50 protein-coding genes and 1 tRNA gene (2 of these 51 cut by a window edge) are annotated in these 57671 nt (G+C 64.4%); 33 read left to right on the forward strand and 18 right to left on the reverse strand.

Annotated features, from left to right (window positions below; all coding sequences use genetic code 11):
• Positions 1–593: the final stretch of a bifunctional glycosyltransferase family 2/GtrA family protein gene (locus J2S96_RS04265; protein ID WP_306860240.1), read on the forward strand. 676 nt of this gene lie to the left of the window's left edge; only the last 593 of its 1269 coding nucleotides appear in the window; the start codon falls outside the window, past its left edge; its stop codon occupies positions 591–593.
• 46 nt (positions 594–639) lie between these two features.
• Positions 640–2799, forward strand: coding sequence for a glycosyltransferase family 39 protein (locus tag J2S96_RS04270; protein WP_306860242.1), 2160 nt, complete (start codon positions 640–642; stop codon positions 2797–2799).
• 20 nt (positions 2800–2819) lie between these two features.
• Here J2S96_RS04270 and J2S96_RS04275 read toward each other — a convergent pair whose 3' ends face one another.
• The 5 genes from J2S96_RS04275 to J2S96_RS04295 all read right to left on the reverse strand — a co-directional run bounded on the left by J2S96_RS04275 (position 2820) and on the right by J2S96_RS04295 (position 6823).
• Positions 2820–3647 carry an amino acid ABC transporter ATP-binding protein gene (locus J2S96_RS04275; RefSeq protein ID WP_306860245.1) on the reverse strand — a complete coding sequence of 276 codons (828 nt, stop codon included), beginning with the start codon at positions 3645–3647 and terminating at the stop codon, positions 2820–2822.
• Entirely contained in the window at positions 3634–4299 is a 666-nt protein-coding gene (locus J2S96_RS04280; protein WP_306860246.1) for an amino acid ABC transporter permease, read from the reverse strand. Before J2S96_RS04280 ends, J2S96_RS04275 begins: the two co-directional genes overlap by 14 nt.
• 15 nt (positions 4300–4314) lie before the next feature.
• Positions 4315–5133: an amino acid ABC transporter substrate-binding protein gene (locus tag J2S96_RS04285; protein WP_306860250.1), complete on the reverse strand. Its 819-nt coding sequence runs from the start codon at positions 5131–5133 to the stop codon at positions 4315–4317.
• Positions 5134–5378: 245 nt separating this feature from the next.
• Entirely contained in the window at positions 5379–6101 is a 723-nt protein-coding gene (locus J2S96_RS04290) for a hypothetical protein (RefSeq protein WP_306860252.1), read from the reverse strand.
• A complete protein-coding gene (locus tag J2S96_RS04295) occupies positions 6098–6823 on the reverse strand; it encodes a hypothetical protein (RefSeq protein WP_306860254.1) in 726 nt (241 codons plus the stop codon). The genes J2S96_RS04290 and J2S96_RS04295 overlap by 4 nt, the downstream gene beginning before the upstream one ends.
• Before the next feature lie 257 nt (positions 6824–7080).
• Between J2S96_RS04295 and J2S96_RS04300 the strand changes: the two genes are divergently transcribed.
• Both J2S96_RS04300 and J2S96_RS04305 read left to right on the forward strand, forming a co-directional pair.
• Positions 7081–8751, forward strand: coding sequence for an ABC-F family ATP-binding cassette domain-containing protein (locus tag J2S96_RS04300; RefSeq protein ID WP_306860256.1), 1671 nt, complete (start codon positions 7081–7083; stop codon positions 8749–8751).
• On the forward strand, positions 8748–10661 hold the full coding sequence (locus tag J2S96_RS04305) for an ABC transporter ATP-binding protein (protein ID WP_306860258.1): 1914 nt from the start codon (positions 8748–8750) through the stop codon (positions 10659–10661). The genes J2S96_RS04300 and J2S96_RS04305 overlap by 4 nt, the downstream gene beginning before the upstream one ends.
• A 31-nt stretch (positions 10662–10692) precedes the next feature.
• Here the strand turns inward: J2S96_RS04305 and J2S96_RS04310 are convergent, their stop codons facing one another.
• The 6 genes from J2S96_RS04310 to J2S96_RS04335 form a co-directional block, all read right to left on the reverse strand.
• Entirely contained in the window at positions 10693–11625 is a 933-nt protein-coding gene (locus tag J2S96_RS04310; RefSeq protein ID WP_306860259.1) for a GGDEF domain-containing response regulator, read from the reverse strand.
• The gene (locus tag J2S96_RS04315; protein WP_306860261.1) at positions 11622–14936 is read right to left on the reverse strand and encodes a response regulator; all 3315 of its coding nucleotides are present in this window, start codon (positions 14934–14936) and stop codon (positions 11622–11624) included. The genes J2S96_RS04310 and J2S96_RS04315 overlap by 4 nt, the downstream gene beginning before the upstream one ends.
• Entirely contained in the window at positions 14933–16954 is a 2022-nt protein-coding gene (locus tag J2S96_RS04320; protein ID WP_306860263.1) for a glycosyltransferase family 2 protein, read from the reverse strand. The genes J2S96_RS04315 and J2S96_RS04320 overlap by 4 nt, the downstream gene beginning before the upstream one ends.
• Before the next feature lie 148 nt (positions 16955–17102).
• Positions 17103–17519, reverse strand: a complete 417-nt coding sequence (locus J2S96_RS04325) for an NUDIX hydrolase (RefSeq protein WP_306860265.1) — start codon at positions 17517–17519, stop codon at positions 17103–17105.
• Positions 17516–17971, reverse strand: coding sequence for a DUF6314 family protein (locus tag J2S96_RS04330; protein WP_370872991.1), 456 nt, complete (start codon positions 17969–17971; stop codon positions 17516–17518). The genes J2S96_RS04325 and J2S96_RS04330 overlap by 4 nt, the downstream gene beginning before the upstream one ends.
• 1 nt (position 17972) lies before the next feature.
• Positions 17973–18045: transfer RNA gene (locus J2S96_RS04335), tRNA-Arg, on the reverse strand.
• A gap of 144 nt (positions 18046–18189) precedes the next feature.
• Between J2S96_RS04335 and J2S96_RS04340 the strand changes: the two genes are divergently transcribed.
• The 3 genes from J2S96_RS04340 to J2S96_RS04350 all read left to right on the forward strand — a co-directional run bounded on the left by J2S96_RS04340 (position 18190) and on the right by J2S96_RS04350 (position 21094).
• Complete coding sequence (locus J2S96_RS04340; protein ID WP_306860267.1) at positions 18190–18954, forward strand: DUF998 domain-containing protein; 765 nt, start codon at positions 18190–18192, stop codon at positions 18952–18954.
• A 141-nt stretch (positions 18955–19095) separates the two neighbouring features.
• Positions 19096–19581, forward strand: coding sequence for a DUF7793 family protein (locus J2S96_RS04345; RefSeq protein WP_306860269.1), 486 nt, complete (start codon positions 19096–19098; stop codon positions 19579–19581).
• On the forward strand, positions 19574–21094 hold the full coding sequence (locus J2S96_RS04350; RefSeq protein WP_306860271.1) for a putative bifunctional diguanylate cyclase/phosphodiesterase: 1521 nt from the start codon (positions 19574–19576) through the stop codon (positions 21092–21094). The genes J2S96_RS04345 and J2S96_RS04350 overlap by 8 nt, the downstream gene beginning before the upstream one ends.
• Positions 21095–21167: 73 nt before the next feature.
• Here the strand turns inward: J2S96_RS04350 and J2S96_RS04355 are convergent, their stop codons facing one another.
• A complete protein-coding gene (locus J2S96_RS04355; protein WP_306860273.1) occupies positions 21168–21533 on the reverse strand; it encodes a hypothetical protein in 366 nt (121 codons plus the stop codon).
• A gap of 170 nt (positions 21534–21703) precedes the next feature.
• Here J2S96_RS04355 and J2S96_RS04360 point away from each other — a divergent pair, with 170 nt between their 5' ends.
• Positions 21704–22744, forward strand: coding sequence for a hypothetical protein (locus J2S96_RS04360; RefSeq protein WP_306860275.1), 1041 nt, complete (start codon positions 21704–21706; stop codon positions 22742–22744).
• 15 nt (positions 22745–22759) lie between these two features.
• On the opposite strand, the gene J2S96_RS04365 is transcribed toward J2S96_RS04360, so the two are convergent.
• A complete protein-coding gene (locus J2S96_RS04365; protein ID WP_306860277.1) occupies positions 22760–23386 on the reverse strand; it encodes a hypothetical protein in 627 nt (208 codons plus the stop codon).
• Between the two features lie 33 nt (positions 23387–23419).
• Here J2S96_RS04365 and J2S96_RS04370 point away from each other — a divergent pair, with 33 nt between their 5' ends.
• From J2S96_RS04370 to wsfD, 8 genes are all read left to right on the forward strand, one after another.
• The gene (locus tag J2S96_RS04370; RefSeq protein ID WP_306860279.1) at positions 23420–24265 is read left to right on the forward strand and encodes an inositol monophosphatase family protein; all 846 of its coding nucleotides are present in this window, start codon (positions 23420–23422) and stop codon (positions 24263–24265) included.
• A 473-nt stretch (positions 24266–24738) separates the two neighbouring features.
• The gene (wecB, locus tag J2S96_RS04375) at positions 24739–25887 is read left to right on the forward strand and encodes a non-hydrolyzing UDP-N-acetylglucosamine 2-epimerase (RefSeq protein WP_306860281.1); all 1149 of its coding nucleotides are present in this window, start codon (positions 24739–24741) and stop codon (positions 25885–25887) included.
• A 131-nt stretch (positions 25888–26018) separates the two neighbouring features.
• On the forward strand, positions 26019–27305 hold the full coding sequence (locus tag J2S96_RS04380; RefSeq protein WP_306860284.1) for a PVV-CTERM domain-containing choice-of-anchor G protein: 1287 nt from the start codon (positions 26019–26021) through the stop codon (positions 27303–27305).
• A gap of 45 nt (positions 27306–27350) precedes the next feature.
• The gene (locus tag J2S96_RS04385; RefSeq protein WP_306860286.1) at positions 27351–27536 is read left to right on the forward strand and encodes a hypothetical protein; all 186 of its coding nucleotides are present in this window, start codon (positions 27351–27353) and stop codon (positions 27534–27536) included.
• Between the two features lie 95 nt (positions 27537–27631).
• Positions 27632–28993, forward strand: coding sequence for a glycosyltransferase family 2 protein (locus tag J2S96_RS04390; RefSeq protein WP_306860288.1), 1362 nt, complete (start codon positions 27632–27634; stop codon positions 28991–28993).
• Entirely contained in the window at positions 28994–29605 is a 612-nt protein-coding gene (gene xrtS / locus J2S96_RS04395; protein ID WP_306860290.1) for an exosortase S, read from the forward strand.
• Positions 29595–30443 (forward strand): septum formation family protein, encoded by an 849-nt coding sequence (locus tag J2S96_RS04400; RefSeq protein ID WP_306860292.1) that lies wholly within the window; start codon positions 29595–29597, stop codon positions 30441–30443. The genes xrtS and J2S96_RS04400 overlap by 11 nt, the downstream gene beginning before the upstream one ends.
• Positions 30436–32052 (forward strand): glycan biosynthesis hexose transferase WsfD, encoded by a 1617-nt coding sequence (gene wsfD / locus J2S96_RS04405; RefSeq protein ID WP_306860294.1) that lies wholly within the window; start codon positions 30436–30438, stop codon positions 32050–32052. The genes J2S96_RS04400 and wsfD overlap by 8 nt, the downstream gene beginning before the upstream one ends.
• A 3-nt stretch (positions 32053–32055) precedes the next feature.
• Here wsfD and J2S96_RS04410 read toward each other — a convergent pair whose 3' ends face one another.
• From J2S96_RS04410 to J2S96_RS04420, 3 genes are read right to left on the reverse strand one after another with little or no spacing between them, the layout of a single operon-like run.
• A complete protein-coding gene (locus tag J2S96_RS04410) occupies positions 32056–32700 on the reverse strand; it encodes a sigma factor-like helix-turn-helix DNA-binding protein (protein ID WP_306860297.1) in 645 nt (214 codons plus the stop codon).
• Positions 32697–33842 carry a hypothetical protein gene (locus J2S96_RS04415; protein WP_306860299.1) on the reverse strand — a complete coding sequence of 382 codons (1146 nt, stop codon included), beginning with the start codon at positions 33840–33842 and terminating at the stop codon, positions 32697–32699. The genes J2S96_RS04410 and J2S96_RS04415 overlap by 4 nt, the downstream gene beginning before the upstream one ends.
• 11 nt (positions 33843–33853) lie before the next feature.
• On the reverse strand, positions 33854–35038 hold the full coding sequence (locus tag J2S96_RS04420; protein WP_306860301.1) for a sensor histidine kinase: 1185 nt from the start codon (positions 35036–35038) through the stop codon (positions 33854–33856).
• 201 nt (positions 35039–35239) lie between these two features.
• On the opposite strand from J2S96_RS04420, the gene pcrA reads away from it, so the two are divergent.
• From pcrA to J2S96_RS04475, 11 genes are all read left to right on the forward strand, one after another.
• The gene (gene pcrA, locus J2S96_RS04425; protein WP_306860303.1) at positions 35240–37801 is read left to right on the forward strand and encodes a DNA helicase PcrA; all 2562 of its coding nucleotides are present in this window, start codon (positions 35240–35242) and stop codon (positions 37799–37801) included.
• Between the two features lie 249 nt (positions 37802–38050).
• Positions 38051–39220, forward strand: a complete 1170-nt coding sequence (gene sucC, locus J2S96_RS04430) for an ADP-forming succinate--CoA ligase subunit beta (protein WP_306860305.1) — start codon at positions 38051–38053, stop codon at positions 39218–39220.
• A gap of 13 nt (positions 39221–39233) precedes the next feature.
• Positions 39234–40136 carry a succinate--CoA ligase subunit alpha gene (gene sucD / locus J2S96_RS04435; protein WP_306860307.1) on the forward strand — a complete coding sequence of 301 codons (903 nt, stop codon included), beginning with the start codon at positions 39234–39236 and terminating at the stop codon, positions 40134–40136.
• A 395-nt stretch (positions 40137–40531) separates the two neighbouring features.
• Positions 40532–40936: a tautomerase family protein gene (locus J2S96_RS04440; protein ID WP_306860309.1), complete on the forward strand. Its 405-nt coding sequence runs from the start codon at positions 40532–40534 to the stop codon at positions 40934–40936.
• A 206-nt stretch (positions 40937–41142) separates the two neighbouring features.
• Entirely contained in the window at positions 41143–42165 is a 1023-nt protein-coding gene (gene iolC / locus J2S96_RS04445) for a 5-dehydro-2-deoxygluconokinase (protein ID WP_306860311.1), read from the forward strand.
• On the forward strand, positions 42162–43127 hold the full coding sequence (locus J2S96_RS04450; RefSeq protein WP_306860313.1) for a Cgl0159 family (beta/alpha)8-fold protein: 966 nt from the start codon (positions 42162–42164) through the stop codon (positions 43125–43127). Before iolC ends, J2S96_RS04450 begins: the two co-directional genes overlap by 4 nt.
• Positions 43128–43147: 20 nt before the next feature.
• On the forward strand, positions 43148–45076 hold the full coding sequence (iolD, locus tag J2S96_RS04455) for a 3D-(3,5/4)-trihydroxycyclohexane-1,2-dione acylhydrolase (decyclizing) (protein ID WP_306860632.1): 1929 nt from the start codon (positions 43148–43150) through the stop codon (positions 45074–45076).
• A 31-nt stretch (positions 45077–45107) separates the two neighbouring features.
• A complete protein-coding gene (locus J2S96_RS04460) occupies positions 45108–46619 on the forward strand; it encodes a CoA-acylating methylmalonate-semialdehyde dehydrogenase (RefSeq protein ID WP_306860315.1) in 1512 nt (503 codons plus the stop codon).
• A gap of 10 nt (positions 46620–46629) precedes the next feature.
• Entirely contained in the window at positions 46630–47541 is a 912-nt protein-coding gene (locus J2S96_RS04465) for a sugar phosphate isomerase/epimerase family protein (RefSeq protein WP_306860317.1), read from the forward strand.
• 14 nt (positions 47542–47555) lie between these two features.
• Positions 47556–48578, forward strand: a complete 1023-nt coding sequence (locus J2S96_RS04470; protein WP_306860320.1) for a Gfo/Idh/MocA family protein — start codon at positions 47556–47558, stop codon at positions 48576–48578.
• A gap of 14 nt (positions 48579–48592) precedes the next feature.
• Entirely contained in the window at positions 48593–49468 is an 876-nt protein-coding gene (locus J2S96_RS04475; RefSeq protein ID WP_306860322.1) for a sugar phosphate isomerase/epimerase family protein, read from the forward strand.
• An 80-nt stretch (positions 49469–49548) separates the two neighbouring features.
• On the opposite strand, the gene J2S96_RS04480 is transcribed toward J2S96_RS04475, so the two are convergent.
• Both J2S96_RS04480 and J2S96_RS04485 read right to left on the reverse strand, forming a co-directional pair.
• Positions 49549–50580, reverse strand: coding sequence for a sugar phosphate isomerase/epimerase family protein (locus J2S96_RS04480; protein ID WP_306860324.1), 1032 nt, complete (start codon positions 50578–50580; stop codon positions 49549–49551).
• Positions 50577–51755, reverse strand: a complete 1179-nt coding sequence (locus tag J2S96_RS04485) for a Gfo/Idh/MocA family protein (protein ID WP_306860326.1) — start codon at positions 51753–51755, stop codon at positions 50577–50579. The genes J2S96_RS04480 and J2S96_RS04485 overlap by 4 nt, the downstream gene beginning before the upstream one ends.
• 157 nt (positions 51756–51912) lie before the next feature.
• Between J2S96_RS04485 and J2S96_RS04490 the strand changes: the two genes are divergently transcribed.
• The 6 genes from J2S96_RS04490 to J2S96_RS04515 all read left to right on the forward strand — a co-directional run.
• Positions 51913–52923 (forward strand): LacI family DNA-binding transcriptional regulator, encoded by a 1011-nt coding sequence (locus J2S96_RS04490; protein ID WP_306860328.1) that lies wholly within the window; start codon positions 51913–51915, stop codon positions 52921–52923.
• A gap of 150 nt (positions 52924–53073) precedes the next feature.
• Positions 53074–54069 (forward strand): substrate-binding domain-containing protein, encoded by a 996-nt coding sequence (locus J2S96_RS04495; RefSeq protein ID WP_306860330.1) that lies wholly within the window; start codon positions 53074–53076, stop codon positions 54067–54069.
• A gap of 62 nt (positions 54070–54131) precedes the next feature.
• Complete coding sequence (locus J2S96_RS04500) at positions 54132–55199, forward strand: ABC transporter permease (RefSeq protein WP_306860332.1); 1068 nt, start codon at positions 54132–54134, stop codon at positions 55197–55199.
• A gap of 17 nt (positions 55200–55216) precedes the next feature.
• Complete coding sequence (locus J2S96_RS04505; RefSeq protein WP_306860334.1) at positions 55217–56143, forward strand: ATP-binding cassette domain-containing protein; 927 nt, start codon at positions 55217–55219, stop codon at positions 56141–56143.
• Positions 56144–56189: 46 nt separating this feature from the next.
• On the forward strand, positions 56190–57293 hold the full coding sequence (locus J2S96_RS04510) for a Gfo/Idh/MocA family oxidoreductase (protein WP_306860336.1): 1104 nt from the start codon (positions 56190–56192) through the stop codon (positions 57291–57293).
• Positions 57293–57671: the start of a TIM barrel protein gene (locus J2S96_RS04515; protein ID WP_306860338.1), read on the forward strand. Its footprint extends 452 nt past the window's final position; the window shows 379 of its 831 coding nt (coding positions 1–379); the start codon lies at positions 57293–57295; the stop codon falls past the right edge of the window. Before J2S96_RS04510 ends, J2S96_RS04515 begins: the two co-directional genes overlap by 1 nt.

Consider the following 57671-nt stretch of genomic DNA (forward strand, 5'->3'; position numbering starts at 1 on the left):
ACCGCGCCGGCCTCAGGGTGGCTGAGGTGCCGGTCGACTGGATTGATGACCCGGACTCGTCGGTTGACATAGTGCGGACCTCCATCGCCGACTTGAAAGGGATCGCGCGGATCGGGCGGGACCTGATGACGGGCCGGATACCGGTTGCAGAACTGCGCGACGCCCTTGGCCGCAAAGCCCCCGACAAAGGCAACGGCGCACTCCTGGGGCAAATGCTCCGCTTCGGCGTCGTCGGAGTCTTCTCGACATTGGCCTACCTCGCCCTCTTCGTGTTCATGCGCACGATCGCCGATGCGCAGACCGCGAATTTCGTGGCCATGCTCATCACCGCGGTCGCCAATACCGCTGCAAACAGGCGGCTGACCTTCGGGGTGTCCGGAGCTGCAGGCGCCGTCAGGCATCAGTTCCAGGGCCTTGTGGTCTTTGTCCTTGGCCTGCTGTTGACGTCCGGGGTGCTGTTCTGGCTAGCTTCCGCGGGCGAACCCTCCAGAGGGGTCGAAGTAGCCGGCGTCGTCGGCGCCAACCTCCTGGCCACTTTGCTGAAATTCATCCTGTTCAGGGTCTGGGTCTTCAGGCAACCGCGCCTGCCCTAGCCGTGCCGCAGTCCCACCACCGCTCCATGACCAAGTGAAAGACACCATGAGCTCCGAATCCATCACTGTAAGCCATCCCGCCCGGGACCAGAACGCCGCTGCTCCAGCCGCTCCAGGGGAGGCCGCTCTTGCCAAACGGTGGGAGCGCCTGGCCTACGGCGAAAATCAGCCGCGATGGGTCCGCCCCTCGGCGGCGGCGCTGCTCCTGGTTGCGGCGCTGGTCTACTTATGGAACCTGACGAATTCCGGGTACGCCAATTCTTTCTACGCCGCGGCCATCCAGTCCGGGACAAAGGATTGGACTGCCTTGCTCTTCGCGTCCCTAGACCCATCGAATGCCATCACGGTCGATAAACCGCCGGCAGCTTTCTGGATACCCGCACTGCTGGGCCGCGTCTTCGGATTCAGTTCCTTCACCATGCTTCTGCCCCAAGCCGTCATGGGAATCGCGTCCGTCGGGCTGCTCTACTTGGCCGTCAAGCGGGCGGCAGGACCAGCAGCAGGCCTTGTTGCGGGAGCCGCACTTGCCGCTACGCCGGTGGCCGCACTCATGTTCCGTTTCAACAATCCCGACGCCATGATGGTCTTCTGCCTTATGGTGGCCGCTTGGCTGACAGTGGCCGCGACACAGAAAGCCAGCCCTGCCTTGCTTTTCTGGGCAGGCACGTTTGCCGGCATGGCCTTCCTGAGCAAGATGCTCGAAGGGTTGATGACCGTCCCGGCGCTTGGACTTGCCTACCTGTTGGCGGCCCCCGTCCCGCTCAAGAAGAGGCTTCTGCACCTGCTCGGTGCCGCGGGAGGCATCACCCTGGTCAGCGGCGCGTACGCCCTCGTTTTCCAGCTCACCCCGGTTTCCGCGCGGCCATACATGGCGGGCTCGCAAGGAAACTCGCTGTGGGAGCTCGTTTTCGGCTATAACGGGCTCAGCCGGATACTGGGACGCGGCAGCGAATTTCCAGGGGGAGGTGCGGCACCTGACTTCGCACGCTATCCCAGTGGAGCGGGCGCTGCGCCCGGAGGCGGCGGGGCTGGATTCTCGTTCGGCGGCCCTCCCGGAGTCCTCCGCTTGTTCGGCGGCGAGTTCAGCGCGGAGGTGGCTTGGTTGCTGCCCACCGCGTTCCTCCTCCTGGCGGCTGGACTCTGGTTTACGCGCCGGGCGGCGAGAACCGATGCGATCCGTGCTTCCTTGGTCTTGTGGGGCACCTGGCTGGTCATCACAGCCGCGGTCTTTTCCTTCATGAGCGGCACTATCCATGCCTACTACACGGTCGAACTTGCTCCTGCCGTGGCCGCGTTGACCGGCATCGTCGGGGTCCAACTGTGGAGACACCGGTCCCAAGCTGCGTCCCGGGCAGTGCTTGTATCGGCGGTCCTGCTTACGTCGGTCTGGTCGTTTGCGCTGCTGTCCAGCGACACCGCTTGGCTTCCGTGGCTCCGTTGGACGGTGCTCGTTACGGGCGTCGTGGGCGCGGCCTTGATCGCGGCCGGTCCGATCCGGCTCGGGAGGGCCGGCGCAGCGGCGGCGATCCTGGCGCTCTTGTCAGCAGGACTTGGCACAGGTGCGTGGACCGTAGCCACCGCGGCTACGGGACATACGGGAGGCTCGCCAGCCGCCGGACCGGATTCGGGGAGGAACAACCAGTCGATGGGGCTGGCCGCCATCACGAGCCCGGCCAGTACAGGCTCACGTAACGGGGCATCCGGCCGCTTCCGTGATTCCGGTCCTGGCACCGCCCAAGCCATGGCAGGGGGATTCACGGAACCCCTCGGAAATGCCGCAATGGACAAGCTTCTTCAGGGGTCGACGACGAAATGGTCTGCCGCAACAGTCGGGGCGAACAGCGCCGCCGCCCTCGAGCTGGGTTCAAATACCTCTGTGATGGCCATTGGCGGTTTCAGCGGTTCTGATCCGTTCCCGACCCTGGACCAGTTCAAGCAAATGGTTGCCTCTGGGCAGATTTCCTATTTCGTCCCGGGCAGTCCGTTTGGCGGCCCGGGTGGCCAAGGCCCACAAGGCAGGGCCGGTGCCCCGGAATCCGAAAATCCCGGTCAGGGTCCCGCGGCCCGCGGTGGCAATGGGGACGATTCGCGTGGCCTGGGACGGGCAGGCGGGAACGGCACCTCCTCGGCCATCACGCAATGGGTCGAAGCAACGTTCCCGGCTACCACGGTAGGAGGGAGCACCGTCTACAAGCTGCACCAATGAGTGGGCAGCCCCGCCCGGCGTCAGACCTCGTGCTGGAGACGCTTGACGAACTGCTTGGTACGTTCTTCCCGCGGCCCGCGCAAGACCTCAGCGGCTGGTCCGCGCTCCACCACCACGCCGCCGTCCATGAAGATCACTTCATCGGCGACCTGGCGGGCAAAGGCGAGTTCGTGCGTCACGATCACCATGGTCCACCCCTCGTCGGCGAGTTCCTTGATGACTCCTAGTACTTCACCCACGAGTTCCGGATCCAGGGCCGAGGTGGGCTCGTCGAAGAGCAACAGTTGGGGTTTGAGGGCCAACGCGCGCACGATTCCCACCCGTTGTTGCTGCCCGCCCGACAGCTCGAAGGGGTAGGCGTCGCGTTTGTCCGCCAGGCCAACCCGGGCAAGGAGCCGCTCGGCCTCTGCCACGACTTCCGCCCGGGGACGCTTCTGGACCTGGAGCGGTCCCTCGATGATGTTCTTGAGCACCGTCATGTGCGGGAACAGGTTGTAGTGCTGGAACACCATGGCGCTCCGGTCCCGGAGGGCGGCGATCTCGCGCTTGCCCACCGTGCCGGCGAAATCCAGGGTCAGCCCCGCGCCGGATCCCCTGACCGTCCCGGCGTCCGCGTCCCCGAAGGTGACCGTGCCGGCGTCGGGCACTTCAAGGCCGTTAAGTGAGCGCAGGACGGTTGTCTTCCCGGAACCGGAAGGCCCGATCAAGGCGACCACCTGTCCGCGGCGGACATCGATATCGATGCCGCGCAGCACCTCGTTGCTGCCGAAGGCTTTGGCGAGGTTCCGTGCGGACAAGACCAGCTTGGAGTTCCCCTCGGGGGTGTTGCTGGGCTCAGTGGGCGACATAACGGTCCAATCTGCGCTCCAGGGCGGACTGGCCCGTGGAGAGAACGAGGCAAATGACCCAGTAGACCAAGGCGGATTCGAGGTACAGGATCATGAATTCCTGGCTGAAAGCGGCGATCTGCTGGGCGTTGCGGAAGAGTTCGGTGACCAGGATCAGTGAAGCCAGCGAGGTGTCCTTGACGAGGGAAATGAAGGTGTTGGACAGTGGCGGCACCGATACCCTGGCCGCTTGCGGGAGGATGATCCGCACGAGCGTTTGCGGTCGGGACATGCCAATGGTGTGCCCGGCCTCCCATTGGCCTTTGGGCACGGAAAGGATCGCGGCGCGGATGACCTCGGCCGCGTAACCGCCCACATTGAGGGAAAACGCGATGATGGCGCTCGGCCAAGGCTCCAGCTTCACGCCGATGCTCGGGAGGCCGTAGAAGATCACGAACAACTGCACCAGCAGGGGAGTGCCCCGGATCACCGAGATGTAGAAGCGCGCGACGGCGGAGAGCAGCCTGTTGGGGCTCAGGCGCAAGAGGGCAACGAGCAGTGCCAAGGCCAAGCCCAAGGCGAACGAGGCCAGGGTCAGGGGGATTGTGCCCGTGACCGCGCCACCGATGATTGGCCCGAAGGAACTCCAGACGAGGTCCCAGTTGAAGGTCATCTGTTCGGCCGCCGGCTACTTGGTAACGTCTGCGCCGAAGTACTTCTCGGAGATCTTGGCCAGGGTGCCGTCGGCCCGCAGGTCCGTCAGGGCTTTGTCTACTGCGTTCTTGAGTTCGGTGGATCCCTTGCGCAAGACCAAAGCGCTTTGTGTCTTGTCAGTGGTCTCGGCGGCGACCTTCAAGCCGGAGTCCGGGGTGCTCTTGGCGTAGTCGAGATAGGTCAGCTTGTCGTTGACGGTCGCGTCGACGCGGCCTTGGCGCACCAGGGCGACGGCTTGCGCCCAGCCTTCGACGGATTGGACGTTGGCGCCTGCATCAACCGCCATCTTGTAGAAGTTGCTGGTCAATGACTGGGCGGTGGTCTTGCCCTTGAGATCCGCGAAGCTGTGGATGGAATTGTTGTCGGACTTGGTCACGACAACCCCATTGGAGACCGTGTATGGCGCCGAGAAGTCGTACTTGGCCGTGCGCTCAGGGTTGATGGAGATCTGGTTGGCGATCATATCGAAGCGCTTGGCGTCAAGGCCCGCGAAGATGCCATCGAACTGGGTCTCCTGGAACGTTGCCTTTACTCCGAGCTTGCCGGCGACGGCCTGGGCGATTTCGACATCGAAGCCCGTGAGGGGACCGGCCCCGTTGTCATGGAAGCTGAACGGCCGGTACGTGCCTTCGGTGGCGATGACGATCTCGCCTTTGGACTTGACGTCGGAGAGCGAAGTGTCTCCACCCGAGGTAGTCGACGGAGATGAACCGCCGCTGCAAGCGGACAGTGCCAGCGCGACGGCGGCAAGGGTTGCGGACAGGGCGGTTCGGCGGGAAGGCAGGATCTTCATGGAAGCCATCTTAGTCACGCGCCCGGACACGATTGGCGCGGGTGTACACAGGAGGACGCTTAATAAGGCTGAGTGGGGGCGGTCCCCAACAGCCCGCCACCACTCATCCCCCCAAAAGTGCTTCCGCACGCGCCACGAACCTTGGAAACCCGTTCAAGATTCAAAGGTCAGGCTGCGTCGCCTTCACACATTCATAATTATGCCACGATATAATGGATTTATGAAAGAGGTTACGCGGTATTTTTTTACGCGGAATTTTTTTGCCTGATCCTGCGGCTGGTCCGGCGTGCAACGGTCTTGGACAGCCAGATGCCTCCCAGGCCAAGCGCAGCCGCCAAGGCGGCAGAATAGTTGATGAGCGGCCTAAGCCACGTATTCGATAGCGGGATGAGCGGAAAGACCTGGGAAACGATCAACAACACGAGGCCCAGGAGCAGCGTTGCCGATGCCGTCCGGAGCAGGACGGGACCCGGGTTTCTAATGGATCGCCACATGCCCGGGATAAGGCACGCGGCCACGTAGCCCGGGTAAAACCGTCCCAATGCCGCGTAGGCCTCCAGTGACGGTCCCCAATTCAGGCCGGTCAGGCCAACAGTGGAGCCCGAGGTGTCCACCGAGAAGAAGAAGACGGCCGTCAGGACTGCCGTGCCTCCCAGGACCGCCAAGCCAATCGGCCCCCGGATGGCACGGTCCCCACCGCGCGAGCCAAAGGCCATGGCCACCTTGATGCCCAAGAGCAGGAACGTTGCGTAGAGCATGAACCGGAGCAGCAGGTTGCAGAGGTTGAAGCCGCCCAGCCATGCGTCGATCAGCAAGTACGGGCCCTCGATGCTGAGCAGGATGTCGAGGGTAAACAGCGCGAACAGGACGAACATCATCCGGTTCTCGCCCCGTATGGCGCTGGGAATACGAATGGCCGTCAATATGAGGCAAATGAGCAGCGTGACCCAGGCCAACACGGTGATCATCCCAGGTTCTCCCAAATTCTGTTGTTGTGGTCGAGCTCGTGCTCATGGCGGCGTAGGGACCTGCCCAGTGCCTGCAGCCGCTCTCCGGCCAACAGGGCTAATTCGCCGTCGCTCATCCTGTCCAAGGCGTCCCGCCGGGCCCCCGGCGGCCATCCGGCTTCGGTCTCCGTGACGAGGCCGCTGGCCACGAGGCCTCCGGCCGGTCCGACGCCGGCGGCGCGGGATGTTGCCAAGGCCAGTTCCGGCGGCAGCCGGTTGGCTGTCAGATGGGCGGAGAAGTTCTGCGGTGCGATCCCGGTGGCCTCACTGACCCGGTGGCGCAGCTCGCCGTCGTCGATCGCGTCCACCCAGTTCCTGACCGAACTCGCGTGTGGAGTATCCGCCAAGTCCAAGGGCGGGACGCCGTCCCGGGGGTCCGAGCGCTCCACGATGGCACGCAGCAGATCCATGGTGGAGACCTGGCTGACGAGTTCCGCATCGGTGGGGGGAACCTGGGTCCCACGAAGCGCCGCGTAGGCCTCGAATTGTGCCAATGCGTCGAAGGGATTCATGTCGAAGGCGCGGCTGATGCTCACGAGCGAACTCTCGGCCACCTTGCCGCGGACCAACTGCTGGGCCAGGGTGGAGCGTTTCACCCCCGAAAAGCGGCAGACATCGGCGGTGCTTGTGTCCGGAGCGATCCCGTGCAGCCAGCGTTGGAACGCCTTGGAAGGGAGGGGCATGAACCACTTTCTGATAGTCGGGACCGGCGGCCGGTTCCTGGCGGGAGGTTCCCGCCTGCTCGCATGAGGTCGATTTTACGATGCAGGCACATTGAATTATGCTTGATTCTCGAACCCGCTGGTCCGCACACCCCCCAAGTACGGACCGGCGGGTTCTTCTATGCCCGACTCTTTTCGCACGGCAGGGCTTTCGCACGGACACCCCTTCGCATGGCCGGCCTTTCCGCTCGCGGGCGGAGCAGTGAGAGGATAGACCAATGACTGCAACGCTTGTCGCCAAGGAACTCTCCGGCGGCCACGGTCACCGCACCTTGTTCTCGAAGCTTTCCCTCACTGTCGCGCCGGGAGATGTCGTCGGTGTTGTCGGCGCCAACGGCGCCGGGAAATCCACCCTGCTGCGCATCCTTGCGGGAGCTGACCGTCCCCAAGAGGGCACCGTCAACCTCGCTCCCAGTGACGCCTTTGTGGGCTGGCTGCCCCAGGAACACGAACGCACGCCCGGTGAAACCGTCGCCGCCTACATCGCCCGCCGCACCGGTTGCGCCCAGGCGACGGAGGATATGGAGGCCGGCGCCGAAGGGCTCTCAGCCGGGACCCAGGACGCCGACGACGCGTACTCCCTCGCTTTTGACCGCTGGATGGCATCGGGAGCGGCGGACCTGGAGGACCGCATCCCCGCGGTGTTGGCGGAGCTCGGCCTGGAAGCCGGTCCGGAGGCTCTCATGACCGGCTTGTCCGGCGGGCAGGCCGCCCGCGTTGCCCTGGCGGCGCTCCTGTTGAGCCGCTTCGACATCGTCCTCCTCGATGAGCCCACCAATGATTTGGACCTCGACGGACTTGCCCGCCTTGAATCATTCGTCCAGGGCCTCCGCGGCGGCGCGGTGCTGGTCTCGCATGACCGTGAGTTCCTGGCACGCTGCGTCACCAAGGTGCTGGAACTGGACCTTGCCCAGAACAGCGTGGCGGTCTACGACGGCGGATACGACTCCTTCCTCGAAGAGCGGGCGGTGGCCAAGCGGCACGCCCGGGAACGTTACGAGGAGTTCGCCAACACCAAGGCAGATCTCGTGTCCCGGGCCAGGACGCAGCGCGAATGGAGCTCGCAGGGCGTCCGCAACGCCATGAAAAAAAGTCCGGACAACGACAAAATCCGCAGGGCGGCGAGCGTTGAGTCCTCGGAAAAGCAGGCCCAGAAAGTCCGGCAGATGGAATCGCGTATCGCCCGGCTCGACGAGGTGGAAGAGCCGCGGAAGGAATGGCAGTTGCAGTTCAGCATCGGCCAGGCGCCGCGGTCCAGTGCCGTCGTCGCCACCTTGCGGGACGTCGTCGCGCACCAAGGCGATTTCACGCTGGGACCCGTGAACCTCCAACTCAACGGCGGCGAACGGATTGGGATCACGGGGCCGAACGGCGCGGGAAAGTCCACCCTGCTGCGGCTGCTGCTGGGGCTTCAACAGCCCGACGCCGGAGACGCCTCCATGGGTGCGTCCGTGGCGGTCGGCGAGATCGACCAAGCACGGGGACTGCTGGCGGGGCACCTCACCCTGGCGGACGCGGTCGAAGCCGTCCTGAACGACTGGAACTCCGCCGATGTCCGCACGCTCCTGGCCAAGTTCGGCCTGAAGGCGGACCACACCGCGCGGACCGTGGACTCCCTGTCCCCGGGCGAGCGGACCCGCGCTGCGCTCGCGTTGCTTCAGGCACGCGGGATCAACCTCCTGGTCCTCGACGAACCCACCAACCACCTCGACCTGCCGGCCATCGAGCAGCTTGAGGAAGCCCTCGAAAGCTACGACGGCGCGCTGCTGCTCGTCACGCACGATCGCCGCTTGCTTGAAAACGTCCGGCTCGATGCCCGTTGGCACCTCGACAACGGCGCCGTGACCGAACTGCACCACACCACCGGATTAGGAAACAAAAAGCCATGAGCATGGATGGCGTCGCCTGGCGTTCGCTCTACAACATCACCCGGGCAAAGAGCGGCTCGCAGCCGTTCTCCAAGGAAACCATCAAACGCGTGCTGGCGTTCGCCAGGCCCCATCGCAACAAGCTGATCGCCTTCGTGCTGGCCTCGATCGGGGGAGCCTTCCTTGCGGTCGCCACCCCGGTGCTGGCAGGCCGGGTGGTCGACGCGATCATCGCCCGCACAAGCGCGGACGTCGTGATCGGCCTCGCGGGGCTCATTGCCGCGGTGGCAGTCGCCGATGCCGGGCTCGGCCTGCTCACGCGCTGGTTGTCCTCGGTGATCGGCGAAGGCGTGATCGTGGACCTGCGGACGCGGGTTTTCGACCATGTGCAACGCATGCCCATCGCCTTCTTCACGCGGACCCGCACAGGAGCCCTCGTCAGCCGGCTCAACAATGACGTCATCGGCGCCCAGTCGGCGTTCGCCGGCACGCTCTCCGGAGTTGTCAGCAACGTGGTCTCCTTGGCCTTGACCCTCATCGTCATGCTCCACACCTCCTGGCTGGTCACCGTGCTCGCCATGGTCTTGTTGCCGATCTTCCTCATTCCCGCCCGGCGGATGGGCTCAAAACTCGCGGACCTGCGCCGGGAAGCCGCCGAGCACAACGCCGCGATGGGAACGCAAATGACCGAGCGCTTCTCCGCGCCCGGCGCGACGCTCGTGAAACTGTTCGGCCGCCCGAACGAGGAATCCGCCGAGTTCGCCCTGCGGGCGGGCCGGGTGCGCGACATCGGCGTCCGCACGGCGATGCTGCAATTCACCTTCATCACTGCGCTGACCCTGGTTTCGGCCCTCGCCCTCGCGCTGGTCTACGGCCTGGGCGGTTGGCTCGCGCTTGGCGGCCAGCTCGCAGCGGGCGACGTCGTGGTGCTGGCCTTGCTCCTCACCCGCCTTTATGCTCCGCTCACGGCGCTTTCCAGCGCGCGGGTGGAAGTGATGAGTGCCCTGGTCAGCTTCGAGAGGGTCTTCGAGATCCTGGACCTTGAGCCGCTCATCCAGGAAAAGCCGGGCGCTGCCGCCGTGCCTCCGGGACCCGTCGCGGTCGAGTTCGACAACGTCCGCTTCGCCTACCCTTCCGCCGACAAGGTGTCCCTCGCGTCGCTGGAGGACGTGGCCACGCTCGATACCCGCGGGGGCGAGGAAGTCCTGCATGGAATCAGTTTCCGGGTAGAGCCCGGGCAGACCGTGGCGTTGGTTGGTTCCTCAGGTGCCGGCAAGTCCACGGTGGCACAACTGTTGTCCCGCTTGTACGACGTCGATTCCGGCGCCGTCCGCTTGGGCGGCTTTGGGCCGGGGACCGGGATGGACGTTCGCGACGTCACGTTCGATTCCCTCCGGGACACCCTGGGAATGGTCACGCAGGACGGCCACCTGTTCCACGAAAGCATTGCTTCCAACCTCCGGCTTGCCCGACCGGGTGCGAGCGACGAGGAAATGTGGGACGTACTGCGGCGGGCCAGGCTCGAAGACATGGTGCGTTCCCTGCCCGACGGCCTGGAGACCGTGGTTGGGGAGCGCGGCTACCGGCTCTCGGGCGGTGAGCGTCAACGGCTCACCATAGCCCGGCTCCTCATCAAGCAGCCGAAAGTTGTCATCCTCGACGAAGCCACCGCGGCACTGGACTCCACGAATGAAGCCGCCGTGCAGGCAGCCTTGGGCGAAGCGCTCGAGGGGCGCACCGCCGTCGTGATCGCCCACCGCCTGTCCACTATCCGCGCCGCTGACGCGATCCTGGTGGTCGAGGACGGTTACATCGTCGAGCGCGGAACCCATGCCGAACTGCTCGCAGCGGGCGGCCGCTACGCCGAGCTGTACAACACCCAATTCGCGGAGGCCACGGCTGTGGCCCAGCAAGCTGTTCCGGAGCTGTAAGGCGCAGCCACTCCGCCAAGCGGCCGGGGCCTCAGCTCCGGATGATGTGACGGACTTCCGGCGCAACTTCCACGCGGTTCCGCCCGGCGGACTTGGCGGCGTATAAGGCCATGTCCGCTTCTTTGAGGAGCCGTTCGCTGCTGACGCGGTGGTCGGCTATGAAGGCTGAGAGGCCAGCGCTCAAGGTCAGGGTGCCGGATGGGTTACCTGAATGCGCAATTCCCAGGTCCCGTACGGTCTCAAGTGCGCGTTCGAGCCTTGTTTCGGCGCCCGACACCGTCTGGTCCGGAAGCAGGATGAGGAATTCCTCCCCGCCGAACCGGTAGATTCCGTCGCTTTCGCGGCCTTGGCCGGCAAGGGTAGCCGCAACCGACTGCAGGGCGAGATCACCGGCCTGATGGCCATAGAGATCGTTATAACTCTTGAAATTGTCCACGTCGCAGATGGCCAGGCTGTAGTCGGTTCCGTAGCGGGCGCTGCTGCGGTGCAGCTGTTCCAGGTCCTCCGAGAGCTTCAGCCGGTTGTGGAGCTTCGTCAGGGGATCGGTGCGCGCTTGCTCCGCGAGCGCGGCACGGTAGCGTGCCAGATCCGCGTGCAGCGATGTCACCCTTTGTGCCACCAGGAGCCGGGTATGCAGGGCGAACGGGTCAAGCGGCTTGGCCACATAGTCATCAGCACCGGCGTGCATGCCCGCGACGACGTCTTCATGCGAGTCCTGTGAAGTGACAAGGACAAGGTAGGTGTAGGAATCCTCTTCCGCGTTGCGGATGGCGCGGCAGAGCTCCAGGCCATTGAGCCCGGGCATCATCAGGTCCGTCACGACGACTTGTGGCCGGTGCTCGTTGTACAGCTCCCAGGCGGAGCTGCCGTCCGCGGCCACGACGCATTCGTGGCCGGATTGCTCCACTGCCGCCTTAGCCACCAGACGCGAACCGAAGTCGTCGTCGGCCACCAAGACCTTCACGAGGGCACCGACAGGGCGTGGTCCAATGCCGTGTCAACGAGCGCCAATTCAGTTTCAAGACCGGCAAGGAGAGCGGGATCCACGGGCCCGCCGTTTGCCGGGCCACGTTCCAGTTCCTCGCAGATCCGGGCCGCGCGCGCGGCCCCGATATTGGCTGCGGCGCCCTTCAATTTGTGAACCACTTGCCTGAATGCCTCTCCGTTTCCGTCGTCCAAAGCCTGGCGGAGTGCTTTCAGGCTCGGTTGGATGTCCTGCCTGAAGGCTTGCGCCGCGACGGGCAGCAGCCCCCGCCCATCTGCCGGGCCGAGGTCACGCAACATTTCCAGCCTCGCGGGGTCGAGGGCGGCTCCGGCGCTTTCCTTCGAAGTTTCCGGTATCCACCGCGAGAGAACCTGCTCCAATTTGTCCACGTCCACTGGCTTCGTCAGGTAGTCGTCCATGCCCGCAGCAAAGCAGCGCTCACGGTCCTCATCCAAGGCGCCGGCGGTCATGGCGATAACGGGGAGCCTCCTGCGGCCCTCATGCATTGCCCGGATGGCTTTTGTGGCCTCGAATCCATCCATGACGGGCATATGGCAGTCCATCAGGACGGCGGCATAGTCGGTGGCCGCGGTGGCGGCAACTGCTTCGCTGCCGTCAGCTGCGACGTCGGCCTCATACCCGAGCTTCGCAGCCATGCTCCGGGCCACGAGCTGGTTGACCTCGTTGTCCTCGACGACCAGAATCAGGCCGCGCGAAGGCTGGGTGACCGTCACGGGGGCTGCGGGCGAAACCACGGGCGCTGCGGGCGGACGCGCCGCCACAAGATGCATGAGGCGGTCGTAGAACTCGGAGCTGCGCACGGGCTTCGTCAACCACTGCTGGACCCCGGCCGCTACAAGCTCGGCCTTGTCCACATTCATGGTGGACGTCAGCATGATGATCCGCGTGGATGTCAGCGCGACGTCGGTGCTCAGCTCGCGTGCAAGCTCCAAGCCGTTCATGTGCGGCATGCACATATCCAGCACGGCAATGTCGAAGGGACGTCCGGCTGCAGCCTCCTCGCGGCAACGGTCCAACGCCCGTTGGGCTTCACCCACAGTCTCTGGAATCATCCGCCAACCCGCCAACTGCGTCTCGAGCACCAGCCGGTTGGTCGCATTGTCGTCGACAACCAGGACTCGGAGACCATCCAGTTGATCAGGAGAGATCGAGGGCGGAACTGCGGCAGTACTCGACACTTCCAAGGGCAGGGTGGCCCAGAAGGTGCTCCCGTTTCCCAAGGAGCTGTCCACCCCGATCTCGCCGCCCATCACCTCGGTAAGCCGCCGCGAGATCGCCAGGCCCAGGCCGGTTCCGCCGTATCGCCGGGTGGTGGAAGCGTCAGCTTGGGAAAACGATTCGAAGAGCCTGAGATGATCTGCGGGCTCGATCCCGATCCCGGTGTCCCGAACTTCGAAGCGCACCCGAACATTTTTGGCATTGTCTTCCACGACGCGCACGCTGATGACCACTTCGCCCGCGGGAGTGAACTTCACAGCATTCGACGCGAGGTTGAGCAGAATCTGCCTGATGCGGCCGGAGTCGCCCACGAGCATCGCCGGAACTTCCGGCCGGCAGTACGCGATAAGTTCCAGGCCCGTTTCCTGGGCGGCTTCAGCCAGGAGGGTCGCGACTTCTTCCACCACGGTGCGTGGATTGAAAGGCGCAGGGTCCAGATCGACCTTGCCTGCTTCGAGTTTCGAGAAGTCCAGAATGTCGTTGATCAGGGTTAGTAGTGCTTCGCCCGCACTCTTGACCCCTTCGGCATATTGGCGCTGGCTGTCCTCCAAAGGCGTGTCCAGCAGCAACCCTGTCAGCCCAATCACCCCGTTCATCGGGGTGCGGATTTCATGGCTCATGGTTGCAAGGAACTCCGATTTCAGGCGGCTGGCTTCCTCGGCTGCTTCCCGGGCAGTCACCAACTCGGCTTGTGCGATCCGGCGCTCAGTGATGTCCTGGGCAATCGCGGCCACTCCATGGACGCCCCGAGTGCCGCGAATCGGAGACAACGTCAGCGAGATGGGCACCACCGAGCCGTCGCTCCGGACCCGTGCAGTTTCGAAGCTGTGGGTTTCCTTACCGGCTCCGATCGCTGCCATGAGCTGTTCTTCCTCCGCGCGGAGGTCCTCCGGAATGATGAAGGAAATATGCCGACCAACGGCTTCGGCTGCGCTGTACCCGTAGATCCGTTCGGCTCCGGGGTTCCAGCTGGTGATGACGCCGTCCAGGGTCTTGCCGACGATCGCATCGGCCGACGAGTTGACGATCGCGCCCAAGCCTTCAAGTTCCGCCGTGCGCTGTGCAACCTTGGATTCGAGATCCCGCGTGAGGGTGATGTTCTCCAGGATCATGAGGATTTGGCGCGCGATGGCCAGTGTCAACACGGTGAGTCCCACGGTCTGGAGGAAGGGATCACCGGGGCGCCCGACGCGTATGGGCGCCACCATGACGGCACCGAAGACGGGAACATAGGGGAAGAGTTCCAATGCCAGGGTGTAGAGGGGACGGTCCGTCCTGGGACGAGGGGCGTAGGGGACCAGCGGCGCTAAGGCTATCAGCAGGAACGCCGTGATCCAGCCTGCCGCCAAGGGGGTTCCGGTGAGCCCGTTGACGCCGTCGGAGGTCAGGTCCACGTAGGTACTGTCAGTGATCGCCAGGACGAGGAGCCCGCCACCCAGGCAGACCCACCTGAGGCGCTCGCCGGGCGCCCTGCGCATGGTGAGCATGAGGACAATGGAGACAATGACGAAATCGGCAACGGGATAGGCCAGGCCGGTGAGGTGTACGAGGGTATCTTGCCCTTCGGCCTTGTACATCGAACCGAGGACCGTGGCCCAACTGATGAACAGCACGGCGGAGGCGATCACAGCCGAATCGAGGAGCCCGCGCAGGAAAGCAACCCGGGAAACGCGGGGACGCGGGAACAAGTACAGGCCGATCGCGGCCGGGATCGAGTAGCCGACGAATGCGGCGTCGGCTACGGAAGGGTAGGGATAGTCATGGTCAAGCGTCAGCCCATAGATGGTCCAGATCGATTGACCGACAGTCCAGACGAGCGTGGCAAGGGCCATGACCCACCACGCGCGGGAGCTTTCGTCTTTGCGGCGGGCTGCCCGGGCACAACTGACTGTGGCGAGCAGTGCCGCCGCCAGGATGGCGAGATCCCCGGCGGACTGCGCCGCCGATGTACCTTGGTTTGCCCCGAGGATCATCGCGAGGATGACCACAGCCGCAGCGGCGGCAACCACCATCCAGGCTAAGTCGGGTTTTCGCAGGCTGTGGCCGCTCATTCAGACCCCCGGGTTGCGACCGCAGGAACACCAGGGGGAAAGCCGGGGACTGCATCATCGGGGGTATGGAACAGCCAGAGTGAGAGCCTGCGATACGCTTCCCAATCCCCGCCACGAACCTGGAGCGAAGCGGTGTGCTCTCTGTTCGCACTTGACCAGAACCGGACGACATCCAGCGGGATCTGTGCGGCGCCCGGGAGTTCCAGGAGGACACGGCCCGATTCCGGCAGGGCATCGGCTCCGACCCGGACCGCGGCGCCTCCCATGGAAATGTCCACCAGCTCGCCCCGGATTCCGGCAACCGTGACAGGCACTTTGACGGTTACCCGGTGCGCGCTCCGCCGTGATGTGGCGAATTCGGCCGCCCTGATCCGGAGTGTCCCCAGCACCAAGACAATTCCTGCCAACACCAACCAGACGCCTGCGGCAATCGTGGAGCCCGGACTCGTCCGCCAAGGTACCCAAGCAAGGACTCCGGCTGCCGCATAGAGAATGATCGCGCCCACGATGACGATCAGCACAATGAGGATCCGTGGGGCCCGTCCACGGAGTCGAAGTTCCGCGGCGCCTTTCGGAGTGACTTGAAACTCCAAGGACTTGCGGGAGACGAGCCACCACAGGCAAGCCATTCCAACTGGAACCCGGAAAATCCGCAGGGCGAACGCCGTCGGCCAGTGGATCTGGTGGCGCATGAGCCTCTTGGCGCCCCACAAGCGGACCCAGAACATGGCGGCGAAGACCAAGGTGAACTCCACCGGCCCGGCGGTGGAGGTCCGCGCACCGGAAACCATGACCGCCATCGGAATGATGAAGGCGATCAAAGTGGCAATGCCCTCCAGCCACCATAAGGTTCCGTTGATGTATTCGTGGAAGTTTCGCCAGGTCATCCAGCTCTTGGCGGCCCAGAGCCGCTCGTAGGTCAGGATCTGCATTGCGCCCATGCCCCAGCGTCGGCGCTGCAGCAGGTATTGATCGGCCGTCGCCGGGGCCAGACCGATCGCAAGGGTCTGGTGGTGGTAGACGGTCTTCCATCCGAGCCGGATGAGTTTGAGGGTCGTGTGCATGTCTTCGGTGATCGTCTCGGTTGCCACCCCGCCTACCTCGCGAAGCGCCTTGATCCGCAGCAGCGAGGTTGAGCCGCACCAGAACGGCCCTGCGCCGGGAACGTTGCGCGAGGGCATCAGGACGTTGAAGAACAAACCCTGTTCGCCTGAGATGCCGTCGTCGTCGAAGGCTCCGGAGTTGTAAAACGCCTGCGGCCCTTGAATGAGGGCGACCTCTTCGTCAGCGAACCATCCCAAGGTGGCTGTCAGGAACGTCGGAAGCGGTACATGGTCGCAGTCCAGTACCGCAATGATGTCTATGGGGTCCTTGCCGGCCGCTTCCTCCGCGGCCATCAGATCCAGTGCGTGATTCATGTTTCCCGCTTTGGCATGGTCGTGCTCGACGCGGGTCACGACTCTAGCGCCGAAAGCCTCGCACATCTGCGCAACCCACGGGCGGTCTCCGTCATCCAGCACCCACGTTTCGTGGCTCGGCTGCAGCGCGCAAGCCGCGGCGATGGTGGGGGCAAGGACCTCGACCGGTTCGTTGTAGGTGGGGATCAGCACGGCGACTCTCATGCCATTGGGAGGTTCGGCAACCGGGTCCGGCGCATAACAATCGATGTTCCACAGCGTGATGGACTTCAGGACCAGGCCTATCAGCGGAAGGGCCTCAAACGTCACCAGCGTCCACGCGATGACAAGACCCCCGCCGCCAGGCGGCATAGTAAAACCGATCCGCCATGCTAGGTAGAGCAACAACGCCGCTATCGCGGCTACCCCGCCGATCCTCGCCATTCTGCGGGAACGTGGAGCCTCGGGCGCGGGAGAACCAAGTTGCGCCGCCCAGCCGGCCATTCCCGCCGAAGAGTAAGCCTTGACCTCCATAGGAGTGTCACGGAACTGCACCGGTTCGCCACCGGCTTGGGCGCCGGCCTCTCCCCAGGCGCGTCCGCGCTGTTCAATGGATTGCACGCGATCCCCCAGCTGGATCAGTCAATGCAGCCTGTATCAAGTTAAAACAAACTGTGCGATCACTATAGCCAGTTCTCGACCGATTTTCATGGGAAACGGGGAAATGCAGAGCCCTGTCAGGCGCGGCATTCTTCCGGTGCGGGAGTCCCTACTTTTTCGTGAGCAGGGGCAGGACGTGGTCCGTCAAGAGGGGAGCCAAATCGTCCGGGAGCTCAGCAGAGAGATCCAGCCAGCGGATCTCTTCGATCTCGGACGAAGGGTGGGCTTCCCACGTGCCTGGCGCGGTGAACACGGTGGCCTCGATGTCCGTGGCGGCCTCGTTGGCGGCGACGGCGAGCCAACTCCCCAGCGGCTCCAGGTCCGTCGGGTCGACGTCGATTCCGACTTCCTCTGCCAGCTCGCGGGATGCCGCCTCCGCCGCGGTTTCACCTGGTTCGGGCTTGCCGCCCGGGTGCATGAATTTTTCCGTGCCGCGCTTGCGCACCGTCAGCAGCCGTCCGCCGTCGTCGTACACGCAGACCGCGCTGACCACTATCAGGTCCTTGGCTGAACTCTCGTGGGTCACTGCTCTCTCCTTAGCCGGGACTCCAGCAGCAAATCCTTCGCCGGTCCGTGGACATCCCAGGCATAGCTGAATGCATCGGGCCCGCGCCAGACGTAATGGACTTTGTAATCGTCGGGATCGCACCAATGGCTGTCCTCGTTGGCGTGCTCGCGGAAGCTCATGCGGTGGAACGGTTTCCCGTCCGGGAAGTAGACATCCATCGCTGCGGGAACGCCCGAGGGCCGCAGGAGGTATTCCCGGAAGGCCGGTCCGGTGTGGGTAGGCCACGTCATGGTGCCGTCCTCGCGGAGGAGGAGCCCGCCGTCGGGAGTACCTGAATAGCGCACGACGCCGGTGAACGTACCGCGCATGTCGGCCGCCCGGTCCCACAGGGACCGTTCCACGGTCCAGCTGCCCAGCAGGTAGGCCCGCAGGTCCTGCGTCGGAGAGGGATCGCGCAGCTGGTCTTTCAAGTGCCCTCGATTGGAATCGAACCAACGACACCGGCTTTAGGAGAGCCGTGCTCTATCCACTGAGCTACGAGGGCCTGTGCGCGTGCAGGAAGCTCCTGGGAGCAGCCGGCCGGGCACGCATACAAGCATACAAGCTGCCGGGGCGGCCCTCGAACACTGACGCCGGCAAGACACGCAGCCGTGCGCCATGTGGCTGGGCTGGCGCTAGGCTGGCCCGCATGAGAGAGCAGATGACGGCGCCGGCGGCTTCCGGCGGACAGCTCCCGGACGTGGGCACCATCCGCTCGAATATCGGCGGCTGGGCCCATTTGAGCGTGGTGCAGTACTTCGTGGCGGAATCGGCAGTGATAGAAGCATGGCGCGGCCCCGAGCCCTATGATCGCCGGACCGGGTTCATCAGCGATCTTGGCGCGCTCAAATGCGGGATCTACGAGCATCGCGACGTCTGTTCGCCCCTTCACCTGCTCATGAACGCCTCCTTTGTGGTGCAAGGGCTCGGGCTGATTTTCGGGGCGCTGCTGCTCAGCTCCGCGCTCCTATGCATCGCGGCCAAGCCCGGTGTGCGGATCCTGCCAGGCGCGGCTTCCCGCAAAGCGTTGCCTGCCGCCGTGGCGGTCCGGATCCTGACGGGTATTGCCGGGCTGGGAACCGTAGTTGTTGGTTTTGTGCCGGAGGACCTGGGGTCTCCCTTCCACCTCGTGGGTGCCCTCATGTTCTTCATCGGTGGAGCATTTGCCCTCTTGCTCCTCGGGCTGCTCTGGCTGCCGCACACGGGCATGAGCTGGTTTGTCGCGGTGTGCGGAACGTTGACGCTGGGTGCCCTTGTGGTCGGTGCCCTGACCCGGATGCATGTCCCCGAACCAGGCACCCTGGAACGCCTGATGGCTTATCCGGTCACCATCGGATTTTCCGCCGCGGGGCTGGTGGTGGCGCAAAGGGTTCGGGAAGTACGACGAACGGCGGCGCGGCTTGCAAAACGCTGAGCTTGCGCCGGTAGCGTCATGTCTGCTTGGTGGGGGAACTTTGCATTATCATGGGTGCACTCACCGGAATGGCGCCGGGCTGAGGGTTCCACGCAGTTTTGGCGCAGACTAGATTGATCGATACGGCAGAACAAAGGACCCATGACTCATCAGTTTGTTCTGCGTCGTCCGGGACACGCAGGCGAAATTTCTCCCATGCTGCCCGCCAGGGATCCACGGCTTCCCGATGATGCCTTGGAACTTTCGTCCGGAGAGGCCGCGGACCCTGCCGCCCGGATCACCGTCGACTTGGCGGCGGACGGGATTGTCGAGGTCACCCTCCCGCCGAACAGCGCAGTCCGCGCGCCGGAAGCACAGGCCGCCGCGGCCGCCGTCCGTGCGATCGCGGATGGACGAAGGCATCCGGTTCTGCTCCGAGTGACGGGAGTATTGTCGGTCACCGAAGATGCGCGCCTGAGCTACTCGAATTCCGTGATTGTTTCAGCATGTGCCCTTCTGGGGGAGAGCCCAGTGGACCGGGTGATAGCGCATTTTCTCCTGCGCGCGAGGCCCGGTTCCCTCCCCGGACAGTTCTTCACCTCGGAGGCGGAAGCCCGTGACTGGTTGAGAGAGCACCACAGTGAATAATGAGCCCCAGGACCCGCGGCTCCTTGCCCTCGTCGAAGGCGTAGTCCGGATTGCGGACGGCGACCTCAGCACGAGGATCCCCGTCTCCGGCCCGCGGGACGAAGTGGCTGCCGTGATTACCGGGATCAACCTCATGGCGGATGATCTTCAAGCCATCTACCAGGAGCTCGAGGAGCGGGTCGAAAGCCGGACTGCCATGCTGCGCGAGGCCCAGATCGAACTCGAAAGGATGGCGCTCACTGATCCGCTGACCCAGTTGGCGAACCGCACGGCACTCGAAACGGCGCTGAACCATGAACTCGTCGAAGCCGGGCGCGGCGAGCTCCCGCCCGCATTGCTCGTTTTGGACTTGAACTCCTTCAAGGGGATCAACGACTCCTTGGGGCACGGCGCAGGGGACACCGTATTGAAGGTCACGGCCAGGCGCCTGCTCTCCGCGGTCCGCGAGACCGACATGGTGGCCAGGCTCGGCGGGGACGAATTTGCCGTCATGCTGCCTAAATCCAATGCTGCGCACGCACGGGGCGTTGCCAAGCGGATCCTCCGGGCCGTGGGGGAGAGCATCGACATCGGCGAAGTCCGGATCATCTGTGGAACCAGCATCGGGCTGACGGTTGGCGAGCCAGGACAGTCAGTGGACGATCTGGTGATGGAAGCGGATACGGCGATGTATGCGGCCAAGGCCGAGCAGCGGAGCACTGTGAGGGTCTTCGAGCCCGCCTTGTTGTATGCGCGCCGACTCCAAGGGCTCATGATCTCGGAGCTGCGTGAAGCCATCCGGACAGATCAGTTGGTTCTCTACTTCCAGCCGGTTGTCGAATTGGCCTCCGGCCGGATCGAAGGCGCCGAAGCGCTGGTGCGGTGGAACCACCCCGAGAGGGGATTGCTGATGCCGGATGCGTTCATTCCGCTGGCCGAGGAAACCGGAATCATCATCGACCTCGGATATTGGGTTCTTCGGCGAGCGATGCAGCAGCTGCGCGAGTGGCAGGACGGCCCGGGCGTGAATGAGGACTTCAGCATGCGGGTCAATATTTCAACAACCGAACTTCAAAGCCTCGATCTGATCGAGCATGTGCGGGAAGTGCTCGCCGAAACCGGAGTGGAAGCAGCCAGGCTGGTCATTGAACTCACGGAGTCGATGGCGGTGAACGGCAGCGACATCGACAAATACTCTCTGACCGGCCTCCGGCGTCTGGGGATCCGCTTGGAAATCGACGATTTCGGCACCGGTTATTCGTCCATCAGCTATCTACGCAACCTTCCGGTCAACGTGGTCAAGATTGACCGCTCCCTGATCCAGGGCCTGGGCACGGACGAGAAAGAACGGGACTTCGTGGCGGCGGTTCTCCAGCTCATCCATGCCTGCGGAATGCAGGCGGTTGCCGAGGGGATCGAAACGGCAGAGCAGGCGGCCGAGCTTGCCCGCCTCGGTTGTGCCAGCGGCCAAGGGTATTACTTCGGCCGGCCAATGCCGCCGGAGAAATTCGCGGAACTGCTGCGCGGGGACTAGGCGCTGCCCTCCGGGTCACGGAAGACCAGGCAGCAGAAAGGCACCGGACCTGGGCCGGTGCCTTTCGAAGCTGCTAGTTGGACGGGGTGGAGTTGGGCCACCAGCCGGTTGCCTGGGGCGAAGCCTGGGTGCTGGCGTTCGGCCACCAGCCCGTAGCTTCAGTGGAGCTCGTGCTGAAGTTCGGCCACCAGCCAGTGGCTTCAGTCGAGCTCGTGCTGAAGTTCGGCCACCAGCCAGTGGCTTGAGTCGAGCTCGTGCTGAAGTTCGGCCACCAGCCAGTGGCTTGAGTCGAGCTCGTGCTGAAGTTCGGCCACCACCCAGTGGCGACGGACGAGTCTTGTGCCGGGCTCTGGCTGCTGGCGGAAACAGCTGCGGAGCCGGAAATTCCGGCAAACAAGATCGCTGCGGCCGCGAGGAGAGCGGCGATAGTTCTTTTCATGCGAAAGCTCCTGATGTCTTGTGACTGATGCGACTGAAGTGAAGAAAGTGAAGCAGGCTCATTATAAGAGGAACGACACGCCGTGTCATCAATCCTTGGTCCGCATCGCCCAAAACCGTGCTATTTACGAGGCGCAACCGGACGAAGTGTCTGGAGGACATAATGGAGCTATGCAAGAAAAGAAGGTTGCGCCGTCGTACGCCGCCGCGGAACTGCAGGCGAGGGAGCACCGGGCCAGCCACGACTTCGCCAAGGCCGCCGATGGAGCGCGCTCGGCAGCCGATATTGCCCGCGATGACGGTGATTCCACCGGGTGGTGGAACATGACCTTCCTTCAAGCAGAGAACCTTCTCGACGCAGGCGATTTCGCTGAGTGCACGGCCTTGGCGCGATCCCTTTCCGAGGCATCGTTGGCTGCGGCTTCACCCCAGTACCGGGCCCGGGCCCTCATCTTGATGGCGAATTCCCTGCGGGGTGAAGGGCTCCTTGAGCTGGCCACTTCGACGGCGGCATCGGCAGTTGGATTGGTCGATGACGACGCAGACATGGAAATCGACGTCCATGCCAGGCAGGCACTGATCGCGACGCTCGGCGAGTCCGGAAAGCTCGAGGAGGCCTGGGAGGAGTGCCTATCCCTCTCCGCGCGGATTTCCGATGAAATGGACGACCAGCTGGCGGGCAAGGCGTACTGGGTGATCGGCAACGTGGCGTTCCTGTGCGACAAGGTCGATGAGGGGCTCCGCTACCATGAGCTCGCCGCGGAAACCTTCTCTCCCACCCGGAACCTTGATGTCTGGGCCAAATTCAACAAGGCATCGGCGGCGATGAGGCTGGCCGCCGAAGTGGCAGATGCCGCAACCCTGCGGTGCATTGAACGGGCGGAGCTTGCCACGGACGTGGTTGGCGGCAACGAAGAGGAAATCCTGCTACTTCGCCTTAACCGCGCCCATTGGAACTACCTCGCGGGAGACGCCGGCGAGGCAATCAAGTTGCTGGACGAGCTCACGAGAAGTGCTGACCAAGTGCCCCCGCAGATGGCAGGCGAAATATTCCTCTTGTTGGCGCGCGCCCAAGCCGATACCGGGAACAAGCAAGCGGCGAAGGAAGGCCTGGTCGAAGCGGCTAATCGCTTCGACCAGGCCGGCGCCCCCCAGCGCGCCCTCCAAGCCCGGGAGATGCTCGCGCCGGGACCCGGTTCGGACCAGGAGTAGCCTTGACGGACTGTGTCAGTCGCTCTTGGAACGCCGACGGCCCAGGAACACAGCCGCGCCGCCGGCCAAAATGCTCAACAGGAACAGCAACCAGCCAGCAACGGTGAGCGTGGAAGCCAAAGCCACCTGGCCGGCGTCGGACGTTGCGGATCCCAGGGCGGCATCAACCGCAACGTTGCCGCACAAGCGGACCACCGCGAACAGCAGGGGAGCAGCCCACAGAGCCCGGCGCAGCGCTTTTCCGGCCACATTGGTGCCAATGAGCAGAAGCCAGGTGAAGCCGAAGATCAGCGGAAACAGGGTTCCCGCGGTCTTGTGGATGTAGCTGAGCTGTCCGCGGGCGTCGTCCGTCATGGCGCCATGCAATTGATGGACGTAGTCGGTGGAAAACCCGCCAATAAGGGAATCGGGCATTGCCATGCCGCCGGACAACTGGGTCATCTGGTTCAGGGTCAACAGATGCACGTACCAAAACAGGAACAGGCTGGCCACGACCCCGGCAATCACTATGAGGCGGCCGTTGTTCTGTGCCTTCTCGGGGGCCCGCTGGGTGGAGGGGTTGATCACCGACGGCAAGTGGTGCTGGGGCACAGCGGCATTGGCGCCGTGCTTCTTGATGCGTTGGGCTGGGGTCTTGGCCATGTCATTCATTATCCCGCCACATAAGCTGGACCCATGACCACTGGCAGGCACTCCGCGACAGAACTTGATCCTTCGCTCGACGACTACGAACTCGCTGCGGCCCTGGTCCGGGAAGCCGGGCAGCTTGCCCTGCTGATGCGGATGGGCGGCTTGCAGGGGGAACGGAAGACCTCGGTTTCGGACGTGGTCACCGCCGCGGACCATGCGGCTGAGGCCTACGTCCTTGAGCAATTGCGCCGTTGCCGCCCGGACGATGGCATCCTGGGTGAAGAAGGAAGCTCAGTGGCAGGAAACAGCGGGCGCACGTGGGTGATCGATCCCGTGGACGGCACCTACAATTTCCTGCACGGCTCCACGTACTGGTGCTCGGCGATCGCCTTGCAGCATTCGCAGCCGGCCCGGGACGGCGTGCCCTCGAATGATGCGGACGTCATCCTCGGGGCCATCTATCAACCGGAGCTCGACAAGCTCTGGACCGGCGGCAAAGACCGCCCCGCGACCCTCAACGAGGAACTGATCCCGGGACCGTCGGACGCCGCCTTGGCTGAACTCGGCGCCGCGACCTACATCCACCCCACCTGGCTCGCCGATCCCCGTGCCGCCATGCCCTGGCATGCTGCGGCTGTATCTGCAGCTTCGTTGCGGATGTTCGGTTCCGGCTCCTGCGATCTCGCCCGGGTGGCCGACGGCGAGCTGGACTGCTGGTTCCAGCACAGCTGCCCGGAGTGGGACTGGCTCCCCGGCAAGGCGATTGTCCGCGCGGCCGGCGGGGACACCGAGGTCGTACGCGTCAACGGGCTGGACTGGTTCCTCGCGGGAGGCCCGACGGCGGTCCGGGAGCTGCGCGCGGCGCTCACCTCGGTGCCGCAATTCGCCTGAGCATGCGCCGTCCTTGGCTTGGGGGATGGACATAGCGCTTCGGTTCCTGTGAGCATGCGCCGTCCTTGGCTTGAGGGGTGGGCATACTGCTTCGGGTCCTGTGAGCATGCGCCTTCCTTGGCTTGGGGGGTGGACATAGTGCTGTTATGTCCACTGGTTCGTCCGGGGAGGGGGCATGTCCCTGGAGGGGATCACGGGGTTTGGGGCGTGCGGTTCGTGCCGCAGCGGGTGTCGGGGCTTCGGTTCCTGTGAGCATGCGCCGTCCTTGGCTTGGGGGATGGACATAGGGCTTCGGTTCCTGTGAGCATGCGCCGTCCTTGGCTTGAGGGGTGGACATAGTGCTGTTATGTCCACTGGTTCGTCCGGGGAGGGGGCATGTCCCTGGAGGGGATTGACCCTAATGGGGAGTTCTCCGGCCAGGGCCTTGGGCGGTTGTTAGTCTCCGGACGGCAGCTCAAGCCCAAGGGGAAATTTTGGATAAACGCACCGTCCTGCTCGTTTACGGCACCCGTCCTGAGGCCATCAAAATGGCGCCGCTGGTCCATGCTTTGCGTGCAACAGGCCGTTACAAGGCACCAGTGGCAGTAACCGGGCAGCATCGGGAAATGCTGGACCAGGTCAACGCGCTCTTCGGCGTCCACCCGGAGCATGACCTGAACATCATCCAGCCCCGCCAGACCCTTGCCGGGATCACGGAAAAGACGTTGCGGGGTGTCACGGAGGTCCTCCGCGACGTCATGCCGGACGCGGTTGTGGTCCAGGGAGACACCACCACCGCCATGGCCGCGGGGCTGGCAGCGTTCTACCAGGGAATTCCGGTGGTTCACCTTGAGGCCGGACTCCGCAGCGGCAACCTGAATTCACCTTTCCCGGAGGAAGCGAACCGCCGCATCCTCGGGCAAATCACCACCCTGCATCTCGCGCCTACCTCCACGGGCAGGGACAATCTGTTGTCCGAAGGCGTACCCGCGGAGAATATCGCCGTGACCGGAAATACGGTCATTGACGCGCTGCTGGGGACGGTCAAACGGGAGGTTGAGTTTGCCGAACCCGTACTCAGGGACATCACGGATTCAGGCCGCAGAATCCTATTGGTGACTCTCCACCGACGCGAAAACCTCGGGCCGGCCATGGCGGGCGCGGCGAGGGCGCTTGCGCGGATAGCGGCCGACTGCCCCGAGGTGGAAATCGTTCTTCCCTTGCACCGGAATCCAGCGGTGCGGGAGGCCGTCCTGCCGGGAGTCGTGGGCGTCCCGAACATCACCATCACGGAACCTCTCGACTACGTGCAATTCACCAAGCTCCTGAGCCTGTGCCACGTGGTCCTCACGGACTCGGGCGGGGTCCAGGAAGAGGCGCCGGCCCTCGGGAAACCCGTCCTGGTGATGCGCGACAACACCGAACGCCCCGAGGCAGTGGCGGCAGGCACGGCTCGGCTCATCGGGACGGACGAGCGAACGATCGTGGACGCAGTCAACGCTTTGCTGGAGGACGACGCACTGTATTCGGCTATGGCCACAGCCGTGAATCCCTACGGCGACGGCGGAGCATCCGGCCGCGCCGTGGCGGCCATCGACTCCATGTTGGGGATGGGTGAGCGGCGCCCGGACTTCGTCGCTTAACCCGTTCGGGTACTTTCGGAAAGCGCACTCCACAGTCCTTGTTTACTTTCTCCACGGGAGGACGTGTGTCCTCCAAGGTTTCAGTTGCAGCGCGCCCCGGCGTGATTGCAACTCTCACGAGGGGGCAATACTTGAATACCAGACATAGGACATGGTCCGCCGCAGCGGGTGTCAGCGCCGTCGTAGCAGTGGGTATCGGGCTGGTGGCGGCGCCAGCAGCCACTGCCGGACCGAGCGACATTATTTCCTCGGGCAGCGGGCAGATCATCGACGGCAGTGTACTTGGGATGCCGAACTTTGCCGCCGTGGCATCAAACGGCGCGGCAACGGCACAGCAGATCGGCACGCCGCCATCCGACCCCGCGGTCATTGAAAACAGCACTCCGCTGGATCTTTCCGCCGCCTTTGGCATCGTGAATGTCGGTGCGGGAAACATTCCGCTGCTGGGCAACAACGGCATCATCCAGCTGGGCGCGGTCAGCCAGTATGGCAAGGCCGTCAATGACGGATCCTCGGCGGCATTCTCCGGCACGGTTTCCGGCGCGCCGGGCCTCGTCACCCTGCCTGGCGGCCTGCCGACGTCGGGAAGCGCCAGCATCCCGGCTGCCGAAATCAAAGTGGGCACGGCAACCATCCTTGGCGGCGCCGATCTCGTAAACCTGGACCTGAAGATCACCACGCTGGCCGCCGCCGCAAAGCAGGACCAGGGGGCAGCTCCAGCGGGCGCCTATTCCATTGCCGGCACATCAGCCGATCTGGGCGGGACGGTGATTGGCGGAGTTTCCGGGACGGTCGGCGCCGCCATCAACACCGCCAACCTTGTCCTGGGTCCCTTGGGGGTCACCGTGGCGAATCCTCTTGCGGGCGGAACGGTCTCCATCACCGAGGCAGACCTCCTGGCCGTGGCGGGTGTGCCGAGCCTGAACGCCCTGCCCGCTGGCACGGATCTCGTTTCGTTCCTGCCGCAGGCTGTGGCCGCCAAGATCACGAGCCTCGTCAACTCCACGCTCGCCAGTGCGACCGCTGCAGTCAACGCCCTCGGACCGATTGCGCAGATCACAGCCGGCCCGGCGCTTGCCGTCTTGACCACCGCGCTGAACACCGTCGTATCGGGAGTGTCCTCGACCGTCGTGACCCCGTTGTCCAACGCCTTGACCGCGCTTGTCTCGGCCAAGGTCAACGTACAGCAAAGCAGCGGAGGCGTTTTCACCGAGCGTGCGCTCCAAGTGGGAGTAGCCGGTGGCAGCATCGCCACCGTCAACCTGGCCAACGCCTCGGTTGGTCCGAACCTGCTCGCGGCGGCAATTCCGGTGGTCAACAAGGACACCTTGGCCATAACCGGCGCAACGGCATTGCTGGCGGTTGTTTGCTGGTTGTTCTTCCGCGCACGCCGTCGGACCGCGGTTCTGGCCCTCTGATCGCGACTGCCCGCAACCGACAAGAACAACGAAGGAACGTGCAGCATGTATGGAAATAGTTTGACGACAGGGGGAGCGGTGGCGGGCGGGGGAACGCTCGCCGTCACCGGTGCGCCGGCCCTTGGCTGGGTCATCCTTCTGGGTATTGCGTTGTTGGTTGGCGGGTTCGTTGTCCTGCGCAACGGCATGCTCAAGGCCTCGAAACGGGCCGCCGCTCGCAAGGATTCCTGACTGCACTATCGGCGGGGCGGTCCTACCCAGTGGCCGTCCCGCTTCGACTTTCTTGAAACGGGCCTTCTACAGCCTCAAAGCACTATCGGAGAGACATGTCAGTACTCGAGTCCGCGCAAGCCCTGGCATTCGTGCTGTTGGTGGTCTTCTTGGCCTACATCAGCGTGATCCTGGTCCCGTTCCTTCGCAGGACGCCGGATCCGGAGGGATCGCAGGGAGGCTTCACCTGGCACGTGTTCATTCCGTGCCGCGACGAGGAAACAGTGATTGGAAATAGCTTGGCGACGCTGCGCGGACAATTTCCCGAGGCACACGTTTGGATTGTGGACGATGCCAGTGAAGACGCCACGGCCCAAACTGTGCATCGCGCATCCGAGACCGATCCCATGGTTCACCTTGTGCGCCGTTTTCTGCCGGACGCCCGTTCGGGCAAGGGCGACGCGCTGAACGCGGCGTACAGGGCCCTGGATGATTGGCTGCCTTCCGGGGCCGACCGCGAAACTGTGATCGTCCTGGTGCTCGACGCCGATGGGCTGATGTCCGAGAATGCTTTCCGGCAGGCAGCCGGCCCACTTGCTTTCGGGGATCCGGAGGTGGGAGCAGCGCAGACCGCCGTATGGATGTCCAACGTGGATGACCCGGCGCTGAAGACGGCAACAGGATTCGGACGGGTGAAGCAAGGCTTCGCCCGGTATCTGATCCTCATGCAGGACATGGAGTTCCGCACCACTATCGCCGCCATGCAGTCACTCCGCCGCCACACCTTGACCGTTGGTTTGGGCGGTAACGGCCAGTTCACCCGGCTTTCCGCCCTCGATACGATTGCCAGGACCTCCGGACAGCCGTGGCACGGTGCCCTCCTTGAGGACTACGAGCTTGCGATCCATGTGATGCTCAGCGGTTACAAGACCGTCTACATGCATGACGCCCATGTCTCCCAGGAGGCGCTTCCGGGGCTTCGCCGGCTGCTGACCCAGAGGACCCGCTGGTGCCACGGCGGAATGCAGTGCAGCAGCTACTTACCGCGGATTTTCGAGTCTCCGTATTTCAGCAACATCGGGGCCATCGAATCCAGCTATTTCCTGGTCCAGCCGTTCATCCAGATCCTGGGCTTGGTCTTGTGGCCCACACTGTTCATCGCCATGGTGGCTCAGGGCTCCCTGACGATGGGCGGCTTGCAAGCCTGGTTGGCAGCGTCCTGGTTCATCATTCCGCTCATCGTGGTCACGGGCATCGCGCCGTTCGCCTTGTGGGGTCCCGTCTACCGCAAACAGGCAGTTCCGGACAAGAGCCGATTGGCGGGAGTGCTGTGGGGAGTCGGCTACTGGCTCTACATGTACCAGAACTACGTGTCCGTGTTGAGGGCGACATACCGCTTGGTCACGGGACGCCACGGCTGGGCAAAAACCCGACGAAACAACGAGAACGACACCCAGCTCTTAGCGAAGGAAGCCTGAATGTCGACGAGTGTCGAATACGCCGCGGGGCCGCAGGGGCGGCAGGGGCCGAAACTGCCGCAACGACGGCAAATTCCAAACGGTCCACGCGCGGGAACGATCCGCTCGAGGCAAGGCGGGCTGCTCCCCGGCATGGCATGTTTGGCAGCGGCTGTCCTAGCCATGCTGCAACAGGAAGGCATCCGCAGTTTCGAGGCCTGGGCCATGGCCTGGGTGTTCGATCGGGCGCTCGGAGGCTCGTCCTACAGCGTCCGCGACACTGTCTTCCACAACATCGGCGGCGGCCAACCCTTCGCCCTGATGGTGACCGGATTGTGCTCCAGCGCGGTACTGATCGCCCCCGTCATGGCCCTGGCCGGCGTTTTGTTCCTGATGGGCCGCATCGCGGTGCCACGATTGGCCCGCGCCGCCGCTTTGGCGTTGCTGGTTGTTGTTTTCAGCAACGGGTTGAGGTTCTTCATGATTGCGGGGGCACAGCAGGCCTGGGGAGAGCAGGGCTTCAGCATCATGCACCATTTCCTCGGTTCTTTCGTGGTGATCATCGGCTTTGTGGCGGCCATCATTGTCCTGGTCCGCGCAGGCAAGACGCGCCGGGGGCGGCGTGCCGCATAGCTTGGCGAAGCGGGCGGCAGCGGGTGCCGCAGCGTTGCTTCTTGCAGGAGCGCTGAGCGGGTGCAACCAGACCCTTCCGGGAACGCCCACCGGCAACCCGGCAGTGGGCGAGTGCCACGTGATCGACTCCCCGGAGCAATTCGACGGCGTCAGCGAACCGAGCCCGCAGGTTGCCTGCGCCGCGGCACACACAGCCCAGTCCTACAAGGTCGCACAGGTTCCGGCTCCCTGGTCAGGGCGGGGAACAAGGCCCGGGCAACAGGAGCTCAAGGCCCTCACCGCGCGCATGTGCGATGTTGCCTCTCTCCGGAATTACCTCGCCGCCGGTCAACGCGACGGTACAACCGGCCTGGCCATCGCCGCCTACGCCCCGAGCCGTGAAGACTGGGAACGGGGAGCCCGGGCCGTGCGCTGTGACGTGTTCCTGGTCGCGAACGATGGCGTTCCCCGGACCACCACCTTGGATCTCAAAGGCGTTCTGGCCGGCCCTGACTCGGCCGCCGTGCGGCTGTGCTACCGGCAGGAGTTGGTGGACGGGAAGCTGGGCTACGACGGCGTCGATGTTCCGTGTACCGAGCCCCACACCGCGGAGGACATCAGTGCGTGGTTCAAACTGGAGGGCGCCGTGGCCACTGCCGCCGCGCTAGACGCGCGCTGCCTTCCCTATGCCTTGCAGTTCCTCGGCGTTGACGCACTTCCAGGCGGGATCACCCTGCGTCCGGTCATCCGGACGGTGAACGGCGCGCGGACGGTACGCTGCGCCGTCGCGCCTTTGCAGTCCAATCCAGGCACTTTCACCGGTTCGCTCGCGCCGGTGGGAGGGCAGAAGCGTGATTGACGCACGGCTCGATGTCCCGGATTCCCGGTCCAGAGGAGCCGCCCCGGAACCGCTCCGCCGGAAGACCGCGCCCGTGAGCGCGCTTCGCCCCGCGGCCGCCTACGTGGCCAGGACGTTCGGGCCGGGGGAGGTGGGGCCGGGCGTGCCGGGGTCACCCCGCGTGCGGGGCGTTGCCCTGCTGTGCGGCACTCTTGGCGCACTCGTCATGATCCTCCGCTTGTTCGTACCCCGGACCGTCGGCATGGCCGACCAAGGAACCGGTCAACAGCTGCTTTGCTCGCTGGGCGTTCGGAACCTCAGGCCGTGGGCTTACACCGACTTCACGGATTTCATCCATCCGGGTTGGGTGCCGCACCAGTACTTTGGTGAGGGTTGCGGCTTCACCGGATCCGGAGAGCCCGTCTATTCCTCGCAATTGCTGCTCTTGTGGCTTGGCAAATGGCTCACCCCGGTATTTGCCTGGGGCCCCGGCTTGGATACGCGTGCGGTGGGAATTGTGTGCTGCGTTGCCTTTGGCGCGCTCATCGCCGGGCTCGTCGCGGCGTTGCCGGGCCGGAAGCCGTTCCGGGTACTGATCGCTGCGCTCATCACCCTGGTCACGGCGGACGGGGTTTTCGCGGACTTCTTCGTTTCGCCGTACAGCGAGCCCGCTGCCTTCCTGGGCATTCTTTCCTTGGCGGTGGCGCTGCTTCGCTACTGGAAGGGCGGAAGGCCGCGCTGGGCGTCGCTGTTGATGGTGGTCCTCGCGGCCGCGTTCACGGTTTCGGCGATGCCGCAGATGGTGTCGTGGCTGCCGGCGGTTGCCCTGGCGCTTTTGTGGTTGCCCACCGCGCGAGGTAGGCGGCGGGCGGGCTTCGTGCGACGTCGGTGGCAGGCGTTCCTGATGCCCACCACAGCCGTGATCGCGATCGCGGGGGTTGCCGTGGCGTTCCTCGCGGCGGAGCCCAGGCGCGCTGCGGAAATGAGTCTCTACAACGCAGTCTTCGCGTCGATCCTGCCCAACAGCCCGGATCCTGTCGCCGATTTGAAGTGGCTGGGGTTGGACCCGAGTTTCGCGTCTGCCGCCGGCAGCACCATGGACTCCAACAACTCTGCGGTATACAACCCCAAGTATCCCCAGTTTGGGGAACAGATCAATCGCGGAAAGCTCGCGGCGTTCTTTGCCACCCACCCCGAACGGCTGATCGGCCTGGGGGAGCGCGGGATCAGCGCGCTGCTCACGCCCGAACTCAGTGGTGCGGGATCCTATATGGCGGATTCGGGCCAAGGCCCCGGCGTCAAGGAACGCCGGATTCCCGTTGTCCTTGGCCTCTACACTGCAATGAAAGCGGCCCCGGTCACGTTGCTTGGCCTCCACTTGCTGACACTGCTAATGGGCTTCGCGGTTGCCGCTCGACGGAAGTCCGGAATAGGACGCCTTGCCGTGGTGATGGTCCTCGGCGGTTGGGTGCAGTTCTGGGTAGTCCTGGTTTTGGAAGGGCAGCCCGAGATCCACCGCCAAATGATCGTGACCGGGTTCATTTCGGCGTTGTGCGTACCGCTCTTGGTGGCGCTGGTGAGCATTCTTGCGTCGAAATCCCGGCTGCATCGGCACTCGCGGGCAATTTAGCATTCAGCTCAGCCAGCCGTCTTTTCGAAGCTGATCCTGGAGGCTGATGATGTTTCCCACCTTGAGCCCGGCGCCCGCATAACGCTGGCGGACGCGATGCAGGTGGGACTTGACCGTCTGCTCGCTGATGGCCAAAAGCTCGGCCACTTCCTTGATGCTTCGGGGGGTGGGTCCGAGGTACAGCTCGACCAGCCGCCTTTCCCTGGCCGACAACTCGACTCTCGCGACCGCCGGGGACTCAAGCAGGCCCTTGATATCCGGATGAAGGTATCGCCGGCCGGATGCCGCCGCACGGATCGCGGCCGCGGTGTGGCCCGGCTCGGCGGACTTGGGCACAACCGCCAGCGCGCCGGCGTCGAGCGCTGAGGTGATGGCCATCGCCGGATGGTGGTCCGCCAGCAGGACCACCTGCATTCCCGACCCCCTCAGCGAGGCGACGAGACCGGCAATATTGCCGGCTTCGCGCCCCTGCAGTTCACCCACGACGGCGACATCGGCTGTGCGGGCTCCGTCACCTTGGAGTCCCGCGCTTTCGGGAGGCCAGGAGGCCCCGGCCAGCACTCGGATTTCCGGAGTATTCATGCGAAGCCACTGCGACAGGGAGTCGATCAAGAGCTGATGGCGCTCGATGAGCAGAACGCGGGTCAACGGCGCCGCCCCCCTGTTTCAACCACGATGCTGCAGCCCTCGCGGTCATTGCCCGCTTTTGCATGGCCCAGCGAATCCAGCTCGGTCCACAACAGAGGCGGGAGGTGATTCTTATGGACGCCCTGAATGCGCCATGTCAGGCGCGCACCGTCCTGGCCGGACTTCTCTGCAAAGAAGTGGATGCGGTGTGGCGGCCCGGCGCGCTCAGCGGTGGCGCCCCGGTCCGGACCCCGCAGAGTGGAGCCCACAGCCATCAACATGGTGGCGGCCAGAAGGGCCGGGCGTGAGGCCTCCGGCAGGCCTTCCACCACATCAAAGGGCTGGGCAACAGTGACACTGCCCGCCAGGCCCTCCAGTTCCAAAGCCTCTGCGAGCCAATTGTCGGACCATTCTTCCAGCAGCAACCGGCGTAAATGACCCGCAAGCTCCCTCGCTTCCTCGGCCATCGCGGGGTCCAAAGGCAGGGACGGTGCCTTCGCGACCTTGCCAAACAATTCATCGATCCTGGACTTGCTGACCGCCAGCTCGCTTTCCCGTGCGGATGTTTTGGCGTTGATGGCCCGCGTCAACGAGTCGAGCCGCTCGCTCAGGCCGCTCGCCCCCTTCCGCTGGAGGGCGTCCCTGCGCAGCAACACGCTCACCGTTCCCACCGCTCCCGGAAGGAGCGAGAGGAAGAGGACGTTGGACGTTGTCCGCAGGTCGGCCGCCGGAGTGAGAACGTAGAGAGTTGTGTTGACCGCCGCGGTCGCGAGCGCGAGGGTGACGAATCCACGAAGATTCCACAGATGCGCCACAAGGAGGACAGCGACGGCCGAGAACAGCGCGTTCGCTCCGAGCAATGCGATCCCCCGCTCCTGCACCGCGGCCAATGCCGCGCAACCACCGGAGGCAGTGGCCAGGACCAGCCACGTGGCCCGCAGGTTGACCAGCCCGCCCCGCGGGGAAGCGCTATCGGATGCCTGCACAGCGACGAGGAGCCCCAGCAACTCCAGTCCGCTGGCCAGGAAATGCCAAGAGGCGGCGGCCGTCTTGCCGCCTGCTTGACACGCGAGATAGAAACCGAGGATCCACAGCACGAAGCAGGCTGTCGCCAAGACTCCGCGGGACACGAAGAGTGGTCCCTCCACGCTGGTCCGGGACATAGCCGGCATTGTCATGCGGCCACCGCTTCGAGCAGGACGGTGGTTCCTCGTCCCGGCGTGGAAAAGACCCGCGCACGTCCACCGGCATCGCGCATCCGGGCAAGGACGGATTCCTTCACACCCAGCCTGTCGGTGGGGAGCGACGAAGGGTCAAATCCACAACCGGAATCGCTGACCACCACCAACACGTGATCCGAGCTCCGGGATAGAAGGACATCCACCGTCCCCGCGCCCGCGTGCCGGTCGGCGTTCAGGATGCATTCATCCACGGCGGCCAGCAAGGCGGCTTGGACGGACTCGGTCACCGGTCCGGCCGAGCCGTGGATCTCCACAAGGAACCCCGTCCGTGTCCGGTTCTCGGCGATCCGCAGCAGCCGGACGGCGAGGTCCCCGGATTCCGGGGAGTGCCGAGGCGTCGAAGCGCGGAAGTCGACGCCGGTCCTGCCTGGCGGCGGGGGTCCCTGCCGGGACGTCTTTCCCGGGGAGGTGGTGCAGGCCTTGAGCATTTCTTTCAGTTCCGTCGAAGAGACGCCGGCCCCTTGGCGGCCGATCACAGTGAGGGTGCGCAAAGCGGTGTCGTGCAAATGCCTCGCGTTCCAAGCCACGGTGCTGCGCCGGTCCTGCGCGACGATGTGGGCCGCCACGGACTCCTGGCGCACGGCGAAACCGCCCCAGTATACGGCCAAGGCCCGTGGGCCGCCAAGCCGCATCGTTAGGGTGATGATCCACGCAGCAGTCAGTAAGGAAGCGCTCGCGGGGCCCGCGCCCACCAACATGGCCGAGACAACTCCGTACCCCAGGACCAGCAGGAACGCCGCGAATGTGAAGAGCATCGATCGCCAGGTTTTGCGCATCGAGAGGACGAGCACGGAACTTGCAGAGAGGACCAGGGTGTAGGGGATGAAAGCCGGACTGAACTCGTCGCGTTGTTCGGGGCCCAGCAGTTCCGCGAGCAGGATGAGCCCGAGCAGAATCGCCAGGCGCCGGGGCCACTCATCCGAGTGGAGCATCAGCGCGAAGCAGACGAGGACCCCCGCAAGGACAAGGTACGCACCGAGGAACTCCCAAGGCTGGAGCCGGCTGGCCGCAGCCAGGAACAAGCTTGACGCAATGGTGATGGACAAGCCAAGGAGGGTTCCGTACTTCGACACCAAACCGGGGCGGCGCGTCCTCCAAAAACCTCGTGTTGCGCGCATGCCGTTCCTTTGGATGTGTCCCTTAGCCAGCGAACTTGTAGCTCGTTAGAAGCATAAGTGGGGAGGCGCTTTGGAGTCCTGGTATTTCCTGGCTCAGCCGGTATTTGACGGACCTCCGTTGAGAGGAATCGCTGGATGGTCATCGCGGAAGTTCATGCGGGTCCGTCGGTGTCAGGGCCACCGCCTAGACTGGTAATCACCATGGATATGTTGTTTGACCCGTACGCGGATGGCCCTTTCAAAGCTGCAAGCACAGCTGCCACCAAGGCCGCTCCGGCCATGCTTTCGCACGCCGGAAGCGGTTCTGCGCCCGGAAGTTCCGCGCCCGGAAGTTCTGTGTCCGGAAGTTCTGTGCCCGGCGGTGGTGTGTCCTGGGGTGGGACGCACGACGGCGGGCAGGACCGGGGCCACTCGGGCTTGCCTTCCGAGGGGGCATTGCTCGAAGGGTTGAACCCCCAGCAGGAGGAGGCCGTCAAACATGCCGGCAGCCCCTTGCTGATCGTGGCCGGAGCGGGTTCCGGCAAAACCCGCGTGCTGTCGAACCGTATTGCGTACCTGATCGCCACCAGGCGGGCCCACCACGGCGAGATCCTGGCCATCACCTTCACGAACAAGGCGGCCGCGGAAATGCGGGAACGCATCGAAGCCCTGGTCGGTGCCCGCGCCAAATCAATGTGGATCTCCACGTTCCACTCCTCTTGCGTGCGCATCCTGCGCCGCGAAGCCGCCAACGTGGGCCTGAACTCCAACTTCTCCATTTACGACTCCGCGGACTCCCTGCGGCTCATTACGCTCGTAGCCAAGAACCTGGACCTTGACCCCAAGAAGTTCGCGCCCAAAGCGATCCAGCACAAGATCTCGGCACTCAAGAACGAGCTCATCGACGCCGACGATTTCGCGTCGGCAGCCAACCACAACGAGCCGTTCGAACAGGCCGTTGCCGAGGTCTTCAAGGGCTACACCCAGCGCTTGCGGCAGGCCAATGCGATGGACTTCGACGACCTCATCGCGCAGACCGTCTACATGTTCCGCGCCTTCCCCGCGCTCGCAGAGTCCTACCGCCGTCGATTCCGTCACGTCCTCGTCGACGAGTACCAGGACACCAACCACGCCCAGTACGCATTGGTCCGCGAAATCGTCGGCGAGGGTCCCCAGGCGAGCGAGCTGACCGTCGTCGGCGACTCCGACCAGTCCATCTACGCGTTCCGCGGTGCGGACATCCGCAATATCGTCGAATTCGAGAAGGACTACCCGGAAGCCCGCACCATCAAGCTGGAGCAGAACTACCGTTCCACCCAGAACATCCTGAGCGCGGCGAACTCCGTTATTTCGCGAAACCCCAACCGCCCGGACAAGAAACTCTGGACGGCCGAGGGCGACGGCGAAAAGATCATCGGCTACGTGGGGGAGAACGAGCACGACGAAGCCCAGTTCATCGCCAAGGAAATCGACCGGCTCCAGGACGAGGAAGGCCTGCGTCCCGGCGACGTCGCGGTCTTCTACCGCACGAACGCCCAGTCCCGCTCCATTGAGGACGTCCTGGTCCGCGTGGGCCTGCCGTACAAAGTGGTGGGAGGCACCCGCTTCTACGAACGCAAGGAAATCAAGGACGCCCTCGCGTACCTTCGGGTCCTGGTGAACCCGGACGACGACGTCAATTTGCGTCGCGTCCTCAACGAACCCAAACGGGGGATCGGCGATCGTGCCGAAGGTGCCGTGGCCGCGCTTGCCGAACGCGAACGCACGTCGTTCATGGCTGCGGCACGCAAGGCGGACCAAGCTCCCGGCATGGCCACCCGCTCGGTGAACGCCGTTCTGGGGTTCGTGAAACTCCTGGATGACCTGGCCGAGGTGGCGTCGGGTTCCGGCGCCGCGGCAGCCTTGGAGGCCGTACTGGAACAGACGGGGTACCTTGCCGGGCTCCGCGGCAGCACCGATCCGCAAGACGAATCCCGTGTGGAAAACCTCGCCGAGCTGGTGGCAGTGGTCCGTGAATACGAGCGCGACAACCCCGAAGGCTCACTGGGTGAGTTCTTGGAGCAAGTCTCCCTCGTAGCCGACGCCGACCAGATCCCGGACGCTCCGGAGGGATCCTCCGAAGACGCTGCGGCCGCCGTCGCAGAGGCCAAGCGGATGGGCGTGGTCACGCTCATGACCCTCCACACCGCCAAGGGCCTGGAATTCCCCGTGGTCTTCCTGACAGGCATGGAACACGGGCTCTTCCCGCACCAGCGTTCCGCGACGGATCCAAAGGAACTGGCGGAAGAGCGTCGCCTGGCCTATGTTGGCCTGACCCGTGCCCGGAAACGCCTCTACGTGACCCGCTCCGAAGTACGCAGCATGTGGGGCCAGAGCCAATACAACCCTGCCAGCCAATTCCTCGAAGAGATCCCCACCGGCCTCGTGGAATGGAAGCGCGAGGGCACCTCCCGCCAAGTGGGCGCCTGGGGCAATGCCACCATCGGGTCCGGGCGCTACGGCGGCTCCTTCTGGGGGGCAGGAACATCGCGCGGCGCTGCAGCAAGCACTACGGCGGGCTTCAACGCCGACGTGCCGGCCGCCGTCGTACGCAATCGTGTCCAGCCGCAAAAGGAAGTGATCGCCGTCGTCGTGGGGGACAGAGTGAACCACACGAGCTTCGGCAACGGCACCGTGATCGGCGTCGAAGGCGCCGGTGACAAGACGGTCGCGAAGGTGAAGTTCGACGTCGGCGAGAAGCGGCTGCTGCTGCGTTACGCGCCGCTGACCAAACTGGATTCCTAGCGGCTGATAGGCCGGAAATCCGCGTCATGTAGGGGTTTTTCTACGGTCGATAGAACTGTGTGCTTACTCACTTAACAGGTACTGTAGAACCGGCTGGCCTCCCCGGGGGGCTAAAGTTCGAGAGGAACTTGCGCAATGTGACCGGCTGCCTGGCGGCCGTTCGATGCGCACCTATCCGCAGCCGGTTTTCGCGGTCACCGTGGTTTCCGGCTGTACAGAAACTACTTCGACGTAGAAGGACACTAAACCGTGGACCTGTTTGAATATCAGGCGCGCGATATGTTCGAAGCGCACGGTGTACCCGTGCTCGCCGGCATCGTGGCGCACACTCCTGAAGAAGCAAAGGCTGCTGCCGAGAACATCGGCGGCGTGACCGTCGTCAAGGCGCAGGTAAAGGTCGGTGGCCGTGGCAAGGCCGGCGGTGTCAAGGTCGCAAAGACCGCCGACGAAGCGCTTGAGCACGCCACCAACATCCTGGGCATGGACATCAAGGGCCACACCGTCAACAAGGTCATGATCGCCCAGGGCGCCGACATTGCTGAGGAATACTACTTCTCCGTCCTGCTGGACCGGGCCAACCGCAACTACCTGGCCATGTGCTCGGTAGAAGGCGGCATGGAAATCGAGCAGCTTGCCGTAGAGCGCCCTGAGGCACTTGCCAAGGTCGCCATCGATCCCGCTGTCGGAATCGACCAGGCCAAGGCCGACGAAATCGTCGCCGCTGCTGGTTTCTCCGAGGAACTGCGCGGCAAGGTCGCTTCCGTCATCCTGAAGCTCTGGGACGTCTTCAAGAAGGAAGACGCAACCCTCGTTGAGGTCAACCCCTTGGTCAAGACCGGCGCCGGCGACATCGTCGCCCTCGACGGCAAGGTTTCACTGGACGAGAACGCGAGCTTCCGCCACGTTCACCACAGTGAACTTGAGGACAAGGACGCAGCTGACCCGCTCGAGGCAAAGGCCAAGGCGCAGGACCTCAACTACGTGAAGCTTGACGGCTCGGTTGGCATCATCGGCAACGGCGCCGGTCTTGTGATGTCTACCCTCGACGTCGTTGCTTACGCAGGCGAAAACCACGGCAACGTGAAGCCGGCCAACTTCCTGGACATCGGCGGCGGAGCCTCCGCTGAGGTCATGGCCGCCGGCCTGGACGTCATTCTCGGCGACGAGCAAGTCAAGAGCGTTTTCGTGAACGTCTTCGGTGGAATCACCGCGTGTGACGCTGTGGCCAAGGGCATCGTCGGTGCACTGGCCGAGCTCGGCTCCAACGCGAACAAGCCGCTGGTTGTCCGTCTCGATGGCAACAACGTCGAAGAGGGCCGCCGCATCCTCGCCGAGGCCAACCACCCGCTGGTTACCCTGGCAGCCACCATGGACGAGGGCGCCGACAAGGCCGCCGAACTCGCCAACGCAGCTAAGTAAGGGACGCAGGACTATGTCTATCTACCTCAACAAAGACTCCAAGGTCATCGTCCAGGGCATCACCGGCGGCGAAGGCACCAAGCACACCGCCCTGATGCTCAAGGCCGGCACCAACATCGTCGGCGGCGTCAACGCCCGCAAGGCAGGCACCACGGTGCTGCACGGCGACAAGGAAATCACCGTCTTCGGCACCGTCAAGGAAGCCATCGCGGAAACCGGCGCCGACGTCTCCATCGTCTTCGTTCCGCCGGCATTCACCAAGGCCGCCGTGGTTGAAGCCATCGAAGCGGGCATCGGCCTGGTTGTCGTCATCACCGAAGGCGTCCCGGTTCAGGACTCCGCCGAGTTCTGGGCACTCGCCCAGGCTACGGTCGACGCCGACGGCAAGCAGATCACCCGCATCATCGGCCCGAACTGCCCCGGCATCATCACCCCGGGCGAAGCCTTGGTTGGCATCACCCCGGCAAACATCACGGGCAAGGGCCCCATCGGCTTGGTCTCCAAGTCCGGTACCTTGACCTACCAGATGATGTACGAACTGCGCGACCTCGGCTTCTCCACCGCCATCGGCATCGGCGGCGACCCCATCATCGGCACCACCCACATCGACGCCCTGGCCGCGTTCGAGGCTGACCCGGAGACCAAGGCGATCGTCATGATCGGCGAAATCGGTGGCGACGCCGAAGAGCGCGCAGCCGACTTCATCAAGGCCAACGTCACCAAGCCGGTTGTCGGCTACGTTGCAGGCTTCACCGCTCCCGAGGGCAAGACCATGGGCCACGCCGGCGCCATCGTCTCCGGCTCTGCGGGTACGGCCCAGGCCAAGAAGGAAGCCCTCGAAGCCGCAGGCGTGAAGGTCGGCAAGACGCCGTCTGAGACCGCAAAGCTGCTCCGCGAGGTTTTCGCGAGCCTCTAGGACCCTCAACAGGGCCCACGGACGCGAGGGACCTTCGCGAGCTCGCGAGCGGCCGGAGCGTCCGGGGACTTGACGGCGCCCGTCACCTTCCATGTGAAGGTGACGGGCGCCGTCGTCGTTTCTCCGACGCTCGGTCACGTCCGGCGGTCTTTCCATCGACGCTCGGTCACGTCCGGCGGTCTTTCCATCGACGCCGTTCACATCTAGTGAGCGGGCGTCGGCGTTTAAGGCCGGATATGTGAGCGAGCGTCGGCGTTTAAGGCCGGATATGTGAGCGGGCGTCGGCGTTTAAGGCCGGATATGTGAGCGGGCGTTGGCGCGGGCTCCGAGCAAAGGCTTGTGGCGCTATTCCTGTATTTGTTAGTATGTCAGGACAAACTACTCAAGGAGAGCAGATGCCCCTCGTCCGCATTGATGTCAATGAAGGCCGCACGCCAAGCCAGCTCGGGGACCTCAGCAAGCGAGTCCACGATGCGATCCTCGCCGAATACGGCATCCCGGAGCGCGATTACTTCCACATCATCACCGAGCATCCCGTTGGTCAGATTGTTGCGCAGGATGCCGGGCTCGGCTTCGAGCGAAGTTCCGACGTAGTCATGATCCAGATTTTTACCCAGGGCGGGCGGGCTCGTGAAGCGAAGCAGTCCTTGTATGCCGCCATTGCCGCCCGGCTTAGCGAGATTGGTATCGCTGGCGAGGATGTTTTCCTGGGCTACGTCGAAAACACTGCCGAGGATTGGTCCTTCGGCTTTGGCCGCGCCCAGTATGTCACTGGCGAGCTCGCGGTTCCTGCTCAGTAACTCCCGCGGTTTGGGGCGGATTCCGGCCCAAACTGCCCCGAAGTTAGCTCGCTACGTTTCGTTGTAAATATGTCAGTACAAACCTTTGACAGGACATGAATTCTGGGGCAAAGTAGTGGTTGTGGCCCCGCTCACTGCGGGCCGGCAAAGGCACCGGAGCTCTCCCCGTCGCGCAAGAGTTCACTAAAGAAAGGTCCGCGATCACCGTGACCCACGAACTGCTCACTATCGGGCGCATCAGCGTTGATATCTACCCGAACGACATCGGCGTGGGACTGGAGGATGTGCAGTCCTTCGGCAAGTACCTGGGTGGCTCGCCGTCCAACGTGGCCGTCGCCGCAGCCCGCCACGGCCGCCGTTCCGGCGTGATTACGCGTACCGGTGACGACCCATTCGGCATCTACCTGCACCGCGAGCTGCGCAAGTTCAAGGTCGACGACGCTTTTGTCACCCCGGTGCCTGGCCTCCAGACCCCGGCCACGTTCTGCGCGATCCAGCCCCCGCACGACTTCCCGCTGTACTTCTACGGCCGTTTCCCGACGGCGCCGGACCTGCAGATCAAGGCCGAGGAACTGGACCTCGAAGCCATCAAGGACGCCGGCATCTTCTGGTCCACCGTTACCGGGCTCTGCCAGGAGCCCAGCCGCTCCGCCCACCTCGCAGCCCATGAAGCCCGGCCGCGCGCCGGCCTGGGCGAGGGCCAAGACACCATCCTGGACCTGGACTACCGGCCCATGTTCTGGGCGTCCGAGGATGAGGCCCGGGCAGAGGTGGCCAAGATCCTGCCGCACGTCACCGTGGCCATCGGCAATGACAAGGAATGTGCCGTTGCCGTGGGCGAAGGAACGCCGGACGAGCAGGCCGACCGCCTGCTGGCCGCCGGCGTCGAGATCGCCGTCGTCAAGCTCGGCCATGAAGGCGTCATGGCCAAGACGCGCACCGAACGCGTTGTCTCCGCTCCGGTCCCCGTGGAAACTGTCAACGGGCTCGGCGCGGGGGACTCCTTCGGCGGCGCCTTCTGCCATGGCCTGCTCTCCGGCTGGCCTTTGGCCCGGATCCTGGACTACGCCAACGCCGCCGGCGCGATCGTCGCCTCCCGCCTCTCCTGCGCCGACGCGATGCCGACGCCGGAGGAGGTCACCTCCTTGCTCATCGAACGCGGCCGCCTGGCCCCGGAGGGGACCCCGGCGGCCTCCCACTCAACAGTTTCCGAAGGAGCAGCACGTTGAGCTTCAATGATGACCCCCGCCGTTATGAGCACCTCAGTGCGATCCGGCTTGAAGATCCCGACGCCGTTGCCCGCGCCGCCGCCGCACGTCGCCGCCACCCTGGCCTGAAGTACGGGACGCAGAACTTCATCGTGGCCGCCGACCACCCGGCCCGGGGCGCCCTGAGCGTCGGTGCTGATCCGGTGGCCATGGCGGACCGCCGCACCCTGCTTGACCGGCTGCTCCTCGCTTTGGCGAACCCCGCCGTCGACGGCGTCCTCGCGTCACCGGACATCATGGATGATCTGCTCCTGCTCGGCGCGCTCGAGGGCAAGCTGGTCTTCGGCTCGATGAACCGCGGCGGCCTCGCCGGGCTGGTCAACGAAATCGACGACCGTTTCACGGGCCACACCGCAGCCGCCCTGGAGGCCCTTGGCGCCGACGGCGGGAAGATGCTCACCCGGATCTGCCTCGGGGACCCGGACACGGCGTCGATCCTGGAAGCCACGGCCAAAGCGGTGGACTCCCTCGCCGAGCGCAAGCTCATCGCGATGGTGGAGCCCTTCCTGTCCGTCCGTGAGGCAAACGGCAAGGTCCACAACGATCTTTCCCCGGACGCCGTGATCAAGTCGGTCGCGATTGCGCAGGGCCTGGGTTCCACGAGCGCCTACACCTGGATGAAGCTCCCGGTCGTGGCCGAGATGGAACGTGTGATGGCCGCGACCACGCTGCCCACCGTCCTGCTGGGCGGGGATCCCGACGCAGGCCAGGATGAGGTCTTTGCCAGCTGGCAGGCCGCGCTTGCCCTGCCGGGAGTCCAGGGATTGACTGTGGGACGGACCCTTTTGTATCCGGCCGACGGGGATGTGGCCGGTGCCGTGGCTACCGCCGCTTCGCTATTGAAGACACCAGAGCCATTGAAGACACCAGAGCCACTGAAGACACCAGAGCCGCTGAAGACACCTGCGAAAGTATCGGAGTAAGAGTTATGTCAACGCGCAGAATGACGGTTGCCCAGGCGGTTGTCGAGTTCCTGTCCAAGCAGTACACGGTGGACACCGTCGGCGGGAACGAATATCGGGAGCGCCTGATCCCGGGCACCTTCGGGATCTTCGGCCACGGCAACGTCGCCGGCGTAGGCCAGGCCCTCAAGCAGTACCAGGCCCAGGACCCGAGCCTCATGCCGTACTACCAAGGCCGCAACGAGCAGGCCCAGGCGCACCAGGCAGTCGGCTACGCCCGGCACACCCGCCGCCGGCAGACGTTTGCGATCAGCACCTCGATCGGCCCGGGTTCCTCGAACCTGCTGACGGGTGCGGCGCTGGCCACCACCAACCGGCTGCCGGTCCTGCTCCTGCCCAGCGATACCTTCGCGACCCGCGCGGCGGACCCGGTGCTGCAGCAGTTGGAGCTGCCTTACGCCTATGACATCACGGTCAATGACGCCTTCCGTCCGCTCTCGAAGTTCTTCGACCGGGTATCCCGCCCCGAGCAGTTGTTCTCCGCGTTCCATCACGGCCTGCGCGTCCTCACGGACCCGGCCGAGACCGGCGCGGTGACCATTTCGCTGCCGCAGGACGTCCAAGCCGAGGCCTTGGACGTGCCCGAGGAGTTCCTCGCCGAGCGTGAGTGGCGGATCCGCCGCCCCGAGGCCGACGACGACGATATCCGCCGTGCCGCCGACGCGATCCGGGCGGCCAAGCGTCCGCTCATCATTGCCGGCGGCGGCGTCCTGTACGCTTTCGCGAACGAGGAACTCGCCAAGTTTGCTGAGCTGACCGGCATACCGGTCGGCAACACCCAGGCCGGCGTCGGTGTGCTGCCGTGGGACCACCGGTTCTCGCTCGGTGCCATCGGCTCCACGGGCACGACGGCGGCGAACGCCATCGCTGCCGAGGCTGACCTGATCATCGGCATTGGTACCCGTTACGAGGACTTCACGACGGCGTCGCGCACTGCTTTCCAGAACCCGGACGTGAAGTTCGTGAACATCAACGTCGCCCCGATCGACGCGTACAAGCACGGCACCGCGCTGCCGATCGTGGCCGACGCCCGCAAGGCCCTCGTCAAACTGAACCAGGCGCTCGGCGGCTACCGTGTCGGCGCGGACCTCGAGCAGAAGATCGCGGCCGAGAAGACACGCTGGAACGGCATCGTGGACGAAGCCTTCGACACCCGCCACACGCCGCTCCCGGCCCAGAACGAGATCATCGGCGCCACCAACCGGGCGATGGACGAGCAGGACGTTGTCATCTGCGCCGCCGGTTCCCTGCCGGGCGACCTGCACAAGATGTGGCGCGTCCGGGACCCGTTCGGCTACCACGTCGAATATGCCTACTCCTGCATGGGCTACGAGATCCCCGGTGGCCTGGGCGTCAAGCGCGCCGCGTTGGCCGAGGCCGCAGCGGGCGGCAAGGACCGCGACGTCGTGGTCATGGTGGGGGACGGCTCCTACCTGATGATGCACACCGAACTGGTCACCGCCGTCGCCGAACGCATCAAACTGATCGTGGTCCTGATCCAGAACCACGGCTACGCCTCCATCGGCTCGCTCTCCGAATCCCTGGGCTCGCAGCGCTTCGGCACGCAGTACCGCGTCCTGGACAAGGAACAGCACTCCTTCGACGCCGGCGAGCACCTGCCCATCGACCTGGCCCTCAACGCCGAGTCCCTCGGAGCGAAGGTGATCCGGATCGAACCGGGGGAGAAGGTCATCGCCGAACTCGAACAAGCCATCCGCGACGCGAAAGCGGCCCCGGAAGAGACCGGGCCGATCGTCATCCACGTCGAATCGGATCCCCTGCTGGACGCACCGAGCTCCGAATCCTGGTGGGATGTTCCCGTCTCCCAGGTCTCCGAACTCGAATCGACCAAAAAGGCCTTCGAAACCTACATCGACCACAAATCCCGCCAGCGCAAGCTGCTCGGCTAGACCACCAAGCTACAGACAAGGAAGTCCGCACATGTCGACGACGACCACCCTGACCACCATCAACCATTTCATCAACGGTGTTGAAACTGCCGGCGCGGGCGATCGCAGCCAATCGGTCTACAACCCGGCCACCGGGTCGGTCTCCGCCCAGTTGCGGCTGGCCAACCGGGAAGACCTGGACGCCACGGTCGCGGCCGCGAAGGCCGCTGCGGAGAAATGGGGCGACATCTCCCTGGCCAAGCGCACCGCCGTGCTGTTCAAATTCCGTGAGCTCGTCGCCTCCCATGTGGACGAACTCGCTGCCTTGATCACCGCTGAGCACGGCAAGGTCCTTTCCGATGCGAAGGGCGAGATCGGCCGCGGACTGGAAGTCGTCGAATTCGCCTGCGGTATCCCGCAGCTGCTCAAGGGCGACTACTCGGACCAGGTCTCCACCGGCATCGACGTCTTCTCCTTCCGTGAGCCGCTCGGCGTCGTCGCGGGAATCACCCCGTTCAACTTCCCTGTCATGGTGCCGCTGTGGATGGCACCGATGGCGATCGCGACCGGCAACGCGTTCATCCTCAAGCCCTCCGAACGGGACCCTTCCGCCTCGATGCTGCTCGCGAAGCTATGGAAGGAAGCCGGCCTGCCCGACGGCGTGTTCCAGGTCCTGCACGGCGACAAGGAAACGGTCGACGGCCTCCTGACGCACCCGGACGTGGACGGCATCTCCTTCGTTGGCTCCACCCCGATCGCCCAGTACGTCCACGAAACCGCCACCAAGCACGGCAAGCGGGTCCAGGCGTTGGGCGGGGCGAAGAACCACGCGATCGTCATGCCCGACGCCGATCTGGACAACGCCGCCGACCACCTGGCCGCTGCCGCGTTTGGTTCCGCCGGCGAACGCTGCATGGCCATCTCGGTCGCGGTCGCCGTCGGCGATGCCGCCGATCTGCTGGTCAAGAAGGTCGAGGAACGCGCCCTCGCCGTGAAGGTCAAGAACGGCACCGAGCCCGACGCCGAGATGGGCCCGGTCATCACCCCGGCCTCCAAGGAACGCATCGTGCGGATCGTCACCGAAGCCGAAGCCGCGGGAGCAGCGATGGTGGTGGACGGCCGCGACCTCGTAGTCCCCGGCCACGAGGAGGGCTTCTGGGTAGGCCCCACCGTGATCGACCACGTCAAGACCGAAATGAGCGCCTACACCGAGGAAATCTTCGGACCCGTCCTGGTGGTGGTCCGGGTGGAAGACCTGGACGCAGGGATCAAGCTCATCAACTCCAACCCCTACGGCAACGGCACCGCCATCTTCACCTCCTCCGGCGCCAACGCCCGCAAGTTCCAGCGTTCCGTCACCGTGGGCATGGTGGGGATCAATGTGCCGCTGCCCGTGCCCGTGGCCTACCACTCTTTCGGCGGCTGGAAGGCCTCGCTGTTCGGCGACAAACACATCTACGGTCCCGAAGGTGTCTCCTTCTACACCCGTGGCAAGGTGGTCACCTCCCGCTGGCCGGAACCAACCCACGCGTCCGGCGCATCCTACAATTTCCCCTCCAACTGAGGAGCCCGCAATGACAGAGAACAAACTCATCATCGGCACAGCCCCGGACTCGTGGGGCGTGTGGTTCGCGGACGACCCCAAGCAGACGCCGTGGGAGCGCTTCCTCGATGAGGTAGCCGAGTCGGGCTACAAGTGGATCGAGCTCGGCCCCTACGGCTACTTGCCGAACGACCCCACCCGCCTCGCCGAGGAACTCAAGCAGCGCGACCTGAAGGTCACCGCAGGAACTGTCTTCACGGCCTTCCACCGCGGGGCCGCACAGTACGAGGAAGCATGGGAGCCCGCGCGCAAGGTTGCCGAACTGACCGCTGCCATGGGCGGCGAACATATCGTGGTCATTCCCGCGATGTGGCGCGACGACGTGACCGGCGAGGCAGTGGAGAGCGGGGAGCTCTCCCCTGAACAGTGGAACGACCTGTTTGCCGGACACAACCGCATGGGTAAAGTGCTGTTGGACGACTTCGGCCTGAAGCAGCAATTCCACTCCCATGCAGATTCGCACGTCGGCGCACAGGCTGATATCGAGCACTTGCTCGCCGAGACCGATCCCCAATACCTGAACCTGTGCTTGGACACGGGGCACGCGGAATACTGCGGAGCGTCCAGCCTGGAACTGATCAAGAACTACCCGGACCGCATCGGCTACCTGCATTTGAAGCAGATCAACCCGGACGTCCTGAGGAAAGTCAACGAGGAAAACATGACGTGGGCGGCAGCCAACCTGGCCGGCGTCATGACGGAACCGCCGGGCGGCCTGCCGGATCTTCGCGCCGTCATCGAGGCCGTTGAAGGACTTAACCGGCCGATCTTTGGCATTGTGGAACAGGACATGTACCCCGTGGCCTTCGACGTTCCGATGCCCATCGCCAAGCGCACCCGCAACTACCTGCTTTCGTGCGGCTCCCGCACTGCCGTCAACTAGCTAAGGACAGAACATTGACTGACATTCTCCGCGTGGCCGTCATCGGCGCAGGTCGCATGGGCGCCGACCACATCAAGCGGCTCAGCACCCGCATCCACGGCGCCGAAGTGGCCGCCGTCGTCGACGTCGACCTCTCCCGCGCGCAGGCCGCCATCGCAGGGATCGACGGCGCCGTCGCCCTCGCCAGCGCCGACGAGGCCCTCAACAACGGCGACGTCAACGCCGTCCTGATCGCCACACCGGGATTCCTGCATGAGGAAATCCTGTACAAGGCACTCGAGAAGGACTTCCCCATCCTCTGCGAGAAGCCGCTGACACCGGATGCCGAAAGCGCCTGGAAGGTTGTCCAGGCAGAAACGGCACTCGGCCACAAGCGCATCCAGGTGGGTTTCATGCGCCGTTTCGACGCCGAATACGCAGCCCTGGGCTCGATGATCCGCGATCGTGAACTCGGCGAGCTGCTCATGCTGCACCACCAGCACCGCAACCCGGACACCCCCGCGGGCTTCACCAACGAGATGCTCATCAATGACTCCGTGGTCCATGAGTTCGATGCCATCCGTTTCTTCACCAGCGAGGAAATCACCTCCGTGCAGGTCCGCCTGGGCAAGGCGACCCGCAACGCCCCCAACGGCCAGCACGATCCCCAGCACGTCCTGATCGAGACCGAGTCCGGCGTCCTGGCCGACGTCGAAATCTATGTGAACGCCAAGTTCGGCTACGAAGTCGCCACCCAGGCGTCCTTCGAGGACGGCATTGTGAGCATCGGCGGCGACGGCGGTCCTTACGTCCGCAGCGCCGGCCGCTGGGGCGGCAAGGTCACCCCCGGTTTCGAAGAGCGCTTTGGTGCCGCGTACGACGTCGAGGTCCAGGCTTGGGTGGACGCCGCCCGCCGCGGCGAAATCGGCGGTCCCACGGCCTGGGACGGCTATGCCACCGCCGCTTGCTGCGAAGCGGGCGTCGAGGCACAGAAGTCGGGCGAAAAGGTCGCGGTACAGCTCAATACCAAGCCTGAACTGTACAAGCCTGAACTGTAAAACTAGGAGTGACCTTGAAGATTGCCCTCGATCCCACCCCGTTCCACCACAGCCACAGCCTGCTGGAGTTTCCGCGGCTGGCCGCCGATCTTGGCTACGAATACCTCCAGTTGACCCCGCACGCCGACTTCATCCCGTTCTTCAACCACCCCAAGGCCGACGACGAGCTGGTGGGCCAGCTGAAACGGGCCTGCAAGGACGCCGACGTCGGGATCGCCTCGGTGCTTCCCGTCCTGCGTTGGTCCGGGCCGGACGAAGACGCACGTGAGGCCGCAGTCCGTTATTGGAAGCGCGCCATCCAGATCACGGTCGATCTCGGCGTGCAGACCATGAACACGGAATTCAGCGGCCGCCCGGAGAAGGCAGAGGAGTCCGAAAGGGCGTTCTACCGCTCCATGGAAGAGCTGCTTCCTATCATTGAGCGCGAGGGCCTGGACGTACTGATCGACCCGCACCCGGACGACTTCGTCGAAGACGGACTCGCCGCTCTCCGGGTCATTCGTGGCGTGAACTCACCCAATATCGGCATGGTCTATGTTGCTTCGCATACCTTCCACATGGGCAATAGGCCGTTGGAGATCATGCGTGCCGCGGGGGACAAGCTCCGCTTGGTCCACGTGTCCGACACCATGGACCACCACGCCTCGCACGGTTTGCGCTACATCACCAACCCGCCGGGCAATGCTGTCCGGGTGCACCAGCACCTCAAGATCGGCGACGGCGACGTCAACTGGGACGAGTTCTTCGGCGGCCTCAAGGGCATAGGCTTCCTGGACAAGGACAACACCGTCATGGTTTCCAGCGTCTTCGCCGAGGACGACAATGCCGACGAAGTTTCCCGCTACCAGCTGGAGACGATGCACCAGTACATCCGCAAAGTTGGCGAATAGTTACGAACTTGTTGACAGATAAGGTCCCCTAAGAATGCTCTTAGGGGACCTTATCCTTGCTGTGCGCCCTCCGGAGTTTGCTAGGCCGTCGCGTTCAGCGACCCAGCCAGCGAGGCGGCAAGGGCTGCATCCGCGTCCCGCAGCACCTTGGCCGCCACTTCGAGGCCTTCGATCCGGCCGAGGGAGACGTCTTCATGCTCAATATTGACCAACATGTCCGGGTCCACGTCATGCAGGGCGCGGAGGAACTCGGTCCAGTAGGCAGTATCGTGCCCGCGTCCGAGGGCAACGAAGTCCCACGCTGAATTCCTGGGCCACTCGTTGGCCCACTCGTCGCCGCCGAGGTTGGTGCGGTGCTCCTCGGGGGAGAGCCGGCGGAAGCTGTTGTCGAGGACGCCGTACAGGGCGGCGTTCGCCGGGTTGATGCGGACGTCCTTCGCGGCTGCTTGGAAGACCAAGGAGCCCAGTTCGCGGACCACGGCCACGGGATCCATTTGCTGCCAGAACAAGTGCGAGGCGTCCAGCTCGACGCCTACATGGGTTGCTCCCGTGAGCTCGATGAGTTTGCGCACGTCGGCGGTGTTGAACACGACGTTCTGGGGGTGCAGCTCGAGGGCTACCTTGACGCCATGGTCAGCGGCAAGGCGGTCGGTCTCACGCCAGAACTTCGCCGCGACGTCCCATTGGTAATCCAGCACATCCAACGCCGCGGAGTTCCAGGCGTTGACGATCCAGTTCGTCACGGTCGCGCCGGGCTCGCCTCCGGGCAGGCCTGACATGGTCACCACCCGGTCCTGGCCGAGGCGTTCCGCGAGCCGGATGGAGCGGCGGATGTCCTCGGCATGCTTCTCGCCGATCCCGGGCTTCGGGTGCAACGGGTTGCCATTGCAGTTAAGGCCCGCAATCGCGACGCCGGTCCCCTCGAACAGACCCAGGTAGTCGTCCCGCGCGGCATCCGAAACCAGGATGTCGTCCATGGTGGGCACGTGGACGGCGGGCAAGAAGCCGCCCGTGTTGATTTCGATACCGGTCAGGCCCAGGTCCGCGATGACCTTGAGGGCCTCGGGAAGCGGCCTGTCGTGCAGGATTGCGTTGTAGACACCGAGTTTCATAGCGTGATGGTCTTTCCGTTGCTGAGGGCGGATTCCGTGACAGCGCCGAGCAGTTCCATGTTGCGGACGCCTTCGTCGAACGTCGCGCAGCGGGGGAGGGACTCGGCCTCTGGGAGGCCGGCAACCTCTTCGAGGAACGCTCGGGCCTGGTAGCCGAAGGCGTCGTTCTGGCCGAAGCCGACTTCGGGGGCATCCATCGCGAGGCCGCCGGCGATGTAGGGGTGGCCCGGTCCGAGGTGGACCTGGCGGTAGCCGTTCTCGTTGCCCGAGCCGTCGTTGAGGTACAGCTGGATTTCGGAGGGACGGCGCTGGTCGAACTTCGCCGCGCCGTTTTCGCAGAACACTTCGAAATTGAGGCCGTTTGCGTGGCCGGCCGCAACGCGGGAGACCTCGAAGCTGCCGGCGCCGTTTTCGAACTCTGCGGAGAACGCGGCGTAGTCGTCGTTTTCGACAGCCTCGAAGGTGTCACTCACCTCTGCGTGGTCGTGTCCCATGACGGCAGTGAGCGGGAGCGGTCGCTTGTCGATGACGGTGCTCAGCCGGCCGCCGCTGATGGACTTGATGTCCCCGCAGAGAAACTCGGAAACATAGGCCAGGTGGCTTCCGACGTCGGCAAGTGCGCCGGAACCGGGGCCGCCCTTGTAGCGCCAGCTCATGGGAGCAGCCGGGCTGAACCCGTAGTCCGTCCAGTAACGGCCGCTGAAGTGCAGCACCTTGCCGAGGACGCCGGTGCGGATCAATTCGCGGATGTAGGCAATGCCGGGCGTGCGGCGGAAGGTGAAGCCGATGCGCGCGATGCTGGAAGCGCTGCGGGCTGCCTCGGCCATGGCACGGGCATCCTCGAGGGAATCGCTCAGCGGCTTCTCGCAGAGGACGTGCTTGCCTGCGGCCAGAAGCCCCTCGACCACCTCGCGGTGGAGGGAATTGGCGATGACCACGCTGACGACGTCGATATCGTCTGCTTCTGCGATCGCCTGCCACGAGGTGTCATTGCGTTCGTAGCCGAATCGTCTGGCGGCGAGGGATCCGAACTCCGCGTTCACGTCGCCGATCGATACGAGGCGGACCGGCGGAAGCACGGGGCGGTAAAGGGCAGACGCTGTGCGGTAGGCCGCCGCGTGTGCCTTGCCGGCCATTCCTGCGCCGATGACGGCGACCCCTAGGCTCTCAGCCATTGATTTCTCCTTCGAAATTCAGCCGGGGTGCCGAACACCCTTTCGGCATTTTGGAGCGCTACAATTTAGCACTGGACTCACAGCCTATTTATGTGAGTATGTCCTGTCAATGCTTTTCTGAGTGCTCGTGACAGCGGAAGAGAGAGGTTTCAGACCTATGAGCGAAGCACGCACCAAAAGCCGCCGTCCTACGATCTATGACGTTGCCAAGCGTGCCGGCGTCTCGCCGTCGTTGGTGTCTCTTGTCCTCCAGGCGCCGGCAAGGGTCAGTGACAAGCGCCGCGAAGCCGTCCAGGCGGCCATGTCGGAGTTGGGGTACCGGCCGAGCCGGGCCGCGACCACGCTCGCGAGTAACCGGACAAAGAGCATCGGCTTGGTGATCGACGACTACCGGAACCCCTGGTTCGTGGACCTCCTGAGGGGCATGGAGTCCGTCCTCTCCGACCTTGGCTACCACGTCATGCTGGCCGATTCCCGGCCTGGCGAGAACCGCATCAAAGAAGCCACGGACGGCCTCCTGGCCATGCATGTGGACGCGCTCGTCATCGCCGCGGAACCCAGCGAAACCATGCTTGCCGGGGCTGGAGTTCCGACGGTGGTGGCCGGGTGGCGCAAGGGGGTACCAAGCGGCGCCGACCTGTTGACCAACGACGACGACCGCGGAGGCGGCATGGCCGCCAACCACTTGCTGGGGCTGGGTCATACCCGGATCGGCCATCTCTCAGGGTCCGACGGCGCGTCGGACCACCGGCGCGCCGGCTTCCGGCAGCAGATCCAGGCGTCCGGCGTCGAACTCCTGATCGCGGAGTCCGAGGGCACTTCGGAGGAAGATGGCTACGCCGCCGCCTCGTGGCTCCTGGAACACCATCCGGATACGACCGGGATCTTCGCGGCAAACGACACCATGGCCGTGGGCGCATTCGCTGTGCTCAAGGCGCGCGGGCTGAGCGTGCCTCATGACATTTCGGTGATCGGCTATGACAACTCACTGTTGGCTAAGTCGAAATACCTGGACATCACCTCCGTCGACAACCGCAGCGACCTGCTCGGGGTTGACGTGGCGCGCAGGCTGCTCGCCAGGATCGAGGATCCCGGGCTCAGGCCCGAGCGCACCTTGATTGATCCTGTCCTCGTCGTTCGCTCGACGACAGGGCGTGCGGCTCGCTAAGAGCGTCATCAAACGCTTTCTTCACGTAAAAACATCCTAATGTCAGGACAAAGTATTGACATATGTGAGGCCAGTCACCATGATCTGTGTAGAGGGCTTTGAGCTCCTGCAGAGTGGCAGGGCCGCAACCCCTATCGAAGGAGATAAATCGTGAAGAAGTTTTCCTGGCGGAAAGCGGCCCTTGTGGCGGCCGTCGTTCCGATGATGGCTCTCAGCGCTTGTTCCAGCCAAGGCGGGAAGCCGGCTGACAGCGCCAACGCCGCCGGAGGAGGACAAGCCGTCAGCACTCCGCGCATGAAGGTGGCCCTCATTACGCACGCCGCTGCAGGCGATACATTCTGGGACATCGTCCGCAAGGGCGCTGAGGAAGCGTCCGCGAAGGACAATGTTGACCTCCTCTACACCAACGACCCCGAAGCCGGGCGCCAGGCCCAGCTCGTCCAGCAGGCCATCGACCAGAAGGTTGACGGCATCGCTGTCACCCTCGCTACTCCGGATGCCCTCAAGGATGTGCTCAAGAAGGCCGAGGATGCCGGTATTCCGGTAGTAAGCCTCAACGCCGGCGAAGGGGTCTCGGCACAGCTCGGAGCATTTACGCACTTCGGCTCCAACGAGAAGCTCGCCGGCGAAGCCGTCGGTACAAAGCTCGCTTCCCAGGGCTTCAAGCACCCCGTCTGCGTGATCCAGCAGCAGGGCCACGTGGGCCTTGAAGCTCGGTGCGCAGGCGTGAAGGAAAAGGTCCCCGGCACGGAGATCCTCTACGTGAACGGCCAGGACATGACCTCGGTCCAGTCGACCGCGACCGCCAAGCTCCAGGCTACGAAGGACGCCGACGTTATCATCGGCCTCGGTGCGCCGATCACCCTGACGCTCCTCAAGTCCGTCACTGACGCCAGCAGCTCGGCCAAGGTTGCCAGCTTCGACTTGAACGCGGACCTCGCCCAGAAGATCGTTGACGGCTCCGTCCTTTTCACCGTTGACCAGCAGCCGTGGCTCCAGGGTTACATGTCCGTTGATGCCCTCTGGCAGGCCAAGCGCGGTGGCTTCAAGCTTGGCGGTGGCCAGCCCGTGCTGACCGGCCCCACCATCGTCGATAAGTCCAACGCTTCCGACGTCCTCAAGTTCGCCCAGCAGGGCGTCCGCTAGATCCAGGAATCTGGCCGTGCGGTGGGTGACCGCCGCACGGCCTGACCAACAAGGAGTTTTCCATGGCAAGCACAGCAACCCTGCCGCCGGCACCGGCTTCGGCCCCCGGGCCGCGTGGGGACGAGCGGATCGGACGCCGCAGTCCTGTCCAGAAGTTCTTGGCAAGGCCCGAAGTCGGCGCCTTGGTGGGAGCCGTTGTCCTCTTCATTTTCTTCGCATCGGTGTCCCAGACCTTCACGCAGCCCAACGCGCTCGCTACCGTGCTGTACGGTTCCTCGACGATCGGGATCATGGCGGTGGGTGTGTCGCTGCTGATGATCGGTGGCGAGTTTGATCTCTCCACCGGTGTGGCCGTGATCAGCTCCGCACTCACGGCTTCCCTGTTCAGCTGGAATTTCTCCCTCAACGCCTGGGTCGGCGTCGTGCTGGCCCTCGTTGTTTCGCTCGGGATCGGATTCATCAACGGGTGGATCCTCGTCAAGACGAAACTTCCCAGCTTCATCGTTACGCTGGCGACGTTCCTCATGCTCACTGGTTTGAACCTGGCACTGACCCGCCTGATCGGGGGCAGCGTGTCTTCCCCGTCGATTTCCAAGCTGGACGGTTTCGATTCGGCGCACGCGGTGTTCGCGTCCTCGATCAGTATCGGCGGGGTCGAGGTGAAGATCACCGTGTTCTTCTGGATTGTGCTGGTCCTTATCGCCTCGTGGGTGTTGTTGCGCACGAAGGTGGGCAACTGGATCTTCGCTGTCGGCGGGGATGCAAACGCTGCGCGGGCCGTGGGCGTTCCGGTGACGAAGACCAAGATCGGTCTTTTCATGGCCGTGGGATTCTGCGGCTGGCTCCTGGGCATGCACAACTTGTTCGCCTTTGACGCCGTGCAGTCCGGCGAGGGCGTGGGCAACGAGTTCCTTTACATCATCGCCGCGGTGATCGGCGGGTGCCTGCTCACCGGTGGCTACGGTTCGGCCGTGGGCGGAGCGATCGGTGCGTTCATCTTCGGCATGGCCAACAAGGGCATCGTGTACGCGCAGTGGAACCCGGACTGGTTCAAGTTCTTCCTGGGCCTGATGCTCCTGCTGGCCACCATCGTGAACCTCATCGTCAAACGCCGCGCAGAGCTCAAGTAGAAGGGGCGGACAAAACAATGAACGCCAAACAGATCGATCAGCAGACCCTGCTCCGGGACGAGAAGGACCCACTGACCCATACCCCCGTGCACCTGCTCTCCCTTGACGGGGTCGGAAAGCATTACGGGAACATCATCGCCCTGCGCGATGTGACCATGGCCGTGGACAACGGCCGCGTCACCTGCGTCCTGGGGGACAACGGCGCCGGCAAATCCACGCTGATCAAGATCATCGCCGGCCTGCACCAGCACGACGAAGGCACGCTGCACGTCATGGGCGATGAGCGGAAGTTCAACTCGCCCCGGGACGCCCTGGACGCCGGGATCGCTACGGTCTACCAGGACCTGGCCGTGGTTCCGTTGATGCCGATCTGGCGCAACTTCTTCCTTGGCTCGGAACTGACCACCGGGTTCGGGCCGTTCAAGAGCATGGATGTCCAGAAAATGAAGGACATCACCCTGAAGGAACTGGCGGCGATGGGCATCGACCTGCGCGATGTGGAACAGCCCATCGGCCAGCTCTCCGGAGGTGAACGCCAGTGCGTGGCAATCGCGAGGGCCGTGTATTTCGGGGCGAAGGTCCTGATTCTGGACGAACCCACCGCTGCGCTGGGCGTCAAACAGTCCGGCGTCGTGCTCCGATACATCCTGCAGGCGCGCGACCGGGGCCTGGGCGTCATCTTCATTACCCACAACCCGCACCACGCCTTCCCTGTCGGAGACCGGTTCCTGTTGCTCAAGCGCGGGAAGTCGATCGGCTACTACGACAAGAAGGACATCACCCTGGACGAACTCACCGCCCAGATGGCCGGCGGCGCCGAACTGGCAGAACTCGCCCACGAACTCGAACAACTCGGCGGGCACACCGAAGCCCTCAAGGAAGTCAAGGCCGAAGTCGCCGGGGTCGCTGACACCTCCAAGGAAAGCAGCCCGCGGCACGCGTAGGCAAGGGCGCGCCGTTTGTTGTACTGACTATCGAAAGGACAGGCCCGTGGCCTACATCGAACAGCATTCAGCCGGACTTCCCACGCCCGTGCGGCTGGGCCTCATTGGCTCCGGTTGGATGGGCGCGTTCCACGGCGAGAGCATTGCCCGGCGCGTACCCGGAGCGGTCCTCGCCGCAATCGCGGATCCCAACCTGGACTCGGCGTCGTCCGTTGCCGCGGAGCTTGGAACCGCAAAGGTCACCGCCGAAGCTGCGGATATCCTGGCCGATCCGGAGATCGACGCCGTGATCATCGCGAGCCCGGCACGGTTCCATGCTTCCCTCATCGCCCAAGCCGCGGCCGCCGGCAAGCACGTCTTCTGCGAAAAGCCCGCCGCGCAGAGCCTCGACGAGCTCGACGCCGCCCTGCAAGCCGTCGAAGCCGCCGGGGTACATTTCCAGATCGGCTTCAACCGACGCTATGCGCTGGACTTCCAGGCAGCCAAGAAGGATCTCGCCGAGGGAGTGGTGGGCGTGCCCCAGCTCCTGCGTTCACTGACCAGGGATCCGGGCACCGGGAGCATCGGGCACGCAGCCAGGATCCCGGCGTGGACGATCTTCCTGGAAACCCTCATCCACGATTTCGACACCCTGAACTGGTTCAACGAAGGCGCCGAGCCCGTCGAGGTCTATGCCGTCGCCGACGCGCTCGTGGAACCGGGCCTGCGCGATCAAGGGTTCCTGGACACCGCCGTGGTCACCATCCGCTACAGCAATGGTGCGCTGGCCGTGGCCGAAGCGAACTTCAGCGCTCTCTATGGCTATGACGTCCGGGGCGAAGTCTTCGGTTCCAAGGGCATGGTGCAGGCCGGACGAGCCACGGAAACTGCAGCTGTGCGTTACACCGCAGAGGGCGTCTCTGCCGACACTCCCAGGCTCAACGTGGAATTGTTCCGCGACGCCTACACCGACGAGCTCGTGGACTTCGCGTCGGCAGTCCGCGCGCGCCGCGATGGCACGCTGCCGCCGTCGGGCGCTTTCACCCTCACCCCGGGAGCCGCTGACGCACGGCGCGCCCTCGCGGTGGCCCTAGCCTGCATCGAGTCGGTCCAGCAACGCGGACCGGTGCCGGTGCCCAACGTTTCAAGCGACAGTAAGGCCGGTGTCTGATGCGGCTGGCCGTCTGCGCGGAGATGGTCTTTACGGAGCTGCCGTTCCTCGAACGGGTGCGCCGGATCCACGAGGCCGGGTTCGACGTCGAGCTCTGGGACTCGAGGAGCAAGGACATTGCGGCACTCAAGGCGAGCGGCGCGGTCTTTTCCTCCATGACCGGCTACACCTCCGGGAGCCTGGTTGACGCGGACACCGCCGATGACGTGGTGAGGACGGCCGAAACGCTGATTCCGACCGCGCTGGAGCTCGGCGTCAGCCGCATGGTGGTGCACTCGGCGGAGCTGGTCGACGGAAAAGCAGCCCGTCCCGTCTATCGCTCCAACGGCAGCATGTGGATCACGGGTGCACGGACCTTGGAGCGCCTCGGCGCCCTCG

Origin of the sequence: Arthrobacter bambusae, assembly GCF_030812595.1 — a bacterium.
Lineage (GTDB): Bacteria > Actinomycetota > Actinomycetes > Actinomycetales > Micrococcaceae > Arthrobacter > Arthrobacter bambusae_B.

Bases quoted from the DNA above. Each gene is read 5' to 3' on its own strand.
- J2S96_RS04270 (WP_306860242.1), top strand. From the start codon at position 640: ATGAGCTCCGAATCCATCACTGTAAGCCATCCCGCCCGGGACCAGAAC.
- J2S96_RS04275 (WP_306860245.1), bottom strand. From the start codon at position 3,647: ATGTCGCCCACTGAGCCCAGCAACACCCCCGAGGGGAACTCCAAGCTG.
- J2S96_RS04280 (WP_306860246.1), bottom strand. From the start codon at position 4,299: ATGACCTTCAACTGGGACCTCGTCTGGAGTTCCTTCGGGCCAATCATC.
- J2S96_RS04285 (WP_306860250.1), bottom strand. From the start codon at position 5,133: ATGAAGATCCTGCCTTCCCGCCGAACCGCCCTGTCCGCAACCCTTGCC.
- J2S96_RS04290 (WP_306860252.1), bottom strand. From the start codon at position 6,101: ATGATCACCGTGTTGGCCTGGGTCACGCTGCTCATTTGCCTCATATTG.
- J2S96_RS04295 (WP_306860254.1), bottom strand. From the start codon at position 6,823: ATGCCCCTCCCTTCCAAGGCGTTCCAACGCTGGCTGCACGGGATCGCT.
- J2S96_RS04300 (WP_306860256.1), top strand. From the start codon at position 7,081: ATGACTGCAACGCTTGTCGCCAAGGAACTCTCCGGCGGCCACGGTCAC.
- J2S96_RS04305 (WP_306860258.1), top strand. From the start codon at position 8,748: ATGAGCATGGATGGCGTCGCCTGGCGTTCGCTCTACAACATCACCCGG.
- J2S96_RS04315 (WP_306860261.1), bottom strand. From the start codon at position 14,936: ATGAGCGGCCACAGCCTGCGAAAACCCGACTTAGCCTGGATGGTGGTT.
- J2S96_RS04340 (WP_306860267.1), top strand. From the start codon at position 18,190: ATGAGAGAGCAGATGACGGCGCCGGCGGCTTCCGGCGGACAGCTCCCG.
- J2S96_RS04345 (WP_306860269.1), top strand. From the start codon at position 19,096: ATGACTCATCAGTTTGTTCTGCGTCGTCCGGGACACGCAGGCGAAATT.
- J2S96_RS04355 (WP_306860273.1), bottom strand. From the start codon at position 21,533: ATGAAAAGAACTATCGCCGCTCTCCTCGCGGCCGCAGCGATCTTGTTT.
- J2S96_RS04360 (WP_306860275.1), top strand. From the start codon at position 21,704: ATGCAAGAAAAGAAGGTTGCGCCGTCGTACGCCGCCGCGGAACTGCAG.
- J2S96_RS04365 (WP_306860277.1), bottom strand. From the start codon at position 23,386: ATGGCCAAGACCCCAGCCCAACGCATCAAGAAGCACGGCGCCAATGCC.
- J2S96_RS04370 (WP_306860279.1), top strand. From the start codon at position 23,420: ATGACCACTGGCAGGCACTCCGCGACAGAACTTGATCCTTCGCTCGAC.
- J2S96_RS04385 (WP_306860286.1), top strand. From the start codon at position 27,351: ATGTATGGAAATAGTTTGACGACAGGGGGAGCGGTGGCGGGCGGGGGA.
- J2S96_RS04390 (WP_306860288.1), top strand. From the start codon at position 27,632: ATGTCAGTACTCGAGTCCGCGCAAGCCCTGGCATTCGTGCTGTTGGTG.
- xrtS (WP_306860290.1), top strand. From the start codon at position 28,994: ATGTCGACGAGTGTCGAATACGCCGCGGGGCCGCAGGGGCGGCAGGGG.
- J2S96_RS04415 (WP_306860299.1), bottom strand. From the start codon at position 33,842: ATGTCCCGGACCAGCGTGGAGGGACCACTCTTCGTGTCCCGCGGAGTC.
- J2S96_RS04420 (WP_306860301.1), bottom strand. From the start codon at position 35,038: ATGCGCGCAACACGAGGTTTTTGGAGGACGCGCCGCCCCGGTTTGGTG.
- pcrA (WP_306860303.1), top strand. From the start codon at position 35,240: ATGGATATGTTGTTTGACCCGTACGCGGATGGCCCTTTCAAAGCTGCA.
- sucD (WP_306860307.1), top strand. From the start codon at position 39,234: ATGTCTATCTACCTCAACAAAGACTCCAAGGTCATCGTCCAGGGCATC.
- J2S96_RS04440 (WP_306860309.1), top strand. From the start codon at position 40,532: ATGCCCCTCGTCCGCATTGATGTCAATGAAGGCCGCACGCCAAGCCAG.
- iolD (WP_306860632.1), top strand. From the start codon at position 43,148: ATGACGGTTGCCCAGGCGGTTGTCGAGTTCCTGTCCAAGCAGTACACG.
- J2S96_RS04460 (WP_306860315.1), top strand. From the start codon at position 45,108: ATGTCGACGACGACCACCCTGACCACCATCAACCATTTCATCAACGGT.
- J2S96_RS04465 (WP_306860317.1), top strand. From the start codon at position 46,630: ATGACAGAGAACAAACTCATCATCGGCACAGCCCCGGACTCGTGGGGC.
- J2S96_RS04480 (WP_306860324.1), bottom strand. From the start codon at position 50,580: ATGAAACTCGGTGTCTACAACGCAATCCTGCACGACAGGCCGCTTCCC.
- J2S96_RS04485 (WP_306860326.1), bottom strand. From the start codon at position 51,755: ATGGCTGAGAGCCTAGGGGTCGCCGTCATCGGCGCAGGAATGGCCGGC.
- J2S96_RS04490 (WP_306860328.1), top strand. From the start codon at position 51,913: ATGAGCGAAGCACGCACCAAAAGCCGCCGTCCTACGATCTATGACGTT.
- J2S96_RS04500 (WP_306860332.1), top strand. From the start codon at position 54,132: ATGGCAAGCACAGCAACCCTGCCGCCGGCACCGGCTTCGGCCCCCGGG.
- J2S96_RS04505 (WP_306860334.1), top strand. From the start codon at position 55,217: ATGAACGCCAAACAGATCGATCAGCAGACCCTGCTCCGGGACGAGAAG.